General features: G+C 48.4%; 58 protein-coding genes, 5 tRNA genes and 4 pseudogenes (2 of these 67 only partly in view). 29 read left to right on the top strand and 38 right to left on the bottom strand.

Annotation, left to right across the window (positions count from 1 at the left end; genetic code table 11):
* Window positions 1-646, bottom strand: the 5' portion of a protein-coding gene (gene shiA / locus D9742_RS09545) for a shikimate transporter (RefSeq protein WP_130236745.1). The gene continues 671 nt to the left of window position 1, outside the view; only the first 646 of its 1317 coding nucleotides appear in the window; it begins with the start codon at window positions 644-646; its stop codon lies off the left edge, out of view.
* A gap of 308 nt (window positions 647-954) precedes the next feature.
* Window positions 955-1044 (bottom strand) — tRNA-Ser (locus tag D9742_RS09540).
* A gap of 93 nt (window positions 1045-1137) precedes the next feature.
* Between D9742_RS09540 and mtfA the strand changes: the two genes are divergently transcribed.
* The gene (mtfA, locus tag D9742_RS09535; protein WP_130236744.1) at window positions 1138-1935 is read left to right on the top strand and encodes a DgsA anti-repressor MtfA; all 798 of its coding nucleotides are present in this window, start codon (window positions 1138-1140) and stop codon (window positions 1933-1935) included.
* 100 nt (window positions 1936-2035) lie between these two features.
* Window positions 2036-2111 (top strand) — tRNA-Asn (locus D9742_RS09530).
* An 81-nt stretch (window positions 2112-2192) separates the two neighbouring features.
* On the opposite strand, the gene D9742_RS09525 is transcribed toward D9742_RS09530, so the two are convergent.
* Entirely contained in the window at window positions 2193-3260 is a 1068-nt protein-coding gene (locus tag D9742_RS09525) for a glycosyltransferase family 9 protein (RefSeq protein ID WP_130236743.1), read from the bottom strand.
* Between the two features lie 297 nt (window positions 3261-3557).
* On the bottom strand, window positions 3558-4409 hold the full coding sequence (hchA, locus tag D9742_RS09520; protein WP_130236742.1) for a glyoxalase III HchA: 852 nt from the start codon (window positions 4407-4409) through the stop codon (window positions 3558-3560).
* Window positions 4410-5101: 692 nt separating this feature from the next.
* On the opposite strand from hchA, the gene D9742_RS09515 reads away from it, so the two are divergent.
* On the top strand, window positions 5102-5506 hold the full coding sequence (locus tag D9742_RS09515) for a universal stress protein (RefSeq protein WP_130236741.1): 405 nt from the start codon (window positions 5102-5104) through the stop codon (window positions 5504-5506).
* Window positions 5507-5594: 88 nt separating this feature from the next.
* Here the strand turns inward: D9742_RS09515 and ompC are convergent, their stop codons facing one another.
* Window positions 5595-6782, bottom strand: coding sequence for a porin OmpC (gene ompC, locus D9742_RS09510; protein WP_130236740.1), 1188 nt, complete (start codon window positions 6780-6782; stop codon window positions 5595-5597).
* Between the two features lie 649 nt (window positions 6783-7431).
* Here ompC and drpB point away from each other — a divergent pair.
* From drpB to vsr, 4 genes are read left to right on the top strand one after another with little or no spacing between them, the layout of a single operon-like run.
* Window positions 7432-7713: a cell division protein DrpB gene (drpB, locus tag D9742_RS09505; RefSeq protein WP_246769576.1), complete on the top strand. Its 282-nt coding sequence runs from the start codon at window positions 7432-7434 to the stop codon at window positions 7711-7713.
* 39 nt (window positions 7714-7752) lie between these two features.
* Entirely contained in the window at window positions 7753-8472 is a 720-nt protein-coding gene (locus D9742_RS09500; protein WP_130236739.1) for a phosphohydrolase, read from the top strand.
* Between the two features lie 42 nt (window positions 8473-8514).
* Entirely contained in the window at window positions 8515-9933 is a 1419-nt protein-coding gene (gene dcm, locus D9742_RS09495; protein ID WP_130236738.1) for a DNA-cytosine methyltransferase, read from the top strand.
* Window positions 9914-10384, top strand: a complete 471-nt coding sequence (gene vsr / locus D9742_RS09490) for a VSPR family DNA mismatch endonuclease (protein WP_130236737.1) — start codon at window positions 9914-9916, stop codon at window positions 10382-10384. Before dcm ends, vsr begins: the two co-directional genes overlap by 20 nt.
* On the opposite strand, the gene yedA is transcribed toward vsr, so the two are convergent.
* Window positions 10373-11293 (bottom strand): drug/metabolite exporter YedA, encoded by a 921-nt coding sequence (gene yedA, locus D9742_RS09485; RefSeq protein ID WP_130236736.1) that lies wholly within the window; start codon window positions 11291-11293, stop codon window positions 10373-10375. The two genes, vsr and yedA, sit on opposite strands and share 12 nt — an antisense overlap.
* 170 nt (window positions 11294-11463) lie before the next feature.
* Between yedA and D9742_RS09480 the strand changes: the two genes are divergently transcribed.
* From D9742_RS09480 to dgcQ, 3 genes are all read left to right on the top strand, one after another.
* Complete coding sequence (locus D9742_RS09480) at window positions 11464-12381, top strand: DUF808 domain-containing protein (RefSeq protein ID WP_130236735.1); 918 nt, start codon at window positions 11464-11466, stop codon at window positions 12379-12381.
* Window positions 12382-12459: 78 nt separating this feature from the next.
* A complete protein-coding gene (locus D9742_RS09475) occupies window positions 12460-12642 on the top strand; it encodes a DUF2158 domain-containing protein (RefSeq protein WP_130208609.1) in 183 nt (60 codons plus the stop codon).
* 193 nt (window positions 12643-12835) lie between these two features.
* Complete coding sequence (gene dgcQ / locus D9742_RS09470; RefSeq protein ID WP_130236734.1) at window positions 12836-14530, top strand: cellulose biosynthesis regulator diguanylate cyclase DgcQ; 1695 nt, start codon at window positions 12836-12838, stop codon at window positions 14528-14530.
* Here the strand turns inward: dgcQ and D9742_RS09465 are convergent.
* Both D9742_RS09465 and yodD read right to left on the bottom strand, forming a co-directional pair.
* Window positions 14527-15342 (bottom strand): mannosyl-3-phosphoglycerate phosphatase-related protein, encoded by an 816-nt coding sequence (locus tag D9742_RS09465; protein ID WP_130236733.1) that lies wholly within the window; start codon window positions 15340-15342, stop codon window positions 14527-14529. The genes dgcQ and D9742_RS09465 overlap by 4 nt on opposite strands.
* 296 nt (window positions 15343-15638) lie before the next feature.
* The gene (yodD, locus tag D9742_RS09460) at window positions 15639-15866 is read right to left on the bottom strand and encodes a peroxide/acid resistance protein YodD (protein ID WP_000844800.1); all 228 of its coding nucleotides are present in this window, start codon (window positions 15864-15866) and stop codon (window positions 15639-15641) included.
* Window positions 15867-16029: 163 nt separating this feature from the next.
* Here yodD and dsrB point away from each other — a divergent pair, with 163 nt between their 5' ends.
* Complete coding sequence (gene dsrB / locus D9742_RS09455) at window positions 16030-16218, top strand: protein DsrB (protein WP_000867217.1); 189 nt, start codon at window positions 16030-16032, stop codon at window positions 16216-16218.
* Between the two features lie 43 nt (window positions 16219-16261).
* On the opposite strand, the gene rcsA is transcribed toward dsrB, so the two are convergent.
* The 14 genes from rcsA to fliF all read right to left on the bottom strand — a co-directional run bounded on the left by rcsA (window position 16262) and on the right by fliF (window position 27625).
* On the bottom strand, window positions 16262-16885 hold the full coding sequence (rcsA, locus tag D9742_RS09450; RefSeq protein WP_130236732.1) for a transcriptional regulator RcsA: 624 nt from the start codon (window positions 16883-16885) through the stop codon (window positions 16262-16264).
* Window positions 16886-17174: 289 nt separating this feature from the next.
* Window positions 17175-17960: a flagellar biosynthetic protein FliR gene (fliR, locus tag D9742_RS09445; RefSeq protein WP_130236731.1), complete on the bottom strand. Its 786-nt coding sequence runs from the start codon at window positions 17958-17960 to the stop codon at window positions 17175-17177.
* An 8-nt stretch (window positions 17961-17968) separates the two neighbouring features.
* Entirely contained in the window at window positions 17969-18238 is a 270-nt protein-coding gene (fliQ, locus tag D9742_RS09440; RefSeq protein ID WP_000187358.1) for a flagellar biosynthesis protein FliQ, read from the bottom strand.
* A gap of 9 nt (window positions 18239-18247) precedes the next feature.
* Window positions 18248-18985, bottom strand: coding sequence for a flagellar type III secretion system pore protein FliP (gene fliP, locus D9742_RS09435; protein WP_064529344.1), 738 nt, complete (start codon window positions 18983-18985; stop codon window positions 18248-18250).
* On the bottom strand, window positions 18985-19350 hold the full coding sequence (gene fliO / locus D9742_RS09430; RefSeq protein ID WP_130236987.1) for a flagellar biosynthetic protein FliO: 366 nt from the start codon (window positions 19348-19350) through the stop codon (window positions 18985-18987). The genes fliP and fliO overlap by 1 nt, the downstream gene beginning before the upstream one ends.
* A gap of 2 nt (window positions 19351-19352) precedes the next feature.
* Complete coding sequence (gene fliN, locus D9742_RS09425; RefSeq protein WP_130236730.1) at window positions 19353-19766, bottom strand: flagellar motor switch protein FliN; 414 nt, start codon at window positions 19764-19766, stop codon at window positions 19353-19355.
* A complete protein-coding gene (gene fliM / locus D9742_RS09420; RefSeq protein WP_130236729.1) occupies window positions 19763-20767 on the bottom strand; it encodes a flagellar motor switch protein FliM in 1005 nt (334 codons plus the stop codon). The genes fliN and fliM overlap by 4 nt, the downstream gene beginning before the upstream one ends.
* A gap of 4 nt (window positions 20768-20771) precedes the next feature.
* A complete protein-coding gene (gene fliL / locus D9742_RS09415) occupies window positions 20772-21236 on the bottom strand; it encodes a flagellar basal body-associated protein FliL (protein ID WP_130236728.1) in 465 nt (154 codons plus the stop codon).
* A 104-nt stretch (window positions 21237-21340) separates the two neighbouring features.
* Window positions 21341-22468 (bottom strand): flagellar hook-length control protein FliK, encoded by a 1128-nt coding sequence (locus D9742_RS09410; RefSeq protein ID WP_130236727.1) that lies wholly within the window; start codon window positions 22466-22468, stop codon window positions 21341-21343.
* The gene (fliJ, locus tag D9742_RS09405; protein ID WP_130236726.1) at window positions 22465-22908 is read right to left on the bottom strand and encodes a flagellar export protein FliJ; all 444 of its coding nucleotides are present in this window, start codon (window positions 22906-22908) and stop codon (window positions 22465-22467) included. Before fliJ ends, D9742_RS09410 begins: the two co-directional genes overlap by 4 nt.
* An 18-nt stretch (window positions 22909-22926) precedes the next feature.
* Window positions 22927-24300, bottom strand: a complete 1374-nt coding sequence (gene fliI, locus D9742_RS09400; protein ID WP_130236725.1) for a flagellar protein export ATPase FliI — start codon at window positions 24298-24300, stop codon at window positions 22927-22929.
* A complete protein-coding gene (fliH, locus tag D9742_RS09395; RefSeq protein ID WP_130236724.1) occupies window positions 24300-24986 on the bottom strand; it encodes a flagellar assembly protein FliH in 687 nt (228 codons plus the stop codon). Before fliH ends, fliI begins: the two co-directional genes overlap by 1 nt.
* Window positions 24979-25974, bottom strand: coding sequence for a flagellar motor switch protein FliG (fliG, locus tag D9742_RS09390; protein WP_032184453.1), 996 nt, complete (start codon window positions 25972-25974; stop codon window positions 24979-24981). The genes fliH and fliG overlap by 8 nt, the downstream gene beginning before the upstream one ends.
* Complete coding sequence (fliF, locus tag D9742_RS09385) at window positions 25967-27625, bottom strand: flagellar basal-body MS-ring/collar protein FliF (RefSeq protein WP_130236723.1); 1659 nt, start codon at window positions 27623-27625, stop codon at window positions 25967-25969. Before fliF ends, fliG begins: the two co-directional genes overlap by 8 nt.
* Before the next feature lie 214 nt (window positions 27626-27839).
* On the opposite strand from fliF, the gene fliE reads away from it, so the two are divergent.
* Complete coding sequence (gene fliE, locus D9742_RS09380; protein ID WP_130208583.1) at window positions 27840-28154, top strand: flagellar hook-basal body complex protein FliE; 315 nt, start codon at window positions 27840-27842, stop codon at window positions 28152-28154.
* Between the two features lie 17 nt (window positions 28155-28171).
* Here fliE and D9742_RS09375 read toward each other — a convergent pair.
* From D9742_RS09375 to D9742_RS09365, 3 genes and pseudogenes are all read right to left on the bottom strand, one after another.
* Window positions 28172-28761 (bottom strand): annotated as a pseudogene (locus tag D9742_RS09375) (tyrosine-type recombinase/integrase); the annotation flags it as partial.
* 101 nt (window positions 28762-28862) lie between these two features.
* Window positions 28863-29399, bottom strand: coding sequence for a DUF5384 family protein (locus D9742_RS09370; protein ID WP_130236722.1), 537 nt, complete (start codon window positions 29397-29399; stop codon window positions 28863-28865).
* Between the two features lie 15 nt (window positions 29400-29414).
* A pseudogene (locus tag D9742_RS09365) lies at window positions 29415-29908 on the bottom strand (hypothetical protein).
* A gap of 768 nt (window positions 29909-30676) precedes the next feature.
* On the opposite strand from D9742_RS09365, the gene D9742_RS09360 reads away from it, so the two are divergent.
* A complete protein-coding gene (locus tag D9742_RS09360; RefSeq protein ID WP_130236721.1) occupies window positions 30677-31354 on the top strand; it encodes a hypothetical protein in 678 nt (225 codons plus the stop codon).
* Window positions 31355-31824: 470 nt separating this feature from the next.
* On the opposite strand, the gene D9742_RS09355 is transcribed toward D9742_RS09360, so the two are convergent.
* The 4 genes from D9742_RS09355 to yedE form a co-directional block, all read right to left on the bottom strand.
* Window positions 31825-32292, bottom strand: a complete 468-nt coding sequence (locus D9742_RS09355) for a DUF2846 domain-containing protein (RefSeq protein ID WP_130236720.1) — start codon at window positions 32290-32292, stop codon at window positions 31825-31827.
* Window positions 32293-32850: 558 nt separating this feature from the next.
* Entirely contained in the window at window positions 32851-33255 is a 405-nt protein-coding gene (locus D9742_RS09350) for a DUF1398 domain-containing protein (protein WP_130236719.1), read from the bottom strand.
* A 189-nt stretch (window positions 33256-33444) separates the two neighbouring features.
* Entirely contained in the window at window positions 33445-33678 is a 234-nt protein-coding gene (gene yedF / locus D9742_RS09345) for a sulfurtransferase-like selenium metabolism protein YedF (protein WP_000790504.1), read from the bottom strand.
* A complete protein-coding gene (gene yedE / locus D9742_RS09340) occupies window positions 33675-34880 on the bottom strand; it encodes a selenium metabolism membrane protein YedE/FdhT (RefSeq protein WP_130236718.1) in 1206 nt (401 codons plus the stop codon). Before yedE ends, yedF begins: the two co-directional genes overlap by 4 nt.
* A 185-nt stretch (window positions 34881-35065) precedes the next feature.
* Between yedE and yedD the strand changes: the two genes are divergently transcribed.
* Window positions 35066-35479, top strand: a complete 414-nt coding sequence (gene yedD / locus D9742_RS09335; protein ID WP_130236717.1) for a lipoprotein YedD — start codon at window positions 35066-35068, stop codon at window positions 35477-35479.
* A gap of 120 nt (window positions 35480-35599) precedes the next feature.
* On the opposite strand, the gene amyA is transcribed toward yedD, so the two are convergent.
* The 4 genes from amyA to fliD form a co-directional block, all read right to left on the bottom strand.
* Complete coding sequence (gene amyA / locus D9742_RS09330; RefSeq protein WP_130236716.1) at window positions 35600-37087, bottom strand: alpha-amylase; 1488 nt, start codon at window positions 37085-37087, stop codon at window positions 35600-35602.
* A 70-nt stretch (window positions 37088-37157) separates the two neighbouring features.
* Window positions 37158-37556 (bottom strand): flagella biosynthesis regulatory protein FliT, encoded by a 399-nt coding sequence (gene fliT / locus D9742_RS09325; protein ID WP_130236715.1) that lies wholly within the window; start codon window positions 37554-37556, stop codon window positions 37158-37160.
* Window positions 37556-37966 (bottom strand): flagellar export chaperone FliS, encoded by a 411-nt coding sequence (gene fliS, locus D9742_RS09320; protein WP_130236714.1) that lies wholly within the window; start codon window positions 37964-37966, stop codon window positions 37556-37558. The genes fliT and fliS overlap by 1 nt, the downstream gene beginning before the upstream one ends.
* A gap of 15 nt (window positions 37967-37981) precedes the next feature.
* The gene (gene fliD, locus D9742_RS09315; protein WP_130236713.1) at window positions 37982-39397 is read right to left on the bottom strand and encodes a flagellar filament capping protein FliD; all 1416 of its coding nucleotides are present in this window, start codon (window positions 39395-39397) and stop codon (window positions 37982-37984) included.
* A gap of 246 nt (window positions 39398-39643) precedes the next feature.
* On the opposite strand from fliD, the gene D9742_RS09310 reads away from it, so the two are divergent.
* The 4 genes from D9742_RS09310 to tcyJ all read left to right on the top strand — a co-directional run bounded on the left by D9742_RS09310 (window position 39644) and on the right by tcyJ (window position 43476).
* Entirely contained in the window at window positions 39644-40954 is a 1311-nt protein-coding gene (locus D9742_RS09310; RefSeq protein ID WP_130236712.1) for a FliC/FljB family flagellin, read from the top strand.
* A 317-nt stretch (window positions 40955-41271) separates the two neighbouring features.
* Window positions 41272-41991, top strand: a complete 720-nt coding sequence (gene fliA / locus D9742_RS09305) for an RNA polymerase sigma factor FliA (protein ID WP_064529323.1) — start codon at window positions 41272-41274, stop codon at window positions 41989-41991.
* A 45-nt stretch (window positions 41992-42036) separates the two neighbouring features.
* Window positions 42037-42588 carry a flagella biosynthesis regulatory protein FliZ gene (gene fliZ / locus D9742_RS09300; protein ID WP_130208735.1) on the top strand — a complete coding sequence of 184 codons (552 nt, stop codon included), beginning with the start codon at window positions 42037-42039 and terminating at the stop codon, window positions 42586-42588.
* Between the two features lie 87 nt (window positions 42589-42675).
* Window positions 42676-43476, top strand: coding sequence for a cystine ABC transporter substrate-binding protein (gene tcyJ, locus D9742_RS09295; protein ID WP_130218652.1), 801 nt, complete (start codon window positions 42676-42678; stop codon window positions 43474-43476).
* Between the two features lie 21 nt (window positions 43477-43497).
* On the opposite strand, the pseudogene D9742_RS09290 reads toward tcyJ, so the two are convergent.
* From D9742_RS09290 to D9742_RS23410, 3 genes and pseudogenes are all read right to left on the bottom strand, one after another.
* Window positions 43498-43742: pseudogene (locus tag D9742_RS09290) on the bottom strand (IS3 family transposase); the annotation flags it as partial.
* A gap of 23 nt (window positions 43743-43765) precedes the next feature.
* Window positions 43766-47734: an autotransporter outer membrane beta-barrel domain-containing protein gene (locus D9742_RS09285; RefSeq protein WP_240780471.1), complete on the bottom strand. Its 3969-nt coding sequence runs from the start codon at window positions 47732-47734 to the stop codon at window positions 43766-43768.
* 443 nt (window positions 47735-48177) lie between these two features.
* Window positions 48178-48312: pseudogene (locus tag D9742_RS23410) on the bottom strand (integrase); the annotation flags it as partial.
* Between the two features lie 241 nt (window positions 48313-48553).
* Here D9742_RS23410 and dcyD point away from each other — a divergent pair.
* From dcyD to sdiA, 4 genes are all read left to right on the top strand, one after another.
* Window positions 48554-49540 (top strand): D-cysteine desulfhydrase, encoded by a 987-nt coding sequence (dcyD, locus tag D9742_RS09275; protein ID WP_130236710.1) that lies wholly within the window; start codon window positions 48554-48556, stop codon window positions 49538-49540.
* 14 nt (window positions 49541-49554) lie between these two features.
* The gene (gene tcyL / locus D9742_RS09270) at window positions 49555-50223 is read left to right on the top strand and encodes a cystine ABC transporter permease (RefSeq protein WP_130223595.1); all 669 of its coding nucleotides are present in this window, start codon (window positions 49555-49557) and stop codon (window positions 50221-50223) included.
* Window positions 50220-50972, top strand: coding sequence for an L-cystine ABC transporter ATP-binding protein TcyN (gene tcyN, locus D9742_RS09265; RefSeq protein WP_130236709.1), 753 nt, complete (start codon window positions 50220-50222; stop codon window positions 50970-50972). Before tcyL ends, tcyN begins: the two co-directional genes overlap by 4 nt.
* A gap of 229 nt (window positions 50973-51201) precedes the next feature.
* A complete protein-coding gene (sdiA, locus tag D9742_RS09260; RefSeq protein ID WP_130236708.1) occupies window positions 51202-51924 on the top strand; it encodes a transcriptional regulator SdiA in 723 nt (240 codons plus the stop codon).
* A 66-nt stretch (window positions 51925-51990) separates the two neighbouring features.
* Here sdiA and yecF read toward each other — a convergent pair whose 3' ends face one another.
* Together yecF and D9742_RS23405 are read right to left on the bottom strand one after the other, a co-directional pair.
* The gene (yecF, locus tag D9742_RS09255; RefSeq protein ID WP_000106474.1) at window positions 51991-52215 is read right to left on the bottom strand and encodes a DUF2594 family protein YecF; all 225 of its coding nucleotides are present in this window, start codon (window positions 52213-52215) and stop codon (window positions 51991-51993) included.
* Window positions 52212-52328 (bottom strand): hypothetical protein, encoded by a 117-nt coding sequence (locus tag D9742_RS23405; RefSeq protein WP_240780466.1) that lies wholly within the window; start codon window positions 52326-52328, stop codon window positions 52212-52214. The genes yecF and D9742_RS23405 overlap by 4 nt, the downstream gene beginning before the upstream one ends.
* A 345-nt stretch (window positions 52329-52673) precedes the next feature.
* On the opposite strand from D9742_RS23405, the gene uvrY reads away from it, so the two are divergent.
* The 7 genes from uvrY to yecA form a co-directional block, all read left to right on the top strand.
* The gene (gene uvrY, locus D9742_RS09250) at window positions 52674-53330 is read left to right on the top strand and encodes a UvrY/SirA/GacA family response regulator transcription factor (protein ID WP_064529316.1); all 657 of its coding nucleotides are present in this window, start codon (window positions 52674-52676) and stop codon (window positions 53328-53330) included.
* Window positions 53327-55159, top strand: a complete 1833-nt coding sequence (gene uvrC / locus D9742_RS09245; protein ID WP_130208553.1) for an excinuclease ABC subunit UvrC — start codon at window positions 53327-53329, stop codon at window positions 55157-55159. The genes uvrY and uvrC overlap by 4 nt, the downstream gene beginning before the upstream one ends.
* Window positions 55160-55215: 56 nt before the next feature.
* On the top strand, window positions 55216-55764 hold the full coding sequence (pgsA, locus tag D9742_RS09240) for a CDP-diacylglycerol--glycerol-3-phosphate 3-phosphatidyltransferase (protein ID WP_001160187.1): 549 nt from the start codon (window positions 55216-55218) through the stop codon (window positions 55762-55764).
* A gap of 151 nt (window positions 55765-55915) precedes the next feature.
* Window positions 55916-55991: transfer RNA gene (locus tag D9742_RS09235), tRNA-Gly, on the top strand.
* 54 nt (window positions 55992-56045) lie between these two features.
* Window positions 56046-56119: transfer RNA gene (locus D9742_RS09230), tRNA-Cys, on the top strand.
* Between the two features lie 11 nt (window positions 56120-56130).
* Window positions 56131-56217: transfer RNA gene (locus D9742_RS09225), tRNA-Leu, on the top strand.
* Window positions 56218-56410: 193 nt separating this feature from the next.
* Window positions 56411-57024, top strand: partial view of a UPF0149 family protein YecA gene (gene yecA / locus D9742_RS09215; protein ID WP_130236706.1) — the 5' portion only. The gene runs 52 nt beyond the window's last position; the window shows 614 of its 666 coding nt (coding positions 1-614); it begins with the start codon at window positions 56411-56413; the stop codon falls past the right edge of the window.

The raw sequence follows: 57024 nt of genomic DNA, 5'->3' as shown, positions 1-57024 counted from the left end.
GAACCCACAATGCACCCAGCACCAGCACGATGCTAAAGAGGAAAGGAATTCGCCAACCCCAGCTCAAAAATTGCTCGTCAGTTGTCATCATACTGATCAATGAAACTAGTCCGGTTGAAAGGAGTAACCCTACGCCGTAACCAACCTGGACGCCGCTACTGTAAAAGGCTTTTTTGTTTTTTGGCGCGCTCTCAACGGACAGCAACGCAGCGCCTCCCCATTCGCCGCCAACAGCAAATCCCTGAATAGCTCGCAGCATAACCAGTAAAATTGGTGCCCACCAGCCAATAGTTGAGAACGAAGGGAGAATGCCGATCAATGCTGTGGCGATGCCCATCATCCAGACGGTAAGCATCAACATGCGCTTACGCCCCAGGCGGTCGCCGAAATGGCCGAAAATGACACCACCGAGCGGACGAAAAAGGAAACCGACACCAAAGGTGGCAAATGCGGCGAGCGTACCCATTGCCGGGCTTACCTGCGGGAAAAACTCGCGATTAAACACTAATGCGGCGGTAATGCCATAGAGTAAAAAATCATACCAGTCGACGACGGCACCCGCGAAACTGCCTAACGCAGCGCGTCGGGCGCGACTTAACGAAAGCGTTCCTTCATCGGGACGCGTGGAGATGAGCGTGGAGTCCATAGTGATCCTGTTTGTTCTGTCTTTTTATAATTAGTATGGAAAAGGTAACTCACATTGCCGTCGATCTATAAACGAACCTTATGAGACTACCGCGACAGAAAGCATCTGCAAATGTTTTTATGCCAGGAACTGAGGATGAAGGGCCGGGAGGGGGCAGTTACATATCACAACCGCGTTGAACAAAAAAATGTGAACGCGAAAGCTGCAACGCATACCCGTCTGATGCTATTTTTCTCTGATGGATTTTTTTGAATTTTCCTAATGGGATTTGTGTCACTGACACCAGGTGAGCTAATTGCTTGAATGATTGGCGGAGAGAGGGGGATTTGAACCCCCGGTAGAGTTGCCCCTACTCCGGTTTTCGAGACCGGTCCGTTCAGCCGCTCCGGCATCTCTCCGTTCAGATGGTTGCCATGATGCCAGGAAATTTGGCATTTTAACAGTCCCTGTCCGTGCAATTTTGTTCAAGTGACGAGTTTGCGAGCAAAACGATGATTAAGTGGCCCTGGAAAGTACAAGAAACAGATCATGAAGATACGCTCCCATGGAAGGAAGCTCTGGCGATACCTCTTTTGACATGTCTGACAGAGCAGGAGCAAAGCAAACTAGTCACTCTTGCCGAACGTTTTTTGCAGCAAAAAAGACTGGTCCCGCTACAAGGATTTGAACTTGATGCATTGAAAAGTAGTCGCATCGCCTTACTTTTCTGTTTGCCTGTTCTGGAGCTTGGACTGGAATGGTTGGATGGTTTTCATGAAGTGCTAATTTACCCTGCGCCATTTGTGGTAGACGATGAATGGGAAGACGATATAGGGCTGGTGCATAATCAACGTATCGTTCAATCAGGACAAAGCTGGCAGCAAGGCCCAATCGTGCTGAACTGGCTCGATATACAAGATTCTTTCGATGCCTCGGGCTTTAATCTGATTATCCACGAAGTTGCACATAAACTGGATACACGAAATGGTGATCGCGCCAGTGGGGTTCCCTTCATTTCTTTACGTGAAGTCGCTGGATGGGAACACGATCTTCATGCGGCGATGGATAACATTCAGGAAGAAATTGAGTTAGTGGGCGAAAATGCCTCCAGCATCGATGCTTATGCTGCCAGTGACCCAGCAGAATGTTTTGCCGTACTTTCCGAATACTTTTTTAGTGCACCGGAACTTTTTGCGCCACGCTTCCCCTCGTTGTGGCAACGTTTCTGTCAATTTTATAAGCAGGATCCATTACAACGGCTACGAAATGCCAATGGGCGAAACACCTATTCAGCACCAAATGTTCATTAAATATAAATTTTGTTGCTTAATTAACCGATTGAAATGACTTGCGAATTTTAGTGTTGACACTCGCTGCGCTGCTAAGTAATATTCGCCTCGTTCTCACGATTCCTCTGTAGTTCAGTCGGTAGAACGGCGGACTGTTAATCCGTATGTCACTGGTTCGAGTCCAGTCAGAGGAGCCAATTTTCTGAAAAGCCTGCTTTCGAGCAGGCTTTTTGCTTTTCTGCAAACGTGCTTTAGTGTTTGAATTTTTGTTAGAGCTTTCATTGCGCTGTGACTGGAATTTTCGCGATAATCCTTTTCAGCGTATTGCTGAATTCATCCAAATTTAGATGATCAATAGCCTTTCCTACTACAATCGTCTCTGAAATGTCGGCCATGGCAGGCCAGCGAGTCTTATAATCAGCATATACGGCGATGACAGGAACATTATAAGCACTTGCCATGTGTAAAATAGATGTATCTGGCGTTATTGCAAGGAAGGCATCTCTTATGATTGCTGCAGACCGCATAATTGAAGGTGATAACGACAAATGATAAACGTTATCAAAATGCCGGGTTAGTTCCAGGGCTGTTTGTGAACCTTTCGGACCATGAACAATGACAATTGGCATGTCTGATTGTATTTTAATTATCTCGATGATTTTTTGTGCCATTGTTAGTGAAAATGTTCTCTCTTGCACGCTACCTTCTAAATTAAGAGCAATATATGAACCTAATGAATGCATCTCACAACGTACTTCTTTTATTACTATTTCGCTGAGGGGCAATTCAAATAATGGTGGGGGCGCGGGGAATCCTACTTCTCGCATCATGAAGGCCCATGTCAGCGGTACTGGTGCGCGAAGTGACTGATCCATTTTCGACGCCGATTTACAGGCCGGTGAATAACATTTCATCGTTAAACCCACAACCTGTAAATTTGTATTGGCTCGTAAGTGACTAATAAATAGCATCGTCTTCAGGTTTTTCTTGCGCATTGCTTCAATACAAAGATCAGGCGTTCCATATTGTTCATTGATGTTTTTTGCTAATTTTTTTATTTCTTTAAAATTGGCATAATCCTGCATTGTCATAGTGACCAATGTTAATTTTGTTTTTTCCAGATGAAGTGCCTCAAAAACAGATTTATTAATTGTTGATGTAACAATCAATAAGTGTTTTATTTTATGCAGTTCAAGCGAGCGGATTATTGGGTAAATAGCCATGGCATCCCCAATTTGATCGGGAATGTGGATAACTACAAATTCACTTTTTGCAATATCAGTATCTTTGCAGCGATAATCATAATACGCAAATGCAATACGTCTGAAAATTGATAAAAATGACATTTGTAACCTCGCTTCCATTCTGGTTAAAACATGGTGAAGTTTATCAGAAATGATTGGTTTCTAAAATCGATAAATAATAATGCGGAATATACTATATATTTATCATTTATGTATTAATCATTTTTGCAAATTATCATTCTGTTTAAAAACAGCTTGTGCCGCACTCATCTGTCTGGGAGGCGTAAAGTAAAGGTAAGGGAAGGGTTAAAATGTCAGCAATTGAAGGTGGTAGTTTTCATGTTTGTTAAGTGGGGGAGTGATCCCCCCACTTTTTATTCCACGGTAAGTGTCAGCCGATTAACCTACGTATGCGGCCAGCATCTCCTGTGCGGCCAGTTTGCCTAACGCATTTGCTGCGAAAGGACTGTCACCGGTTAAAAGTTTACGATCTTTGTGTACCCGGCCGGTAATATCATCATTGACGATGTTCATGCCCATTTTCTTCAGTTCTTCACCGAAGTACCAGGTCAGATGACCCGGCATGTAACCAATCTCTGGCGTTTGCTTGTCTGCAGCGTCAGGGAATGCGCAAATTGAATAACCATTTAATGGGTTATCGCCGTGGCGAAGCGCCAGAAAGGCTGCCGGACCGTGGCAAAGGGAGATAACAAAACGGTCATTTTCAATTGCCCACTGCAACGCGGCAGCCACGTCTTTGCTTTCTGGTAAACCAATGAGTGCACCGTGACCGCCAGGAACAAAGACTGCTGCATACTCGCTGTCTGCGTTGAGGCTGGCGACAACATCTGCTAATTTTTTCGGATTGAGGAACAGAGATTTGTGCTGCTCAAAGAATGGCATCACTTTTTCATCTTTACGCGGCATAGCCCAATATTCAAATTTTGTCATCAGGCCAGACAGCGTTGCAACCTCGAACTCGAAACCAGCGGCATGCAGATGATATAACGGCAGCAACGTTTCTATCGGATGGTTTCCTGTTGAGAAAAGTTTACCATTATCGGTTGGCAAATAGCGTTCATCAGCGGCGATTACCAGAATTTTATGCTTTCCGCTATACGGTTTTGGATAGTCTACCCCATCAAGATCAGATATCGGGCTGGTATATTGACCTAACGAATATTCTGACGGGAAGAAAGCATTATCTTCAGCCATATCGATTTGCGGATTCTTACTTTGTTGAACAGTCATAGTGTATTCCTCGTTGTTGCTTATGTAGGTTAGTCACTATATTTGCGACTGAGCTGGTTGCTATTTTTAACCAGATTGGAAATTGGAGTCAATATATCGAAAGCGGTATGCGAAGGGGGAACGTGCGATGATTATTCCGCACGTGTGTTGAATATTAGTCATGCCAATTTTTCCTTATTGCGTAAAGTGTTCGAAATTGGTGTTAATTTATTTTAGTCCATTTTTCAGAAATCAGGATATTGACTTACGGTAGCACAATTTTTAATTGTGGTGATTTTTTGTGCTTACGTGATGCTTAGAGCAGCATCAGAGGTGCCGATAATAGAAGAATTCCCCTGAATCTTGCTTAAGACAGGCAAATGCTGAAGCAAAGAATCTCCCTCCGACCACGCCATGAGAATGTAAGTTAAGAAAATGAGATTATTAGCAAAAAATAATCGTAAAACTGTCTGACACGAGAGATTATCGCGAAAAAATGATGATCCAGATTAAGGTTTAACTGATGACAGATATGATTAATTACTTGTTATCAGATGTGCTCTTTGTACAATTTGTCAGAGGAAATGGGCTGGAGACTAAAGCGGGGCAGCAACGATAACTTTTCCAAAGATAATGACATAAATATAGCATTAAAAATATGCAGTAATCATTCAGGCACAGTTGATTAATATTGAATTTTTCAGGGAATACCTATGTACCGAAATATTGTTATTCCGGTGAATATTTTTTCTCGGGATGATAGAGAGCAAGCGTTTTTGCACGCGCAATTTTTCGCCAATGTTTCTTCTGGGCATGTTCACTTACTTGGCTTTATACCGGAATATTTAAGAGTTCTCGAGCGTGGGTATGTTTCTGATATGCATCGTTTTAAAGAAGCGCTACGCGGTCAGGCTTTGCGCCGTTTAGCTTATATGGCAGAACAACTGGTTTTGCCTGAAGGATTTATTCATACGTATGTTCATTTCGGCACACTTCCGGAAGGGATAAAGAAACTTGCTGAACAGCAACTGGCTGATGTTATTGTGCTGGGAGCTACGCAGGAATTGGGTTTTATCGACATGCTACGGCAGTTTAGCGTGCCGCTGTTGGTGATTTGAAGTGGGATATAAAAAAGCCTGAGTTCGATAAGGGACGAACTCAGGCAGTTTTATGTTTTACAGTTACGTGCCGCGGCGCGTTGGCTGATTAGAACTGGTAGACTAAGCCCACAGCAACGATATCGTCGGTCGCGATGCCGTTTTCTTTGTAGAAGTCGTCGCCGTTGTCCAGCAGGTTGATTTTATAATCAACATAGGTGGACATGTTTTTGTTGAAATAGTAGGTCATACCGATATCAACATATTTAACCAGATCTTTGTTGGTGTAATGATGATTACCCTGGCTGTCAAAGTTATCACTATTTACACCGCCTAAATCCTTACCTTTAGATTGCAGGTAAGCGATGGACGGGCGCAGACCGAAGTCGAACTGATACTGAGCAACAACTTCAAAGTTCTGCGTTTTGTTAGCGATAGCATCAGCATCACCGTAACCAGTCATGTTACGGGTTTCAGCATACATGGCTGCTAAGTATACGTTATTAGCGTCGTATTTAGCACCCACGGTCCATGCTTCTGCAGTTTCACCGCCAGCAGTTGCATCGAAGCGGTCTCCGTAACGAGTATTATGATAACCTTTGTGAACCTGGTTATCAGAACGGTCAGAGTTAGAGTATGCCGCACCCAGACTTAAACCGAAGTCGAAGTCATAGGAAGTTGACATGCCGTAACCGTCGCCGTTCTCTTTGGCCAGTTTACGGCCATTACCGTTACCGGAACCTTCTTGACCAAATAATCCGCTTTTCTCGTTATTACCCTGATATTGCAGAGCAAAGTTCAGACCGTCAACCTGGCCAAAGAAGCCATTGTTACGGTAGGTTGCAACGCTGTTAGCACGACCGTTCATGAAGTTGTCGGCGCCAGCGTAGGTATCGCCACCAAATTCTGGCAGCATATCGGTCCATGCTTCTACGTCATATACGACACCGTAGTTACGACCATAGTCGAAAGTACCGTTCTGACCAAAGCCTAAACCTGCAAATGCCAGACGCGTTGCGGTATTACCTTTGTCGCTTTCAGGGCCGTTTGCACCAATGTTAAATTCCCACTGACCATAGCCAGTGAACTGGTCAGCGATCTGGGTTTCACCTTTGAAACCGATACGGGCATATGACATGTCGCCATCACTGCCAGAGTCATCAGAGAAGTAGTGCAGACCCGCTACTTTTCCGTATAAATCCAGTTTATTGCCATCTTTATTATAGACTTCAGCCGCATTTGCTGCGCCAGCAACTAATAACGCCGGGACCAGCATTGCCAGAACTTTTCTTTTCATTATGTATTCCCTTGTGATTATAATCTTCATGAATATATCAATAAGTGCCGTTATCCAAAAAAAAAGCACATTTGGATACTATTCTATGAAGTTCATTTTATTTTAAAGATTACATGTAACAAATATATTTAAAAGATTTCAGAATGTTTCTATCTTATTTAATATAATTCAAAATTATGAATTACAGACATAAGTATTCATTTTATTTATGTTTTCATATCAATGGCTTATTGTTCTTTGGAAAGGATGGGTTGCATCAATGATTGTTGAGCTAAAGACTTGGTGTGATCGACTTCACATTAATGAATGCATAAAAAAAGCCGGCATCATGCCGGCCCAAAAACATAAACAAGACGATAAAAGGCTAATAACGCGGTTATCATGACACAGAAAACAAAAAAGGTATAATGGTATTCAACACCAATATATTCAAAATATGAATTAATTAATTATCCTCAAATGAAAAACAAATGCCCTCTGGCTTGTTTTTCCTGCAAATTATGTCACTGGTTAAGATTCATATATTTGTTCAAAAAATGAGTGAGACTTGACTGGCTCGACCGATGTGGAAAAATGTGACTTTTATCACATAATAGTGTTGAGTCTGAATTTTCCGGGTTATCTCAAAATGGAGTATGGTTCGACAGCAATGGAAGAAAGACTTTCTCGTAGCCCTGGCGGCAAACTGGCTTTATGGGCTTTCTATACCTGGTGTGGTTATTTTGTCTGGGTAATGGCGCGTTACATCTGGGTAATGAGCCGCATCCCTGACGCCCCCGTGTCTGGATTTGAAAGTGATTTAGGTTCAACTGCGGGAAAGTGGTTAGGTGCGTTAGTGGGATTTTTGTTTATGGCCATGGTCGGGGCGTTGTTAGGCGGCATTGCCTGGTACACGCGACCTCGCCCCGTACGTAGCAGACGCTATGAGTAAAAACTGCTAAGGTTGCGGCTCTTTGGCAGCGGAGCGCATATGGACTTACAACACTGGCAGGCACAATTCGAAAACTGGTTGAAGAGCCATCATCAATATCAGGATGGGGCCCATGACCTGTGTCATTTTCGCCGCGTTTGGGCGACAGCACAAAAACTGGCGGTAGATGAAGAAGTCGATATGCTGGTGATTTTAGCCGCCTGTTATTTTCACGATATCGTGAGCCTGGCGAAAAACCATCCGCAACGGCAACAATCTTCAATACTGGCAGCAGAAGAGACGCGTCGCCTGCTATGTGAAGAGTTCGCGCAATTTCCGGCGGAGAAAATCGAGGCCGTTTGTCATGCCATTGCCGCACACAGTTTCAGTGCGCAAATTACGCCCTTAACGGCGGAAGCTAAAATCGTGCAGGATGCTGACCGGCTGGAAGCCTTAGGCGCGATTGGCCTGGCGCGAGTGTTTGCGGTTTCAGGAGCGTTGGGTGTGGCGCTGTTTGATGGCGAAGATCCGTTCGCGCAGCATCGCCCGCTCGATGATAAACGTTACGCGCTGGATCATTTCCAGACTAAGTTGCTGAAACTACCGCAAACGATGCAAACCGCAAAAGGTAAACAACTGGCGCAACACAATGCCCGTTTTCTGGTGGAGTTTATGGCCAAACTCAGTGCTGAGTTGGCGGGGGAGAATGAAGGTATCGATCACAAGGTGATTGCTGCGTTTTCGCCAACTGACTGTGCGCGTGGACCTAAACCGATGTAATTATGTTAACCTGTCGGCCATCTCATATGGCCGGTTAAATCTATGCAGGAAAATATTTCAGTAACCGATTCATACAGCACCGGGAATGCCGCACAGGCAATGCTGGAGAAACTGCTGCAAATTTATGATGTTAAAACACTGGTGGCGCAACTTAATGGCGTGGGGGATAACCACTGGAGCGCAGCGATTTTAAAACGTGCGCTGGCGAATGATTCGGTATGGCACCGTTTAAGTGAAAATGAGTTCACCCACCTGCAAACGTTGCTACCCAAACCGCCAGCACATCATCCACATTATGCTTTTCGCTTTATCGATCTCTTTGCCGGGATTGGTGGTATCCGTCGCGGTTTTGAGTCAATTGGCGGTCAGTGCGTATTTACCAGTGAGTGGAATAAACATGCGGTGCGCACCTATAAAGCCAACCATTATTGCGACCCGGCGACACATCATTTTAATGAAGATATCCGCGACATCACCCTGAGCAATAAAGAGGGCGTGAGTGATGAAGCGGCGGCGGAACATATCCGTCAGCACATTCCTGAGCACGATGTTTTACTGGCCGGTTTTCCTTGCCAGCCGTTTTCACTGGCTGGTGTATCGAAAAAGAATTCGCTTGGGCGGGCGCACGGTTTTGCCTGCGATACCCAGGGTACGCTGTTCTTTGATGTGGTGCGCATCATCGACGCTCGTAGGCCGGCGATTTTTGTGCTCGAAAACGTTAAAAACCTGAAAAGCCACGACCAGGGTAAAACATTCCGCATTATTATGCAGACGCTGGACGAATTGGGCTATGACGTCGCTGACGCAGAAGATAACGGGCCGGACGATCCGAAAATCATCGATGGCAAACATTTCCTGCCGCAGCACCGTGAGCGCATCGTGCTGGTGGGCTTTCGTCGCGATCTGAATCTGAAAGCTGATTTTACCCTGCGTGATATAAGCGAATGTTTCCCTGCACAACGAATGACGCTGGCGCAGTTGCTTGATCCGATAGTCGAAGCGAAATATATCCTGACGCCAGTGCTATGGAAGTATCTCTATCGCTATGCGAAGAAGCATCAGGCGCGCGGTAACGGCTTCGGTTATGGGATGGTTTATCCGAACAATCCGCGAAGTGTCACGCGCACGCTTTCTGCTCGTTATTATAAAGACGGTGCGGAAATCTTAATCGATCGCGGCTGGGATATGGCAACAGGTGAGAAAGACTTTGACGATCCGCAGAATCAGCAACATCGTCCACGAAGATTAACGCCTCGAGAATGCGCGCGTCTGATGGGCTTTGAAGCGCCGGGAGAAGCGAAATTCCGTATACCGGTCTCCGATACGCAGGCCTATCGTCAGTTCGGTAATTCGGTGGTCGTGCCGGTCTTTGCCGCGGTGGCAAAACTGCTCGAGCCAAAAATCAAACAGGCGGTGGCGTTGCGTCAGCGAGAAACACAACATGGCCGACGTTCACGATAAGGCAACGCGCAGCAAAAATATGCGCGCGATTGCCACGCGTGATACGGCAATCGAGAAACGCCTTGCCAGCCTGTTAACTGAGCAGGGGCTGGCGTTTCGTGTTCAGGAAGCCAGTCTCCCCGGACGTCCGGATTTTGTCCTTGATGAATTTCGCTGTGTGATATTTGCCCACGGTTGCTTCTGGCACCATCACCATTGCTATCTGTTTAAAGTCCCCGCCACGCGAACAGATTTCTGGCTTGAGAAGATAGGTAAAAATGTCGAACGCGATCGTCGTGATATCAGCCGTTTGCAGGAACTTGGCTGGCGCGTATTGATTGTCTGGGAATGTGCGTTACGCGGGCGGGAGAAATTAACGGACGCGGCACTTACCGAGCGTCTGGAAGAGTGGATCTGCGGCGAGGGCGCCAGCGCGCAGATCGACACTCTGGGGATTCATTTACTCGCTTGATGCATCCTGAATGACGGGAGCAACAACGGATTTAGCCGGAAAGAGATATTTCCCCAACGTGACCAGCACTACTGCGAAAACAATCACCCCCAGCGCCAGCCATTCAATCTTCGACAGCGTTTCGCCGCCCAGACCCGTACCCAGCAATACCGCGACCACCGGATTAACATAGGCGTAGCTGGTGGCCAGCGCCGGACTGACATTGCGGATTAAATACATATAAGCGTTGATGGCGATAATCGAGCCAAACAGCGTCAAATATCCCACAGCCAGGAAACCTGAAAGCGAAGGGACTGCTGTCAGTTTTTCACCTGCAATCATCGACGCGATCATTAACACTACGCCTGCCGCCAGCATCTCAATGGCGCCAGCCATCATCCCTACCGGCAAAGTAATGCGCGAGCCATAAACCGACCCAAACGCCCAGCTAATTGAGCCGATTAAAATCAGCATTGCACCCCACGGGTTACCGCTTAAATTACCGCCACTATTGAGCATGATGATTCCGGCAAGCCCGATGGCGATACCTACCCATTCCAGTTTGCGCGTTTTAATACCAAACAGACGGCTGAAGCAAAGAGTAAACAGTGGCACCGTTGCCACCACCACGGCGGCAATGCCGGAAGGGACGTTTTGATGTTCGGCAACCGTCACCATACCGTTACCGACAGCCAGTAGTAACAGGCCAATCAGCGCGGCGTTGAGCAGGGGACGTAGCGGTGGCAATTTGTGCCCACGCAGCAGTAAAAATGCCATCAATAAAATACCTGCTGCCAAGAATCGCACTCCCGCCATCATTAACGGTGGCCAGCTTTCAACGCCAATCCGAATGACAAAATAGGTTGAGCCCCAAATGATATACAACGCAAACAGCGCGCCAAAAAGCGGTAACAACTGGCGGAAACGCATAATCCCTCACGGTGGAAATAAAAAGGTGGTTCATAGTAAACGTGAAAATCATTCTGCTGGCGAGAGATATAATTGCGCTTAATTGTTAAAAAAATGTTGACCTGTGAAGCAAGTATCAGGCAAGCCGATTTTGCTTCATACTTAGCGCGTCAACGAAAAAATGAGAGGGAATGCTTTTGGCCGGGAGTAGTTTACTGACGTTGCTCGATGATATCGCCACTTTGCTGGACGATATCTCCGTGATGGGCAAGCTGGCGGCGAAGAAAACCGCCGGCGTATTAGGGGATGACTTGTCGCTCAACGCGCAACAAGTTTCAGGCGTGCGTGCCAACCGGGAACTTCCTGTTGTCTGGGGCGTGGCGAAGGGATCGCTAATCAACAAAGTGATTCTGGTGCCGCTGGCGCTGATTATCAGTGCATTCATTCCGTGGGCAATTACGCCACTGTTGATGATTGGTGGTGCGTTTCTCTGCTTTGAAGGGGTAGAGAAAGTGCTACATATGCTGGAGGCGCGTAAGCACAAAGAGGACCCGGCGCAGAGTCAGCAGCGTCTGGAAAAACTAGCGGCGCAAGACCCGCTCAAGTTTGAAAAGGACAAAATAAAAGGGGCCATTCGCACCGATTTTATTTTGTCTGCGGAGATTGTCGCCATAACGCTGGGTATTGTGGCGGAAGCGCCGCTGATTAATCAGGTGCTGGTGCTCTCAGGGATTGCTCTGGTGGTAACGATTGGCGTGTATGGGCTGGTGGGGATTATCGTTAAGATTGATGACCTGGGCTACTGGCTGGCAGAAAAGTCCAGTTCCTTGATGCAGGCATTGGGTAAGGGGCTGTTGATTATCGCGCCCTGGCTGATGAAAGCGTTATCGGTTGTCGGCACGCTGGCGATGTTCCTGGTTGGTGGTGGCATTGTGGTGCATGGCATCGCGCCACTGCATCATGCCATTGAACATTTTGCCGAACAGCAGAACGCACTGGTGGCGATGATATTACCGACTGTTTTAAATCTGATTCTTGGATTTATCATCGGTGGCATCGTGGTGCTTGGAGTGAAAGTGGTAGCGAAAATGCGCGGCCAGGCACATTAAAATCCACATTGGCGGTTATGCAAAATTCGCCATCCTCGACTAAGGTGAACAAGTTTCACTCGAAAAAAGGAGGCGAGTATGAGCTTTATGGTTAGTGAGGAAGTCACGGTAAAAGAGGGCGGCCCGCGGATGATTGTCACCGGGTATTCCAGCGGTATGGTTGAGTGCCGCTGGTATGACGGTTATGGGGTCAAGCGGGAAGCTTTTCATGAAACCGAGCTTGTTCCGGGGGAGGGGAGTTGTTCGTCGGAAGAAGTCTGAAAGTGTGCAAGTAACACAAGGCCGGATGTGGCGTTAACGCCGCATCCGGCTGTTTTAGCAGCGTCTGCATGGAATGTCTGATGCGACGCTGTCGCGTCTTATCATGCCAACATTATAAAAATATCGATGTTTGGCGGTACGCTATCGCCAGGTTATGCCAGAATCATAAAAAAGCAGGTTGGGAGTCGTCAGGGTGCAGCACGAGACAAAAATGGAAAACCAGAGCTGGCTAAAAATACTCGCTCGCCGCCTGGGGCCTGGTCATGTCGTTAATCTGTGCTTCATCGTGGTGTTGCTCTTTTCCACTTTGCTCACCTGGCGTGAAGTCGTGGTGCTGGAAGACGCCTATATCTCCAGCCAGCGTAATCATTTGGAAAACGTTGCCAACGCGCTCGACAGGCAACTGCAATATAACGTCGATAAACTGATTTTTTTGCGTAATGGAATGCGTGAAGCACTTGTTGCGCCGTTGGATTTCACTTCTATGCGTAACGCTGTTGTCGAGTTTGAACAACATCGCGACGAACACGCCTGGCAAATCGAACTCAACAGACGACGCACCCTGTCGGTAAACGGCGTCTCGGATGCGTTAGTGAGAGAGGGAAATCAACTTTCTCGCGAAAATGAATCACTCGACAATGAAATTACCGCCGCACTGGAAGTCGGCTACTTACTGCGGCTGGCGCACAACTCTTCGTCGATGGTTGAACAAGCTATGTATGTCTCTCGCGCTGGATTCTACGTTTCGACGCAGCCGACGTTGTTTACCCGAAATGTCCCTACACGTTACTACGAATTTGTCACACAAAACTGGTTTATCGGCCAATCAGAACGAGAAAATCGTCAACGTGGCGTACGTTGGTTTACTTCTCAGCATGACCATAACAATGTTACTGAACCGCAGGTCACCGTAAGCGTACCAGTCGATAGCAATAATTACTGGTATGGCGTGTTGGGGATGAGTATCCCTGTGCGCTCGATGCAGCAATTTCTAAAAAACGCTATTGATAAAAACCTGGATGGCGAATATCAGCTTTACGACAGTAAACTGAAATTATTGACCTCCTCTAACCCGGAACACTCGGCGGAGGATCTCTTTGATCCTCGAGAGCTGGCATCTCTGGCGCAGGCTATGGAACACGATACGCGCGGTGGCATTAGGATGAACAGTCGCTATGTTAGCTGGGAGCGACTGGACCATTTTGATGGCGCATTGGTGCGCATTCATACGCTTAGTGAGGGTGTGCGTGGTGATTTCGGCAGCATCAGCATTGCGTTAACCCTTCTGTGGGCGCTCTTTACGACGATGTTACTTATCTCCTGGTATGTGATTCGCCAGATGGTCAGCAATATGTATGTCCTGCAAAGCTCGTTGCAGTGGCAGGCGTGGCATGACACCTTAACGCGCTTGTATAACCGTGGCGCATTGTTCGAAAAAGCGCGTCCGCTTGCCGAATTGTGTCAGGTACACAAACATCCATTTTCTGTCATACAGGTCGACCTTGACCATTTTAAAGCGATTAATGACCGCTTTGGGCATCAGGCGGGCGATCGTGTGCTGTCGCATGCTGCCGGATTAATCAGTCGTTCCTTGCGTTCACAGGACGTTGCAGGACGCGTTGGCGGCGAGGAGTTTTGTGTGATTTTGCCAGGCGCTAACCTGGCGCAGGCAACGGAAGTTGCCGAACGTATTCGTCTGAAGCTGAATGAAAAAGAGATGTTGATCGCCAAGAGCACAACCCTACGCATCAGTGCCTCGCTGGGGGTGAGTAGCAGCGAGGAAACCGGCGATTATGATTTTGAACAATTACAGTCTCTGGCCGACCGGCGGTTGTATCTCGCAAAACAAGCGGGGCGTAATCGGGTCTGCGCGAGCGATAGCCCTTAACTGGCCGTGAAAAAGTGATCCAGCCCTTCTCGCCAGCCTTCCGGTCCCTCTTGCTGTGTCCGCCAGACACGGGCCGGATCCTCATTTTGCAAATGCACGCCTTCCCGGTTTAGCCCTTTTACGATCACCGCGTAATCCATCACTTCCAGTAATGGCGCATCATTTGGGCCATCGCCTAAGCCAAGCGTGGTTGGACGCTTTCCACTTGATTGCTGATATGCCGCAATGATCCAGTTGGCTGCCTGATCTTTCCCGGCCGAGGCATCCAGCACATGCCAGAAACGCGCACCTTGCACAAACTGCAAGCCCAGTTCATTCAGGCGAGCGGTAAATTGTGCCATCCGCTCGTCACTGTCGCGCCAGATAAGCGTGACCGAAGCCTCATGCAACTGCGTCAGTGCGGCCTGGCTGCGGCTTAAGCCAGTCCATTCAGCGATGGTTGTATCATCGACGTCATCAAAGGTGGTGAATTTGAAGTGTTCTTTCTCACGCAGCGTATTTAATACCTGGCTGATCTCACTATGAGCAATACCCGAGATGATGCGCGGAAAGCCGTCCAAATCCTGCCATTGTTGATCCAGTTGGATCACCGCGCCGTTCTCTGCAATGAGTGACAACCCTTGCAGACCTAACATCTTTTGCAGGTACAGCATCTCAGCCGAGGTTTTACTACTACACAGGATCACGGGGATCTCTGCTTCCCGCAGGCGGATTAACCAGGAGGCGGCAGGTTGCCAGTCATAGCTATGACTGTCCAACAAGGTGCCATCAAGATCGGTGAAAATCAGCAGCGGTTGATGAATTGAAAGCATGATCGCGCAGTACTCCCTTTGCCGGATATTTCTTAAAACAGCACGAATAATAAAAAATCGTTTTTCGGGAGCGATCCCGTGAACGCCAGAGCCTCCAAGTGGTGACGCGGATCACACTTCCATTCATAAGTGACGTTAATCATTCATATCAAGAATATTTTCTTGTCAGCCTAAAAAATTGCGGATAAGGTGATGAACGCATCAGATTTCCTGGTGTAACGAATTTTTTAAGTGCTTCTTGCTTAAGCAAGTTTGATCCCGACCCCCACAAGGGTCGGGATTTTTTTATGACGCATTTAGCGATTCACTTCAGAGACGCTAAAGTCATGAATATCAAGTTCAAAGGCATCGGCTAATTCACGCCATGTATGATATTCACGGCCATCGACGCTAACGTGTTCCGAATCGTTCTGGCTGCGATGAACTTCGCTTTCGCTAATTTCATTGATCGCCGCCAGCAGGGCATCGACATCGACGCTGACCTCACGTTTTGCGGTATCGCTGTACTCTTTTGCGGTTTTCATCATCTTTCCTCGCAACCGTTGCTTATATGTTGCTGCCGACACGTCATGTCAGCCAGGCATTTCTTAAGTATAGACCGTTGAGAAAATCAGCACTCGCACGCGCCCGGCGCTGTCAGAAAAACGAAATTGTTCTAAACTGGCACAAAGCCACAGGAGGAAAACGATGAAGGTGAATGATCGGGTAACAGTCAAAACGGATGGCGGTCCGCGTCGTCCTGGCGTGGTACTGGCAGTTGAGGAGTTTAGTGAAGGCACAATGTACCTGGTTTCGCTGGAAGACTACCCGCTCGGCATCTGGTTCTTTAATGAAGCAGGGCATCAGGATGGTATCTTTGTGGAGAAAGCAGAGTAATTTCTGTCAGCCTGACTGGTGGTATCCCACCAGTCAGTATGCCTTAGCGCATGTTGACAAAAATACCATTAGTCACATTATCGGTCAGTCGGACGACATGGTAGATAACCTGTTTATTATGCGTTTTGATCTTACGTTTAATATTGCCTTTATGCGATGAAACGGTCTTGGCTTTAATATTCATTTGGTCAGATATTTGAATCGTTCCCTGACCAGCCATCCACATTCGCAACATACTCGATTCGGTCCGGCTTAATGATAACGTTGGCATATTTAAAATACTGGCCATCGTTGTCTCTTTTTTCAGAATATCGCCAAGGATATCATCAAGAGATTCCGGCTTAATCGATTTGGAACTGATCAATAAATTTTTTCTGACCAATAGATATTCATCAAAATGAACATTGGCAATTGCCATAAAAACGATAAATAACGTATTGGGATGTTGATTAATGATGTGCTTGATACGTTGACTGTTAGAAGCATCGTGGATAAAACAGTCCTCATTAATAAACACCACTGAAGGGTGCTGTGATTCACAAGCGATGGCAAGGTCATCAACGGTTTCAATGTCGTTGATTTCTCTTTTTTTCACCCCTCTACTCAACAGATACCCGGTCAAACCCAGCCGGGTGTAACTACATAAATCCATAATAATCGTTGACATGGCATACCCTCACTCAATGCGTAACGATAATTCCCCTTACCTGAATATTTCATCATGACTAAACGGAACGACATGGGTCACCTAATGCGCCACTCTCGCGATTTTTCAGGCGGACTTACTATCCCGTAAAGTGTTGTATAATTTGCCTGGAATTGTCTTAAAGTAAAGTAAATGTTGCGATATGTGAGTGAGGTTAAAACAAATATTTCGCCACAGGAGTATCCTGGAAGATGTTCGCTGGTATTATTTTTCAGATAATCCTTAGGATAACAAGATAAACATTAGGGAATCATATTACAGGTAATTCGCTGATGATATCTGCCAGCAAATTAAAAATTTCACTAAATAAATGTTCGCAAAAAGGAGCAATTAACGGCATTAATGCCGCCATTAATGAGATGCCGACAGTCAACGTTAATGGAAAACCAATAACAAAGATTGATAATTGCGGGGCCATACGATTCAGTAAACCTAATGCGAGATTCAGCGTCAGCAACAGGGTAATGAGCGGTAACGCCAGCATCAACCCGTTAAGAAAAATCAAACTCCCAGCCCTGGTGAGTGCCAGGAATGCATTGCTGTTCAGCGGTTCGCCACCAATGGGTAGAGTGTGAAACGTATCGACCAGCAACGAAATCAACCATAAATGACCGTTAAATGTCAGGAATAACAGTAGCGCCAGCATATCCATAATGCGCGCTAAGACGGGTATATTGAGATGGCTGCCAGGATCGACAAACGTCGCAAATGACAGCCCCATTTGCAGACCGATAATTTCGCCAGCGGTGCGCACAGCGGCGAAGGCAAATTGCATGGAAAAGCCGAGAGCAATGCCAATGAGGATTTGCTGCACCGCCAGCCATAGGGCATAGAACGAAAAAATAGCCACATCGTTGGCGGGTATTGCCGGGGCAATGGCGAACGTGATCATCATTGCGAGGCCCAGTTTTACCCGTTTAGGCACGCTGCGTTCGCTCAAAATGGGCGCGGTAGAAATGAGCGCTAGTACACGCAGTAATGGCCAGAAATACAGACTTAGCCAGGAGAGCCATTGATCGCTTGTTACCTGCAACATTGCATCGATTACCCGATGATATACGGCAGGTTAGTGAACAAGGTACGAACGTAATCCAGCAACAGGTTGAGCATCCACGGTCCGGCAATAATAATGGCGATAAATACGGCGATGATTTTCGGAATAAACGACAGCGTCATTTCGTTAATCTGCGTGGCAGCCTGCAATATGCTGATGATAAGACCGGTGACCAGTGCCACCAGTAGCAGCGGGGCAGCCAGCGCCAGCGCGACTTTCATCGCTTCTGTCCCCATCATCATGACCGATTCGGGTGTCATTTTGCCTCTCTAGCTGTAAAAGCTTTGCGCCAGCGAACCGACCAGCAATTGCCAGCCATCCACCAGTACAAACAGCATCAGTTTAAACGGCAGAGCAATGGTCGCGGGGGGAACCATCATCATCCCCAATGCCATCAACACACTTGCAATAACCAGGTCGATAATCAAAAAAGGAATGAAAATCGTGAAGCCTATCTGGAAGGCTGTTTTCAGCTCGCTGGTCACGTAGGCTGGTAATAAAATGCGCATCGGTACAGCTTCCGGTCCCTGCAACGGGCCGGTATTCGCCAGTCGGGCAAACAACCCTAAATCCGCCTCGCGGGTCTGACGCAGCATAAATTCACGCAGCGGCTGCGCCCCTTTTTCCAGCGCCTCCTGCATTGAGATTTTCTCTTCGCTGAAGGGCTGGTATGCATCGACATAAATTTTGTCGATCACCGGCGACATAATAAAAAAGGTCAAAAATAGCGCCAGCCCCAGCAATACCTGATTGGGCGGCGCGGAGGGCGTTCCCAGTGCGTTACGCAATAAACCAAAAACAATAATGATGCGGGTGAAACTGGTCATCATCAGTAAAATCGCTGGAATGAACGTCAACGAAGTGATGAACACCAGCGTCTGCACCGGGAGCGACCAGCTTTGTCCACCGCCAGGCAGCGGCTGGCTGGTGATGCCCGGCAGTTGAGCAAAGGCGAGAGGGGTAAGCAGCCAGAGAAGGACCGGTGCGACAGACAACAGACGACGCATCAGCCTCTCCCGCTACGCTTAAGCAAGTTTTTCATGACCGACTGAAAATCGGCTTGAGGTAACTCTTCCGTTGGCGCAGAAGGGGGAAGTTTATGCAGCAGATTGATTTGCCCTGCGGTAACGCCGAGAACCAGTCGCGCATCTTCCACATCGACCACCACGATCCGTTCACGCGTCCCCAACGAGGCACTTGCGCTAACTTTCAGCCCGTTCGTACCATTACGTTTGGGTGCAAATCCCAGCCTTTTTACCAGCCAGGCCGCAGCGAGAATCAGAACAATAATGGCAATTAGCGCGCCGCTCACCTGAAGGAGCGGCGCAGCAGAAACTGGCGCGGAAGGTTGTACCGTGGCGTGGTTATTCATCACTAGCGGCTCAGGCGGCGCATCCGCTCGGACGGGGTAATGATATCGGTGATCCGCACGCCATATTTATCGGCGACAACCACAACTTCACCCTGAGCAATTAAATAACCGTTAATCAGAATATCCAACGGTTCGCCTGCCAGACCGTCCAGCGCCACCACTGATCCTTGCGTCAGGCGCAGCAGCTCTTTGATGGTCATCCGCGTACGGCCCAGCTCGACGGTCAGCTTGACCGGAATATCCATAATAAGATCGATATCCTGCAACGTTCCGCTGACGTCACCGCCGCCAAGCTGTTGGAACATCGCTTCAGCTGCGCTCTTGTCGCTTGCCGATTTTTGTTCGCCTAACGCTTCAGCCCAAAGATCGTCCATTGCGCCGTTGTTGTCATCGGCCGGATTATTCAAGTCACTCATTTGGGCTGTTCCTCGTTCAGAGAATTCAAAATCGGGTTAATCAAATGTTCTATCCGTAACGCATACTGGCCGTTGATGGTGCCGTACTGGCTGGTCAGCACCGGAACGCCATCAACATGGGCGATAATGCGATCGGGTTTTTCTATCGGCAGGACGTCGCCAGGTTTCAGCTTTAAAATCTGCGACAAGCGCAGCGAAATATCGGCAAAATTGGCGACCAGTTCCAGCTGTGAGTGCTGTACCTGGCGTACGAGATTATCGCGCCAGTTCTGATCTTCATTGCGCGAGTTTTCCAGCGGCGGGTTAACCAACAATTCCCGCAGTGGTTCAATCATGCTGAATGGCAGGCAGATATTAAATTCACCGGTCAGGTTGCCAATCTCGACATGGAACGGCGTATTAACCACAATGTCGTTCGGAGAGGTGGTGATATTGGTAAATTTCACCTGCATTTCAGAACGCACGTACTCCACATCCAGTGGATTAATCGCCTTCCACGCGTCGCTGTAGCCTTCGAGCGCCAGCTTCAACATGCGGTTGATGACGCGTTGTTCCGTATGGGTAAACTCGCGACCTTCTACTTTGGTCGGGAAGCGACCGTCACCGCCGAACAGGTTATCTACGGCAATAAATACCAGACTCGGCGAGAACACCACCAGCCCTGTGCCACGCAGTGGTTTCAGGTGGATAAGGTTAAGATTGGTCGGCACCGGCAGGTTGCGGGCAAATTCATGATACGGCTGAATACGAATCGCCCCGACGGTAATGTCCGGGCTACGGCGTAACAGGTTAAACAGCCCCATGCGGAAGTGGCGAGCAAAACGCTCATTGATGATTTCCAGCGCCTGTAACCGTTCGCGAACAACCCGGCGTTGCGTGTTGGGATCGTACGGACGAATATCACTTTCACCGGTCACTCCGGAAGTCGGTTCGTCTTTGACTTCGCTGTCGCCATTCAACAGCGCATCAATTTCAGCTTGAGAAAGAATACTATCGCCCATGTCGTTATCGCAGAATAAAAGCGGTATACAGCACGTCGGTGACATCCTGTTTCGGTTGCCCGGCAACAAGCGGGGTAGAAAGTGTGGCTTTAATCGCAGCAATCAGTTGTTGCTTGCCTTCTTCCGTTGCCAGCACAGCGGCATCCTGACGCGAAAACAGTAACAGCAAGCGACTACGGACTTCCGGCAAATATTCACTCAGGCGCGAACGGGTGGCTTCATCTTTTAGTCGCAGCGTAATACCGATATAAAGCACACGGTCCGCATCACCCAGATTCACCGTAAAGGTATCCAGCGTATAGAAGACCGGTGAAGGCATGACATGTTGTTGCGCTTTGTTGTCAGCGGCCACTTGTTGTGAATGCCAGTAGCTGTAACCCGCGCTGGCGCAGGCCGCGAGAGTGATGAATACCAGAATAGGGAGCCAAAGCGATCGCCTGCTTTTCTTGCTTATCGCGTAATCAGTCATGTGTTGCGGTCTTCCTGTGTCGCTACTGCTTATCGGCTAATTATCCTGCGTCTTAAGTGCGGCAAAGCGTGGAAAAGACGCGGATTAAGGTGCTACATCTGACGTTAGGCGAAAATATCGACGCCGCTATTGCCAGATGAAACTCTCTGGAGAGTTGCGGGAACCGGCAATGTATCGTCATCCTCGGTTGTCAGACGTTCATGGCCTGATGTGCGCGGACTTTGTTGTTGCTGGGAAGCGGCCTGCTGCTGACCACTAAAGCTTTCGCCACTGATGTTGCTTTGCCCTAACTGAATGCCACTCTCGGCCAGCTGCGTACGCAGTACCGGCAGCGCTGCTTCCAGGGCGGCGCGTACGTGCTGATGTGGTGAAACCATCTGGATTTGCGCCTGGTTGTCATCCACCTTGAGAGATATTTGTACTTCGCCTAAATCCTGTGGATGCAAACGCAGCTCGGCACTTTGCTGCCCCTGACGGGTAAACAGTGAAATATGTTGGCTTAATGATTGCTGCCATTCGTGAGAACCCAGCGGTGCGCTCAGAACAGGCGCTGCGACGCTGGGCAGTGGCTGTGTCTGATGTGGAGTGATTAGCGGGCTGGCGGCAGCGGTCACCGGCGAAGGTGTGCTGATGACTTCCGCTTTACTCTGGGCTTCTGCGACCAGCGGTGTTAATGGCTGAGCTGGCGTGCCAGGGGCGTCGTCAGGTTGCGCTGTTGCGAGTTGCGCGGTAGTCAGTTTCGTTGAGAGTGTTGGCTTTTGCGTCGGTAACGCGGTTGCAGGCGCATCAGTCACTTTAGGGGTATTGTCAAAACCGGGCAACATAGCGAAAAGGGCGCTCAGGCTGGCGACAGCATCTTCATTAAGGTCATCCGTTTTATCATCGGCGACCGTCTCCTTTTCTGGCATGGCTGCCAGCGTATTAACCAGAGCCTTTGTCAGCGGCGTTGTATCGGGTAGCGCTGCGGTTAGTTCAGCCAACGTTTCGTCAGTAGCGATGAGTAAATCAGACGGCTGTACCTCGGCCAGAGTTTCGCTGGCGCGTTCTTTTCCTGGCGCGTGTGGGGTATCCACTGCAACCCGAAGCAACGGCGAAGCTTTGCCTGGAGCTGCATCTCCTGCTAATGCCCCGCTCAACAACGCAAGAAAATCCTGTGCCGTGTCAGTGGCGCTACCACCGGACAGTGTGGTGGTGTCAACGTCGGCGGTAATCAAGGGCGCTAAGCGAATCATTCAGGTTTCCTCATGGCGGCGCGCTGGGCGAACTCATCCATCTTTTTCTGATCGAGGCGGTTTTCTGCAAGCAGTGCCGCCGTGGATTGCCGTTCCTGCAGTGTCTGCCAGGCCTGCAAACGTTGTTTCTTTTCTCGCCAGCTGTTCAGGGCAATGTCAACTTTCTGCGTCCACTGATTAAGTTGCTGGCGATGCTGAGTAATGGCTTTTTCCAGCGTCTGGATAAACTGCTGATAGTTGATCCAGCGGTTGCTGGTCATCCCGGCACTTATATCGCTATTGAGGTTATTGCGATATTCATTCTGATAATCGATCAGCATTTTGAGCTGTTCTTCCGCCTGCTGACATCCGCGACGCATTTCTCCCAGCAGGCGGGCGGCATTATCCACCTCTTTTTCTGCGAGATCTTTCAGGGTCGCCAGCGCGCCATGTTCTGCCATCTGCCGTTATCTCCTGGGTTATGACACTGTCGGGAAAATACGCTCCAGCCCCTGGAGAGACGCTTCCCAGTCCGCGCGTTCAAAAATGCCTTGTTGCAAATAGCCCTCCAGCTGCGGCCACAGGGCGATGGCTTTATCGAGCATCGGATCGCTGCCTTTGGCATAAGCGCCGACGCTGACCAGATCGCGGTTACGCTGAAAACTCGACAACAACTGTTTGAACGTACGCACCCGCGCATAATGTTGCTCGCTGATTAACGCCGTCATTGCACGGCTGATTGAGGCTTCAATATCAATCGCCGGATAATGCCCGGCTTCCGCCAGACGACGAGAAAGCACAATGTGACCGTCGAGGATCGCCCGTGCGGAGTCGGCAATCGGGTCCTGCTGGTCATCGCCTTCGGTGAGCACGGTATAAAACGCGGTAATCGAGCCGCCGCCGCTGATGCCGTTTCCGGCACGCTCGACCAGTGCCGGTAATTTGGCGAATACTGACGGTGGGTAGCCTTTGGTGGCAGGCGGTTCGCCAATGGCTAGTGCAATCTCACGCTGGGCCATCGCGTAGCGGGTGAGGGAGTCCATAATCAGCAACACATGCTGACCACGATCGCGGAAATCTTCGGCAATTCGCGTGGCATAGGCGGCACCTTGCATTCGCAGGAGCGGAGAAACATCAGCCGGAGCGGCTATCACTACTGAGCGCGCACGCCCTTCGGCGCCGAGAATATTCTCAATAAAATCTTTTACTTCTCGCCCACGTTCACCAATCAAACCAACGACAATCACATCGGCACGGGTGTAGCGTGCCATCATCCCCAGCAGCACACTTTTACCGACGCCGGAACCAGCAAACAGCCCCATACGCTGCCCACGCCCAACGGTAAGCAGGGCATTAATCGGGCGCACGCCAGTATCCAGGACATGTTCAATCGGTGTACGTTGCAATGGGTTAAACGGCGGGGTAATCAGGGCGCCAGTTTCAGTCGTATCGGGGGAGGGCAGACCATCGAGCGGTTTACCACTGCCGTCCAGAACGCGGCCTAAGAGCGCTGGACCGAGCGGTAACTGCTTGCCGCTTTGTAGCCCGTCGCCGGAGATATTTTTGGCGTAAACGCGCGCGCCGGGCAGCACGCCTTCAACTTCCTCTAGTGGCATTAAAAACAGCCGTTGACCGTTAAAGCCAACCACTTCGCTTTCCACTTCGTGAGTTTCAGTGCCGTTCTGCCGTTCAATGACACAGGTTGCGCCGAGCGGCAGTTGCAATCCGGTGGCTTCCAGCACCAGCCCGGTGGCGCGTGTTAATCGCCCGTAGCGGCGCACCGCAGGCAGTTGCGCCATTTTGGCTTCAAAATTATCCAGCGAGGTTAGCCAACGTGTCAGGCGAGTGGTCATCACACCACTCCTGGTGCTGCCAGACGGCAGAGTTCTTGCCAGCGGGTGGCGACGCTGGCGTCGAGATCACCTTCATCGGCGGAGACTTTACAGCCGCCGGGATGCAGGGTCGGGTCGCCGCGCAAGCGCCATCCATGCAAACTTAACGTTGCGCCAAGCATCTCATCTACACGTTGTAGATCATCGGGATGCACGCGTAGCTGCGGTTTGCCGCTGAATAACGGTTCTTGCTGCAACAACTGTTGGATCTGTTTAATCAGCGCCGAGTTGTCCACCGTTGGCGTTTGGCCTATCACCTGACGAGCCGCCTCCAGCGCCATTTGCATCAGGCGTGAAGCAATCACGCTATCCAGCGCATCAAGAGTGGTCTGAAACTCGCTGACCAGCTGTTGCATTCGGGCATGAATCGGCGCTTGCTGGGATTTTGCCTGTGCCAGTCCTTGTTCCAGCCCCTGGGCCAGACCTTCCTGATAGCCTTGTTCATGGCCTTGCTGGCGACCTTCGACAATACCCGCCTGATAACCTTGCTCGTGGGCCTGCATTTGCAGTTGTGCCAGTTGTTGCTCAAGGCTGGGTTCAGCCTCTTCAGTGACGGTTTCTTCTGGCTCCATCAGTGGTACAAACTCCGCCTGTGGTGGCGAAAGATCGTCCGGTGTCCAGGTTTTCCACGGCAGATTATCAGACATAGGTATCCTCGCCGCTGCCAATCACCATCTCGCCTGTTTCGGCAAGACGGCGCACAATCAGCAGAATCGCTTTCTGCTCGTTCTCCACCTGCGACAGACGCACCGGACCACGGTTGGCAAGATCGTCGCGCAGTATATCGGCGGCACGCTGCGACATATTGCGCAGGAATTTCTCGCGCAGTGGCTGTTCGGCACCTTTCAGCGCAATCAGCAGCGATTCGGAATCCACTTCCTGTAACAAACGCTGGATGCTGCGATCGTCGACATCCACCAGATTTTCGAACAGGAACATCTCGTCGATAATTTTTTGTGCCAGCTCACCGTCAAATTCACGCACGGCGGTAATAACCGCTTCTTCCTGCTGAGTTTTCATCAGGTTGATAATTTCGGCTGCTGTTCTTACGCCGCCCATTTTGCTGCGCTTGAGATTCTGACCGTCGAGCAGGCCATTCAGCACTTCCGTCAGTTCAGCCAGCGCGGCAGGCTGTACGCCGCCAAAGGTGGCGATACGTAGCATCACATCGTGGCGCAGACGTTCATCGAACAACGCCAGAATATCGGCGGCCTGAGCGCGTTTCAGATGCACCAGAATGGTAGCGATAATCTGCGGATGTTCATCGCGAATCAGATCGGCGGCGCTCTGCGGCTCCATAAAGTTGAGCGTTTCAATACCGCTGGCAGTGTCGCGGGTTTCGAGAATATCTTCCAGCAGGCTGGCGGCACGCTCTTCGCCCAGCGCTTTGACCAGCACTGAACGCAGATAATCGTTGGCGTTGATATTCAGCGCAGCAAACTGTTCGGCTTCTTGTTCAAACTCTGCCAGTACTTCAGTTAATTGTTTGTTGGAGATCTGCGAGACGTTCGCCATTGCCGCGCTCAGGGTTTGCACTTCTCGTTGGGACAGGTGCTTGAATACCTCTGCCGCCCGGTCTTCGCCAATGGTCATCAGCAGAATGACGCTTTTATCGGTGCCTGTCAGGTTACTCATGATCGTTATTTATCCACTGGCGAATGACCAGCGCCACTACGCGCGGATCGTTATCAGACATGTCACGGATACGCTGGCTCATTACCTCTGCTCCCAGGCGTTGGTTAGCGCGGCGTTGTTGCAGTTGTTCGTCTTTGCTCAGGCGGACTTCCACTGCATCTTCCATTTCCTGACGAGTTTGTGTCTGTTGCTGAACGGCTTTCACCGCCTCGGCGCGGCGGGTTAATTGCGGACGCACCGCTTTACGCCACAGCAACCACGCCACCAGTATCACCAGCAACCAGCGTCCGGCAGCCAGTAACTGATCGATAAACGCTTGTTGTTTCCAGAACGGCAGTTCACCGCCACTTTCATCACTACTATTAAACGGTGAGTTGACGACATTGAGCGAATCACCGCGTTTTTCCGTAAAACCCATAGCCTCGCGGGTCAGATCTTCAATCTGTTTCATCTGTTCGGTGCTCAGTGGCAACGGTTTGCCATCTGGCAGCGTTTTGTAATTCACCACTACCGCGACAGACAAACGTTGCACGTCACCGACGTTCATTTTGGTATGACGAATGGTGCGATCGACTTCGTAGTTGCTGGTTTCATTACGCTGTGTGCTGCGCGGCCCACTATTGCTGGTAGTGCTCGTCTGTTGCTGGCGATTGTTTTGATTTGCCGGAGGCGTGCTAATCGGCGCGTTATTCGCGGGCGCGGGCTGATTAGACAATGCACCCGGCACGCCGCCCGGATAACCGGAACCGCTCTGCTCGCTTTCATTCAGTTGACGGGAACGAAGCGCTGCCTGCGACTCATTGCCATTAGGGCGATACTGCTCTTCTGTTTGCTCTTTGCTGGCGAAATCCAGCTGCGCCGTGACTTGCGCATGAATATTGCCGTTGCCGACAATAGGCGACAGAATTGCTTCAATACGACGTTGAATCCGGCCTTCGACATCGCTGGTATATTTCAACTGGACATCATTAAGATCGCGCCCGCTGGTGTTGGACTGGGTTAACAGATGCCCCCCCTGATCCACCAGAGTGACGTTTCCCGGCGGCAGCCCAGCTACCGCACTGGAAACCAGATGCACAATGGCGCTAATTTGCCCTTCATCCAGCGCACGCCCTGGCAATAAATTCACTGTCACCGATGCAGAAGGGGATTTTTGCTCACGGACAAATAAAGACGGTTTTGGCATCGCCAGATGCACGCGTGCCCCTTTCACCGGGCCGATGGTTTCGATAGTACGAGAAAGTTCGCCTTCCAGCGCTCGCTGATAATTCACCTGTTCGCTGAACTGGCTGATACCAAACTTTTCCTGATCGAGCAGCTCAAAGCCGACCGCTCCGCCTTTAGGTAAGCCTTGCTGCGCCAGACGCAGACGCAATTCGTGAACCTTATCCGCCGGAACTTCAATTGCGCCACTGGCTTCACTAAAGCGGTAAGGAATGTTCATCTGCGTCAGTTGGCTGACAATCGCGCCGCCATCCTGATCGGAAAGGTTGGTGAATAACGTGCGGTAATCAGGGGCTTTTGCCCATAGAACTAACGCGACTATCACTGCTACTGCAGCGGAACCAGCAACAATCAAAGGGATTCTCGGATTCGCGCGTAGGCGATTAAGCCACTCAAGAGATTTTGTCTGGGCTGCAGTCGTATTCATCGCGCACCTCGCGGCAGATGAAAGACGGCGTTATTGGCAAAGTGGAACAAGACGCACTCCCGGGTCAGCAAACTCGAAAAATTGACGGCCTCATTATTTGTGGTTTTATTTTTTTCTATGCGCCAATTAACCCGGTTTTTTATCGTTATTTAACGCCTTTATCTTATTGACTTACTGTTAATCTCTGCTAACAGAAATGTTCCGGGAGATGAATATGTCAGCTATACAGGGGATTGAAGGGGTTATCAGCCAGTTACAGGCGACGGCGATGAGCGCCCGTGCGCAGGAATCACTACCACAACCTGGCATCAGTTTTGCCGGACAACTTCATGCCGCGCTCGATCGTATAAGTGATACGCAAACCGCCGCCCGCACCCAGGCAGAAAAATTCACCCTCGGCGAACCCGGCGTGGCGCTAAACGATGTGATGGCCGATATGCAAAAAGCGTCAGTTTCAATGCAAATGGGGATTCAGGTGCGTAATAAGCTGGTGGCGGCGTACCAGGAAATGATGAGCATGCAGGTGTAGGTTTTGTAACCTGTTGACTATACTTGTTTAATTACATCCGATCCCACAGCGTGGGGCATGGATGGGGCAAACTCACTCAATTTCTGGTTTAAAATGGATACCTGATCCTGATTGTTTTCTGCCATCCACGATCCGTAAACGCGATAAACCATCTGAGCATCAGAGTGTCCCATTTGCTTCGCGATGAAGTTAGGGTTAGCTCCAGCGGTCAAAGACCAACATGCATAAGTGTGCCTGGACTTATATGCTTTGCGGTAGCGAATCCCGGCGCGTCGCATTGCAGTTTCCCATGACTGATTAATCGACCCAACTGCATAATGGTACCCGGCAAGGCCATTACGCGTAACGATTTGCGGATTAAAAACAAAAGTGCACGGATGCATTTCAGTTCGACCATACTCACGAAGTTTCACTTCAACCTGATACTGCTTACCAAGCCGTGTCATTTCAGCCTGATTCTTAAGCACGTCTATTGCTGGTTGAATTAGGTTGATAACACGGTTTGTTCCTGCTTCGGTTTTAGGAAGAGTGAACTCTTTCGTTATCGCGTTGGCATATCGTTGGCGCAGGAAATTAAATGCCCTATGATACCGGAAGTTCACGCAATTTTAAGATTGCTGTAATGCTGCCAATGCTTCGACAGCCTTTTATATATTCTATTAACAGAGGAATATATTTTATGTGCACTGATTATAACCATGGATGAAATTAGTTAAAAAATCCGCTAGCTTCTTTTTCTTTGGCTTTTCCAGTACTTTTCGTTAACTCCTTTCCACCTTCAGAGATATTCCTATTTGCATCTGCGTTGGATTGAAGGATATCTGTCTGTGCAGCTTTGTTCTTCAGTTCTTGATCTATAAAATCATTCTCTCTTTTGACTCGAGCTTCTTCTCGAGCTAAAGCTAGTTTTAGTTTTTGAATCTCTAAGCTTCGTAATTCATTTTCATATGCGATGTCTCGTTTCTTATCTTCCTTAATTTCAGATTCTAACTTTTCGCGTGCGGCTTTTCTGTCTGCAGCAATAGCTGCAGCTTTTCTATTTTGTGCTTCAATTGCACTAGCACGTCGTTGCTGCTCAAGACGGGCCTCTCGCTCTAGATTTTCCTTATGTGCGTCATTTGCTCTTTTTTCTTCAGCGATTCCTTGTTGTTCTGCTTCAGCTACTGCCGCAAGTTGACTTTGTAAGGAACTGGCAAAACTGAGAGAGAAAGGTATAGCAACAAGAGCTATGAGTATTTTTTTCATGATGGATACTGTGTGTTATGCTTTTTCAGGGCAAGAGGCATTAGGCTGAATTCTGGTTTCATTATTTTTTGTCGAAATGACTACAGCTAAACCTGGGGTAAATTGACAAGATTTGCCCACTTGGGTTGATGTAAACATTTTTGTTCCATCTTTGTAGGTTAAAGAAACACCCTCTACAATAGATTTATCTTTTACAAGTGTACCCGCGGCTGCTCCAACTGCACCCCCACCCCCACCCACAGCTCCTGCTGCGGTTCCCAGATTACTTCCGGTTCCAACGTTATGTCCAGCCACCCCCCCCCGGCAACGGCGCCTAAAATAGCTCCGAAAGTTTGCGATGCTTGTTTATTTGCAGTGTTGTCAACAGCAACTTTAGCGGGAAGAACTGAAATGATATTAACTGTTTTAGTTTCTTGCTTTGAATTTAATTGATTGGCTTCGTAAACGTCAGCAGCATACTCATCAGCATTTCATTGACATCCAGAGATGCCGGAAGATAGGCATAACATGATGATAGTTATTGATTTTTTGTATGTAAATATTACGTTTCTCCTACGTGAGCAGAATTGTTAAAGCGCGTATTTTTAGGATTAATCTCAAAAAAGTAAAGAAATAATTTATATGCGGATAATAAAAACAAATAAAATGTTGTTTAATTCGATATGGCTCACATTTTTCTGATATAAAAAAATGAATAATTATATATGTCAAGTCATAATATTAATAACACCGAGTGGTAACAGATAATAAGTGGTTAATTTGCGTTAAGGCAGGAAAAATAGTTATCTATTAAGGTAGAAAAGATGTTGGCAACATTTGTTATAATTTACCGCAGGGATTTGTTTGCTATTTAATGTACGTTTGCAATTAGTTGAAATATAGCATATGCATTTCTGTAATTTACATGTTCGATATTTGTTTACTTATAATGCAATATGCTAATTTCATGTATCTGCAGATATCTACTGTTTGACTGAGAAATTTAGGTTTTTACGAGAGGATTTGAATCTACAAGACCCCATGGCAGCGCGGCACTATCATGGGGACTGCTTTGTGCCAGAGGCGGAAGTTCCTAACATCATGCTGCATTAGTTTAAGGGGAATAGGTCGGCAGGCGTAACGAAGTTTCTCATACTGAATGTGAGCGCATCGATGTTTGTTGATGTAGTATGCTTGGAACTTGTTTGATTTTATTGCCTGTGATGCTTTTCAGCATAACAACTTCCTAGTTTAACTAGGAATATATGATGAACTATTTTTATATTTAAGGATTTACTTTGAAATTAAAGTCTGCTGCAGAGAAAATAAGACGAGATAGTTTAAATGCATATTTTAAACGCATAAATTGGAGGTTTATGGACGATCGAGTTCAAAGGGAGTTTGAAATTTTAAATGCTGACACACATAGTGCCGATATCTTTGGGAGCCTTTACATTAGCAGATCAAAAGATGATGAACCAATCAAATCATCTAATCTTATTAGTTCACAATATATTAATTCGACTCATATTTTTACTGGGGTCAGATTCCTGGGTTTTAACATATCATCCTCTGACAACGAAAGCTTAGAAGTTGCATACGAAAGGAATGCTCAATTATGGTATTCGCAGGGACCATCCGGTGATGTTCTTGTGTTTGTTGCGCCTTATCAATCTAACGCTGGGAAAATCAATGAAACTGAAATAATAATAGGTAAGTATCAAAACCCATCCCAAATAACACCTAAACACATAAAAAAACATTTTTCCATATATTGTAGGTATTGTACATCCACTGCACAGCATTCTGCTTCCAATATGAGCAATTATATTTATAGGCAATACCTTATTTTTAATGACTTTAGATTCAAGTCAACATATAGACATAAAGTTATCAAAACGGTTGAGAGATTTTTAGTTCTTATCTTGGCAGGGACTGCTATATGGGCCTCCCTTTATGCTGGCGGAAAACTATAGTGAATCAATACTCACCAAAATCTCGGACTGAGACAAGTATTAAACTTTTAAAAGCACTCCTTTGTCTACTTCTCGCTCACAGCGGACCTTCAGACCAGCAGATTGTCCGTTCCATACCTGGAGCGGAAGTGGCCGAGGGACATAAAGAGCTAAACCCCCGGCATTGCTTGTCAGCTGTTTATAGCCGTTCCTGGGTACAAGTTAGCACTAAGGCGAGCATTGTTAAAATCACCAACCAACCACCAGTTGTGTACAGATTCTGACCGCAAAGCGAACTCTCCGGCATGCAGGTTGGAAAAAGCACAGTTGACCTAAAATGCTCCTCCAGCCAGAAACCAAAGGCAGCTGATAATTCGAAAGCCTAAAGAGATAAAGTGGGGACTATGCCCGCAAATTCTTAACAATATAGCCAAACCGAGAAGCGAATGATATCCAGCCCTGATGCGGGCTGGATATTAAATTTCCGCCGGTCAGTTATCGCAATGACCTGGCACTGCTAACTTAACTTCAGGTTTAGAAACGACGCGGATACCTTCGTTTTCGGAAACCTGTTCCAGTCCAGCTCCACCAACAAAAACGCCCATCTTGATGTACTGGCGAACAAAGTAGTTTTTCCCGGACGTGACATTGAGTGTCAGATTATTAGGTGAAAACTCAGATTCAGTTCCCAGCGTATGTGGTTGGCTGGTCGATATTTGCTGATAGAAAAAGACTCTGTCAGCCGTTTCACCAAGACAACGGCCGTCAAGATAAACGTCCTTTTTTAACGCTTTACCAACAAAGCTGTCTCTGTAAACATATAGACCGGCTTTGCCATTTTCCGGGATCGGGAAAGACTTAGCTGTCTCGTTTTCAGTATTACTGGCCAGAGGAACCGACGCACACCCCCCCAGAAGCACAGAGGAAAGAATGACTGCAGCAATTGTAATTTTATTCATTGAATTCTCATGGAGTTAAGAAAATCGCCTAATGAGAATAATCTTATTTTACACTCATGTCATTAAAGGAGGCATTGAATCACGACAACATCAATGTTCATCCCGGAACCGTCAACTTTCGCTCCTCGCTCATAACAGACATTCACTTCAGCTATGGCAGAAAGGTATGCATGCTGGGGAAGGGGAAGTCGTGAAAGAAAAAGAGGACTTCTGCGTCGTTTGACATCACTGCTATCTTCTAACTGGTTATGCAGGTCGTAGTGGGGAGCACACAAAGCTTTGCACTGGATTGCAGGCTTTGTGCTCTTCGATGCTGAGTGGTGGGGCATATATGGGGCAAATCACACCGTTAGATCTACGGAGAACTACGATGCTTGATGTTTCAGTCAACTCTAACCACCTGTTATCTGGTGCGCTCCAGGGTTTTCTTTGTCATCAACGAAAAATACATAGTCACAGGCATGATCTGGGAGGCGTTAGTTAATCGCTATTTCAGAACCGTTCATTGAAAATTTTATTAATAACCAGCCACTGTCATACCTAAGCTGGCGAGAACAGTTAAATGAGTGGTTTGTTGTTCTCGACGTCTTCAATATATAAAAGTGTATTATCGATAGAGTAGTAACGCCGCTTATTATCACTGACGTCAGTAACCCACCGAAAAACACCAGCGTTCGCAAGCGTTATACAATATTCCCGAAATGTAGACCGTCTTGAAATGTGAGTTCGGGCTGCTTTTTTGACTTGCTCAGGATCCTTGGTGGCACTGACTTTTAATAGACTTCTGCTTCCCCTGATTAACAATACATTGTCATCGTGCGTGACGATCCTGATGTTATCTGTGGCAAGATAGTAAATATAATGTGCAATATGATGACGTTTTAACTCAGCATAAAACCATGAGAAATTTAGCTCCGTTCTCACTTGCTCAAACATCTTTTGAAAAATAGCAACCTGATCCATCAGGGAAATAATCTCTCGTTAGTTGTGAGGTATAGTAGTTTGCATGATCGGTGTTATTCCTTCAATCTGGTCCGATCACTTAATGCTGTGTCTGTGTGAATCAATAATAATCCAACTGCGGTACGGAAAATAGACAACGGAGTATTCGTAGCAAGTGACTCCCGCTGCCTGAAACAGCGGGAGAAAAGATTACTTCTGAATTAAATAACGAATGGTCGGCCCGTCTTGCTGAATATCCAGTACCGTATAGCCGTGATTACGCGCATCCAGTGGAATATTGTTAATCGACTGTGGACAATCGCTGACCACTTCGAGGATTTCGCCTTTTTTTAACTGCGGCATTGCCTCAAGGGTAGCAACTGCCGGGTAAGGGCAGGGCTCACCCACCATATCAAGACGGTAATCAGGAACGATATTTTTCATGCGATCTCCTTAGCTGCCTGCGGCGCAGCACGGCGGAAGAAGCGTTTTTCCCAGCCGATAATCAGCATCAGCGCAGCGAACAATAGTAAATATGTCACCAGCAGGCCGCCCATTGGTCCAAATGTTTTTAGCAGGTTGATTTTGTCCCAGTCGGTTGCCAGTGCTGGGGCGAAATCATCCCAGTAATACGCCAGAATCGTGGAGCCAATAACGTTGCCCAGACCGACCCACCAGTAGTGCACCTGGCCTTCCACCGCGCGGTACATCCATCCTGTTTCGCAGCCGCCCGCCAGCACGATACCAAAACCAAACAGTAATCCGCCAATTACTGCGTTCGGACCCGCCCACATGATTTTGGGTTCAACACCTAACTGTACGTAACTGAAGATCCCGATGGCACTTACCGCCATACCAATAATGATCGCTTTTGCCATGTGGGTACGTCCGGTGATCCACATGTCGCGGAACGCCGAAGTAAAGCAGATTTGTGCTCGTTCTATCAGTAAGCCAAAGCCGACGCCAAACAACATTGCCAGCCCCAGTTTTGGTTGGTTCATCGCCGTCAGCAGCGCCCAGCCCAGCATGCCGAAAAAGACCAGCATCCCAAGACGAAAACGCCGCCGCGCCTGATCCGGTTTTTGCGTCAGCGGCGAGGCGGCAGAAACTTTCTGCATTTTCACGGGGATACGAAAGACAGGCAGCAGGGTAAAACGCGCGCCAAACCATGAGCCGATGGCGGTGGCGATAGCAAAGAACCAGGCGTGCAGCGAGAACTGAGGAATGCCGGTGAAGAACGCCGCCAGGTTACAGCCCATCGCCAGACGTGCACCAAAACCAGCAATAATCCCGCCAATAATGGCCTGCATAATGCGGATACGGCTACGCGGCATGCGTAGTTTGACGTTGTTGGCCCATAATGCTGCGGCAAAACAGCCGCCGAACATACCGAGAATCATCATCCCGTCAATGCGGGTTAATGGCGATCCTTCCAGATGGATAATTTTAAAATAGCCCCACTCTTCAGCATGGACGCCAAACAATTGCAGAAGCTGACCGCCCCAGCGGGTAAATTCACCCGTAACTGCCCAAAAGGTGCCGGTAATGCCAAAATAGTAAGTGGAGAGAATGCCCGCCGCGATGACCGCAGGGATTGGCGCCCAGAATTTAATCAACCAGGCTTGTTTGAAGTGCTGCCATGACATGTATGTAGCCTCTGAACTCAGAAGGTTTAAACAAGAGTCGCGAATCATACACCAGGAGAATTTATTTGCGTGGCAATAATTCACAAAAATAATAGTTAGATCAAATTTCTCTTTGGGTCTGGAAAGGCTGGCAGCGTCAGGGCTTTAATGCCACAATCCACTTTTCTTCTCATGCAGGACGAATGATGAAAAAACTCGCAATTGCAGGCGCACTCATGTTGCTGGCGGGCTGTGCCGAAGTCGAAAACTATAATAATGTTGTAAAAACCCCCGCGCCAGACTGGCTGGCGGGGTACTGGCAGACTAAAGGGCCGCAACGTGCGCTGGTCAGCCCGGAAGCGATTGGTAGCCTGATTGTCACTAAAGAGGGTGATACCCTGGATTGCCGTCAATGGCAGCGGGTGATTGCGTTACCGGGTAAGCTGACGCTGATGTCTGATTCTCTCACTAACGTTACTGTGAAACGTGAGCTGTACGAGATTGAGCGTGACGGTAACACCATTGAGTATGATGGCATGACGATGGAACGTGTGTCTCGCCCGACGGCAGAGTGTGCCGCCGCGCTGGAAAAAGCGCCGTTACCGACGCCGCTGCCGTAATGAAATCCCCCTGGTGCTGGGGGATTTATATGTCAAAAAAAGTGCCCGATGCGCAAGCTTATCGGGCCTGGAACTGCAACAGCTGCGCAATAACGATGAGTGTATTGTCAGCGATCGGTTTTAAATCACCTCTTCGATAACCCAAACGCTGACGCTGCCACCGTTGCAAAAGAAAGTCGCTTCGCCATTTTCATCGGTCACCACGCTCTCTTGTCGATTACCGAGGAAATCGCGCCAGGTTTTATTGCCGTAGTTCTCCCCCAGATTAATGGTCTTTTCGCCATCGTCGCCATTCGACATAACCACAACGCAGCCGGGATATTCATCGGTGCCACTGCGGCTAAAGGCAATGCAGTTCGGATGATCGAAAAATAGCGTCTGTACACCGTGGGCAAAACGCTGGCGGGCAAGGATTAACTCATCAAGCTGTTCGATTATTGGCATATCTATCTGATATGTTTGTCCGTCACCGCCGACATCTTCGTAATGAGCCCCGTATAAATCAGGGTAAAACACCGAAGGCACGCCATTTTCCCGTAGTAAAATAAGGGCATAAGCCAACGGTTTAAACCACGGCTCTACCGGTGCTTCAAGGGCTTGCAACGGTTGGGTGTCGTGGTTGGCAACCAGCGTCACGGCGTGGAAAGGATCGACTTCAACTAATGTACCGGTAAAAATCTCAGTCATATCATAATCGCGACCCATACGAGACGCTTCGTGGAACTTCATCTGCAGCGGTGCATCAAACAGCATGGTTTTACCTTCCACCTGATCAATATACGTTTGCAGTTTCTCGACCTCGCGCGACCAGTATTCCGCCACAATAAATAGTGGTTTCGGCGCAACTTCTTGCACATGCTCGATCCACTCTTTATAGAACCACGCCGGAATATGTTTTACCGCGTCGAGACGAAAACCATCGCACTGAGTTTGTTCCATTACCCAGCGCGCCCAGTATTTGAGCTCTTCGGTGACAGCATGGTTACGAAAATCGATATTTTCGCCCATCAGATAATCGAAATTGCCTAATTCATCATCAACCTGATCATTCCAGCCTTCACCAGTGTAATCGTTGACGATTTTAAAGATGCCATCTTCATGCGGGTTTTCGATATGGTCGATACCGCTAAAACATTTGAAGTCCCATATAAATTGTGAGTATTTTCCGGCTCGTGCAGGGAAGGTGTAACGAGTCCAGCCTTCGCATTCGATAATTTCATCATCAATTTGCGTGCGACACTCTTCGTTAACTCGCTGTACACGAATCGCTTCTTTTTCGTCGGCGCCCATTTTGTGGTTCACTACCACGTCCAGCAGTACGGCGATGTCGTTGCGTTTAAGCGCGTCGATGGCCGCCAGCAATTGCGCTTTATCACCATATTTCGTCGCGACAGTGCCTTTTTGATCAAACTCGCCTAAATCAAATAAATCATAGGAGTCGTAACCGACAGAATACCCGCCCGATGCGCCTTTATAGGCAGGCGGCAGCCAGACCATATTGATACCAATATCATTTAAACCGTCGGCGCGCTCGGCAAGCTCGGGCCAGAGCTTGCCGCCGTCAGGGTAATACCAGTGAAAGCATTGCAACAGCGTGGGATTACGCATTCTTCGACTCCACATGAGGGGAACATTAGAAGCGTAGCCGTAATCAGGTTATTCGCGAGTAATCCTACCTTTATGCTTTGCCAAAATTCAGATGGCTAGAAAAATCGATGATATTCTCCTGCGGCGCCAGTACGTAGCCGCCCTGGTCGCCGTAAGCACTTAATACGGATTTTTGCATCGATGACTGACCAACCAGCTTCGCCAGTTCATCCATCCGGACCTGCAATAACTGTTTAACGTTGCTTTCGTTGTCCAGGACGAGGCGTAACATCGGTTTGAGTTGTTCCTGCATCATGGCAGAGGGTTCCATCTCTTCCGTCAGGTGTGCGATTTGTTGCACCGCATTCACATAATCCATTTCGCTGGCGATGAGTTCGTCCCATCGTCCTTCTGTCGCCAGGCGTAACATGAACTGGCTTTTTTCGACAAGTTGTTGCCAGGCAAAATACAAGTGCGGTGCTTGGTTCATCAGACAGGGTCCTGAATCAAAGAAGGGGAGAGTAAAGTCTCTTTCCAGGCATCGGCAATATTGCGCATCAACGTTTCCACTTCTTCTACTGCGGAGACATCGTTACGCAAATTCGCTTGCAGCAAACGCCTGACCATATAGCTATAGAGCGCAATTAAATTCTGGGTTAATTCATCCTGGCTTTCTTCTTCGAGGCTCACCTTTAGCCCATTCTCAATAATGTTGATAGCTTTTGATAAAGAAACGCCTTTACCTTCCAGGTTGTTGTCCTGCATAAACAGTCGTGCTCTTACCAGCGCACTCAACACGCCGTCAAATAGCATGGTAACCAGTTGCTGTTGGCTGGCGCTCATCACGGCGCTCTCAACGCCAATTTGTGCATAGGCCTGCGTGCCTTTTGCGCTGTACATAGTCTCTCCTGAAGATTATTTCGAGCTGCTATTTGATGTGTCGAATTGCTGTGTCAGATAGCTACTGGTGGAGTTAAGCGAGTTCATTAACACATCCAGTTGGGTGAACTGGGCTTTGTAGCGCGTCATTAATGTATCGATACGTTCACTGGCAGCGTTGTACTGATCCGTCAAATTGTTCAGTGTTTTGCTTACGCCATCTTTTGCAGCCTGGATTATCCCGGTGGAGGAGAGCCAACTGGTCAGGTTGCTGCTAATGCTGGTGGTTACGCCAGTGCTTTTACCGTCACCAATAAACATTTCACCTACGCCAGCGGCATCTTTCTTCAGGGCCGTTTGCAGTTTGTCGGTCGCTATTTCCAGCTTACCGGTACTGGCATCCGTCGTGATACCAATCTGTGCCAATGTTTTATAGGCCGAGCTACTATGCGTATTGGCAAGCAGCGTTTTTAACTGGGTCTGGATGGTGCGCAGCGTGGAGTCACCGAGTAACGCGCCGTTGCTGGAGTCCTGACTTTCTGCCCCGGCATCGACTGCGGTGTATTTTGTTAAGCTGCTGAACGTATCCTGTAACGTGTTATAGGCATCTACCCACGCTTTAACCGCATTTTCAGCTTTAGATGTGTCTTTGCTGATGGTGAGGGTCTGATTACCGGTGGTGACGTCATTCAGGTTGAGAGTGATATCTTCCAGCGCGTCACTGATAGTGTTGCTGCTGTTTTCAATCTCAACGTTATTAACCGTCAGTTTGGCGTTCTGCGCGGTGACGCTTTCAATCATGCCATTGCTGCTATCACCCGACGTTCCGTTGTAACCCATAAAACTTTGCAGGGCGCTGTCGCCGCTGACGCTCAGTTTCATGGCGTTATCGCTACCGGTATCATTGGCGGTGATAGACAAACGATACTCGCCGTTACCCACATTGATGATACTGGCGCTGACACCGGCTTTGGCGTTGTTAATTGCATCGCGGATGCCAGAGAGTGACGAGTTAGCCGCGCTGATATCAATCGTGACGGGATCTTTTCCACCGCCTTGCTGGATGGTCAGTACGCTATCGCTGGTGGCGATGGCGGCTTTGTTGTCTTTTTGGCTGTTTTGGGTAGTGAGCGTCTGTGCCTGTGCCAGTTGGCTGACACTAATGGTGTATTTTCCGGCAATCGCGCTGCCCGTGGTGGTGGCGCTAAAAGCCGAGGAACTGCTGGTGGTTGAGGTTGCGGTAAATAAGTCGGCTTTATTCAGTGCCGTGTTGGCGGTCTGAAAACTCTCCAGCGCGCTTTTCAGCGTCCCGTAGGCGCTCAGTTTCGCAGTGTACGAGCTTTGTTGTTTTGATATCGGCGTCAGGGTAGATTTTTCTGCCGCCTCAAGACTGTCGAGGATGCTGCTGAGATCCAGCCCCGACCCAACCCCGAGCGTTGAAATACTAGCCATATATATTCCTTAATCATGCGACATGTAGAACGAATACCGGGGTTATCGGCGGAAGCGGGGCAAAGTTTACGATTTATTTTTGGGCTTAATGACATGAACAGCAACGAGGAAGGGGAGTATTTCGACGGCTAGAAAAAAATTCTAAAGGTTGTGAGTGACCAGACGATAACAGGGGTGACGGCGACGAAGCCGAAGGGTGGAAGCCCAATACTTAAACCGTAGAGCTAAAAAACAGGAATAAAAATTATGGCACAAGTCATTAACACCAACAGCCTCTCGCTGATCACTCAGAACAACATCAACAAAAACCAGTCTGCGCTGTCGACTTCTATCGAGCGCCTCTCTTCTGGTCTGCGTATTAACAGCGCGAAAGACGATGCCGCAGGTCAGGCGATTGCTAACCGCTTCACCTCTAATATTAAAGGGCTGACTCAGGCCGCGCGTAACGCCAATGACGGTATTTCTCTGGCGCAGACCGCAGAAGGCGCTCTGTCCGAAATCAACAACAACTTGCAGCGTGTGCGTGAGTTGACCGTTCAGGCGACGACCGGGACTAACTCTGATTCTGACCTGTCTTCTATTCAGGACGAAATCAAATCCCGTCTGGATGAAATTGACCGTGTTTCCGGTCAGACCCAGTTCAACGGCGTGAATGTGCTGGCAAAAGACGGTTCGATGAAGATTCAGGTTGGCGCGAATGATGGGCAGACCATCTCTATCGATTTGCAGAAAATTGATTCTTCAACGCTGGGATTGAATGGTTTCTCCGTTTCGGGTCAGTCGCTGAATGTTAGCAGTTCCATTACTCAAATTACGGGTGATAAAGGAACGAAGCCCGTTGGTGTTGATTTCACTGCTGTTGCGAAAGATCTGACTACTGCGACAGGTAAAACAGTCGATGTTTCTAGCCTGACATTACACAATACACTGGATGAGAAAGGGGCTGCTACTGCACAGTTCGTCGTTCAATCCGGCAGTGATTTCTACTCCGCGTCGATTAATCATACAACCGGTGAAGTCACGTTGAATAAAGCCGATGTCGAATACAAAGACACCGATAATGGACTAACGACTGCGGCTACTCAGAAAGATCAACTGATTAAAGTTGCCGCTGATTCTGAAGGTAAGGCTGCGGGATATGTAACATTCCAGGGTAAAAACTACGCTACAACGGTTGCAACGGCGCTTGATGACGACACTGCAGCAACAGCCACAGGGAACAAAGTTGTTGTTGAATTATCTACTGCAACTCCGACTGCACAGTTCTCAGGGGCTTCTTCTGCTGATCCACTGGCACTTTTAGACAAAGCGATTGCTTCTGTCGACAAATTCCGCTCCTCCCTCGGTGCCGTACAAAACCGTCTGGATTCTGCGGTCACTAACCTGAACAACACCACCACCAACCTGTCTGAAGCGCAGTCCCGTATTCAGGACGCCGACTATGCGACCGAAGTGTCCAACATGTCGAAAGCGCAGATCATCCAGCAGGCGGGTAACTCCGTGCTGTCTAAAGCTAACCAGGTGCCGCAGCAAGTTCTGTCTCTGCTGCAGGGTTAATCGCCAAAACCGGACTAACCGATAGTGACAGCAAACGCCAAATTGCCTGATGCGCTACGCTTATCAGGCCTACAAGGTGAATCGCAATTAATTAAATTTGCATATTCGTCCAGGCCGGATAAGGCGTTTACGCCGCGTCCGGCAAGATAAAGCGTACGTTGTCAGATCTCTTAACCCCGCGTCCGGCGGGGTTATTTTGCTCATTATTTACCGATCACTCTAAATAACCGCTTATTTCACCCATTAATCGTCCGATTAAAAAACCTGCAGAAACGGATAATTATGCCGATTACTTATATAACGCAGGGTTGTTTATCGTGAAATCACTCTATACCGCTGAAGGTGTAATGGATAAATACTCGCTGTGGCAGCGTTATATCCCGCTGGTGCGTCACGAAGCATTGCGCCTGCAGGTCCGACTGCCCGCGAGTGTAGAACTTGATGATCTCCTACAGGCGGGCGGCATTGGATTACTTAATGCCGTTGAACGTTATGACGCCCTGCAAGGAACGGCATTTACAACTTACGCAGTGCAGCGAATCCGTGGCGCTATGCTGGATGAACTTCGCAGCCGTGACTGGGTGCCACGAAGCGTGCGACGCAATGCGCGTGAAGTGGCACAGGCAATGGGGCAACTGGAGCAGGAACTTGGCCGTAACGCCACAGAAACTGAAGTGGCAGAACGTTTAGGGATCGAAATCGCCGATTATCGACAAATGTTGCTTGATACTAATAACAGCCAACTCTTTTCCTACGATGAGTGGCGTGAAGAGCACGGCGATAGTATTGAACTGGTAAGTGACGATCATCAGCGCGAAAACCCGTTACAAAAATTACTGGAAAGTAATTTGCGTCAACGAGTAATGGAAGCCATCGAAATGTTGCCGGAGCGTGAACAGTTAGTATTAACGCTCTATTACCAGGAAGAGCTTAATCTCAAAGAGATTGGCGCGGTGCTGGAAGTTGGTGAATCGCGGGTCAGTCAGTTACACAGTCAGGCCATTAAACGGTTACGCACCAAACTGGGTAAGTTATAACTTAGGTAAATGCCGCACATTAATTTTGAATACCAGGAGTTCTTAATAATGATGCAGCACCAGAAAAGGCGGCCATTGAGTCGCTATCTTAAAGACTTTAAACACAGTCAAACCCATTGCGCATTTTGCCGTAAACTACTTGATCGCATTACGCTGGTTCGCGACGGCAAAATAGTAAATAAAATCGAGATTTCCCGTCTCGATACACTGCTTGATGAAAATGGCTGGCAGGAAGAACAAAAATCATGGTCCGCGTTGTGTCGTTTTTGCGGCGATTTACACTGCAAAACGCAGAGTGATTTTTTTGATATTATCGGCTTTAAGCAGTTTCTCTTTGACCATACTGAAATGAGTCCCGGTACTGTGCGCGAGTATGTGGTACGTCTACGTCGTTTGGGTAATTACTTAAGCGAGCAAGATATTTCCACCGACCTGCTGCAGGATGGTTTTCTTGATGAAAACCTGGCACCCTGGCTACCCACCACAAGCACCAATAATTACCGCATCGCATTACGTAAGTATCAGTGTTACCAGACGCAAACTCGCGGTGATCTTGCGCAGAATTCCCCCTGCATGTCAGCTTCTGATATATATTAAATAAGAATAAGATGTAGCAGAGTTGTTTTTGTGTTTACAAACAATGGCTCTACACTGCAAACCAACAAAACAACATTCGGGGTGAATATGAAACTAGCACATCTGGGACATCAGGCGTTGATGGGCGTTATGGCCGTGGCGCTGGTTGCGGGTATGAGCGTGAAAAGTTTTGCCAACGAAGGCCTGCTCAATAAAGTGAAAGAGCGTGGCACGTTGCTGGTGGGACTGGAAGGGACTTACCCGCCGTTCAGCTTTCAGGGCGATGACGGCAAGTTGACTGGTTTTGAAGTGGAATTTGCCCAACAACTGGCAAAACATCTGGGCGTTGATGCCGCATTAAAACCGACCAAATGGGACGGGATGCTGGCGTCACTGGATTCTAAACGCATCGATGTGGTGATTAACCAGGTCACCATTTCTGATGAACGCAAGAAAAAATACGATTTTTCTACCCCTTACACCATTTCCGGTATTCAGGCGCTGGTGAAAAAAGGTAATGAAGGCACAATAAAAACCGCAGACGACCTGAAAGGTAAAAAAGTTGGCGTTGGTTTAGGCACCAACTATGAAGAGTGGCTGCGTCAGAATGTTCAGGGTGTTGATGTGCGCACCTATGATGATGACCCGACCAAGTACCAGGATCTGCGCGTAGGCCGTATTGATGCCATCCTGGTTGACCGTCTGGCGGCGCTGGATTTGGTGAAGAAAACCAATGATACGCTGGCAGTAACTGGTGAAGCCTTTTCCCGCCAGGAGTCAGGTGTCGCGCTGCGTAAAGGCAACGAAGACTTGCTGAAAGCAGTTAACGATGCCATTGCAGAAATGCAAAAAGATGGAACCTTGCAAGCCCTTTCCGAAAAATGGTTTGGTGCTGATGTGACCAAGTAATCAACGTATGGTCTGGTCCTGCTATAAGTTGACAGATTTCTGTCTGTAAAACGCCTGATGAACGTCATCGGGCGTTTTGTATTTTAGTGCCAGGTGTGGCCGCTCATGGTTATAAATTGCCACGGATTTTTACTATTTCCCGGACCTGCAGGACGCGAGTTTTTCAGGAGCCCGTTTATTCGTTCAGCCAGTGCATTCTGGTCGCAGTCATAACCAACGGTCATTGAGCAGGTTATCCCGTTTCTCTCATGCACTGACTGATAAAGAGCTGGCTACTCCACTACCCGGTTCAGAATGTATACTTCGCCCCCAGCATGGCAGAGGCGTCACTGTATCCTTTGTCACCGAGTTGTACACCCACATTGCCCCACAGGTTCAGATGGTCATTTATCTGTCCCTCAACGCCGGTTTTTACTTCTCCGATATTGCTGGCGCCGTCCTGATGTACCGTCACACCGTTCATGCGGGTGCCAAAATCACGGGTGTTGTGCAGCCAGTTCACCTCAACGAACGGACGGAACTCATGGGATTTGCCGTCGTCCATTCTGCTGTGCCCCTTAATCCAGGTTTTCACGCCCAGACGGGTACGGACGTTACCGTCACCGGTGCTTTCAACACGGGTACCATTGCGTTCATGGTGCTCATCAGCTTTTACGCCCATCCAGATAACCTGAGCCTGAGGCTGGACATACCATTCGTTCAGACTGCCATGGCTGCCAGTAAACTCACCGGTTTTCCAGGCATAACCGGTTTCCAGTGAGGCTGTCAGACCTTTTGATTTCCACGATTCCCCCGGCAGTCCTTCACCTTTCACATCGTTATCGAACCAACTGTACTGTGCCCAGCTATCCAGATAAGCCCCGCTAAGTGTCTCATCATTAGCATACCAGGTGGCATACAGACCTGTGTTGTATCCTTTCACACTGCCTTTTGAACTGTATCCGGTACGTACAGAATCTGTATTGTTATGGTCATTGCCGTAACCAGCCATAACCCCCAGATGCCAGCGGTCAGAGCTGTTCCGGCTCCACTGAGCCAGGTCACCGCCCATCTGCAGGACGTAACGGTTACCCTGTGTTTTCAATTGGCCTGTACCGTCACTCCAGCGGTTGTGTTCACCTTCATGGTGCATCCACATGCTGGTTTTTTTCTGCTCGCCGGTAATCACATCGGTGTAATGCATCGGCCCCAGGCGTTCATGAAGACGGGATACGAACATGGTGTTTGCGGCAGCAATGTTCGCCGTGTAGGAGCCAGCTTCCGGGCGCAGGTCGTTGTCATGACCAGCCGGAGCAGGTGCAGGGGCAGGGGTTGGCATTGCTTTCAGAGCGCGCAGCAGGTACGGAGTGTTTTTACCACTGGTCAGATACCAGTTACCGCTGTTGCTTCCCTGACCACGTCCCAGCGTGTAGTCATAAGCCCCGGCAGCAATACGCCCGGCCTGAATAAATGCAGCACTGTCAGCATTTCCGTCGACATGAATCAACTCAATACCGTTTAGTGTCTGTGATCCGGTACCACCTGCATTTATAACAACCACTCGGGTCTGGCTGGAAGCATTGCCTCTGATTACCAGTTTGTCTGTTGCGGAGCTGTCATTTCCCAGAGCGGTGTTCATGAGCAGTAAGCCATTATTACCGGTATAGTTACCTCCGATCGTCAGTACATTACCCGGAGCATCGGCTCTCAGGTCAAGAGTACCGCTGTTGGTTACGTTCCCGGCGACACCACCAGAGCCGGAGAGTGTCCCCTGCTGAGAGATGGTGACCTGACTGTTGGCAAGCATGACAGGTGCATCAGCCTTGCCCAGAATCAGTGTGCCGGCAGTGTTAACCGAGCCAGCTCCCAGTCCGTCAGTATTAAGCACCTTCACCATTGCCTTTTCTGCGATAGTGGTGGTGGCATTCAGGGCGCGGGTGGCACCAGTAATATCGAACACGCCACCGCTGATGTTCAGGGAGCCAGAGCCGATGAGGGTACCTGCAGACAGGCCTCCACCTGCCAGGGTCAGATTACCGCCATTAATGTTCAGTATGGAACCTGCTGCGCTGTTCAGTTTACCTGCAGTCTGGCTGTGGCCGTTCATGTCCAGCATGGTATCAGCTGCCAGACGAATCTCGCTGGTCTGCCCCAGAGCACCGTTGCTGTCCATGCGGACATTGCCGCCGCGGATGTCTGTTACACCCGTGTAAGTGTTTTTGGAAGACAGAATCAGTGTTCCTTCGCCGGCTTTGGTCAGCGTTTTTCCATCCCAGCCATGAGATAACTGAACAGCATTGTTATCTGCAAGTCGCACCTTCAGCTCTAACACCGCGCCTTTCCTTAGATCAAACGTGCCATATCCATTTCCTGAGGGGTCATTCCACTTCAGGGAAGAACTAACCTCTTTTACTGTCTGCCCGTTACCACTAAGTGATGTTAAAACATAGTCTTCAGCACCATCACTCAGTAGATTATTATGCTGATAAATATTATTTTCAGAGAGCCCTGTTATGCCGTCGGAGGTCGTCAACAAGCCGTACTCATTTTGCTTCCATATTGTCATGGCAGTATCAACATTAAGCACTGCACCGTTATTGAACTGAATACTTTTGGCAGTTAAATGACTGGAACCTGTACCCATATTAAGCGATGAATCCCTGTCAAATACCGAACTTCCGCTAAAGGTGACATCAGCTCCCGAAACGGAAACATGTGTACCTGTACCCGCACTCAGATTGCCTTTTATCTCAGCGCTTGCGGAGTCTTTATTTGTAATGGACAGAGAATTACCATCAGAATTATTTACAAGATTATTCAAAACAATATCACCTTGAATGGTAGAACCGGCGTAGAGATTCAACGAGTTAGCTCCACCATTCAACGATATTGCGGTGTCACAATCTTGCCCTCTGTTACCAGATACCCCTCCGGAGAAGTGATAGTTACCTTCACCTTCCCGTCCACCACTACCAGGCAATATCCTGCCATGATTATTTATCGTAATATCACTCCCGGATATAGCAGTACCACCATTACCTCCGTTGCCACCATTACCTCCGGTACCAGTATTATTATTTTCATGGGAACGCCCACCATCGCCACCATTACCACCAGTGCCGCCATTTCCACCAATAATATTTCCATAATTATTTATTTCCATATTATTTCCAGATATGGCAATCCCACCACTACCACCAATCCCACCAGTACCACCAGTACCAAGGGGCGCTGAATCAGTGTGATCATATTCATCTGTACCACCTTCACCACCTTCACCACCAGTGCCCCCCTGTCCGCCAGTTATATCTCCTGTATTATTTATCTTAATATTATTACCATATATAGCAGTCCCTCCAATGCCACCACTACCACCGCTACTCCCATTAATATTTTGATCGGTAGTAAATTCGACACTACCTTCACCACCGCGAGCACCATCCCCCCCCTGGCCACCTGTAATGTTATTATTATTTATTATCTCCGTATTATTTCCGGATATGGCCGAGCCTCCATTCCCTCCTGTGCCGGCAGAAGACCCCCATACCGCCCACCAGGCACCACTACTACCTTGCCCGGCAGTGATGTTTCCGTTATTGCTTATTTGAAGATTGTTGCCAGATATGGCAGTCCCACCAACAGCAGGAGTCCCAGTTAAACCACCGCTCTCATCGCCATAACCACTGGCTCCAGGCATTCCGCCATTGCCACCCGTAATGCTTCCATTGTTTGTAATGGTAAGATCATCTCCGGAAATAGCGGTACCCGCTTCACCTCCATCGCCTCCGCCATTACCATAACCTCCCCAACCACCCTTACCACCGGAAATATCACCATAATTAACAAGAGTAAAATTATTTCCAGTAATGGCTGTACCGCCCTGGCCTCCTGCAGATCCCATCTTTGTTACATCATCATCACCAGCCCATCCGCCTTCACCACCACTAATGTTCGTACCGCTGTTAATTATCAGGATATTTCCATCCTGTAACGAACCAGGTACAACATTAACAATGAGAGCATCTTCACCAGCTTCCCCATCATCATTATTATGTGGCCTGTGATGCGAGGCATCAGCACCAATGATATTTTCAGATATTTCTGCAGGGTTTCCTTCAGAAAGAGTAACTTCCATTTTGGCTCCCAAAGCAGGCTGAATGGCCAGAGTGGCAGATATAAGACTGCAAAGTAATGTAGTCTTCATTCCCTCTTGCGTTACACCGAATGTTTTTCTGTTTTTTATATAGATATCAAACTTTTCTTTTTTATTAATTTTCATTTTCACAAAAGCTCCAATTTTTTGTTTAAGAATGGTGGATTAAATGTTTTGACTGTATAAATGTCATTGGGAAATAATATGCATTATCTATTCATCATACAAATGATCGATGCGAGCATTATTGCAAATAAACAGAAAAAATCCATCTCAGGCAATCAGGTTGATTTTTTTTGACGAGTAATTTGAAATTGTAATGTTTTCTGGGTGTTAGTTTGTTTATGGATTGGTGTAATTTTAGATAGTGAGTGTTTCTCTGCTGTTTTATAAGAAAAGTGCCTGAAAATATCGTCATGGGATATAATATTTTTATCCTAAAAACAGACCTGGATATAAATAATAATTAATGCAAAGATAATGATTACCATATTAATGAACGGGTACGGATAACCAGGCTTGATCAACCTAAGATGCCAGGAGAAATTATACCCGTAACCAGGGAAAATCAGATTTTCGGCTTTATGGACATAAGCAGCCTTTACACTGTTACGTTCCTGATGACCCATCGGACATTCAACAGCATCACGGGACCACAAATCTGATTCTATTAACACACTACCTGCTATCGCCCGGAATCCATGAGTACTACAGTTGCCATATGCTCAACAAAAGACCGAGAAAAACGCTAGACTATGAATCATCCGCAGATCGGTTCAACCAGTGTGTTGCATTCCTCGGTTGAACTCACAGCCAGGAACGTGTCAACGTTACTCTGGGCGGGGCATAATGACAAAAAAGGGCGCTTTAATCGGTGCATTTTTTATTTATACGTTTCCAGCGTGCATAATAACAAGATCACAACAACACACATCGGAGGCTTTTATGCCACTGCATAATTTAACTCGTTTTCCACGGCTGGAGTTTATCGGCGCACCGACACCGCTCGAATATATGCCACGTTTTTCTGATTATCTCGGGCGGGACATTTTCATCAAACGGGATGACGTCACCCCGTTGGCAATGGGCGGAAATAAGTTACGCAAACTGGAATTTCTCGCAGCAGATGCCTTGCGCGAAGGAGCTGACACACTGATTACAGCCGGAGCGATTCAGTCTAATCATGTGCGCCAGACTGCCGCAGTGGCCGCAAAACTTGGTCTGCATTGCGTGGCGCTGCTGGAAAATCCCATTGGCACTACTGCAGAAAACTATTTAACCAACGGCAACCGCTTGTTGCTGGATCTGTTCAATACTCAGATTGAAATGTGCGATGCGCTGACCGATCCTGATGCCCAACTGGAAGAGTTAGCGACTCGCGTCGAAGCGCAAGGCTTTCGCCCATATGTCATTCCGGTTGGCGGTTCCAATGCTTTAGGCGCATTGGGCTATGTGGAGAGTGCGCTGGAAATCGCCCAGCAGTGTGAAGGGGCGGTTAACATATCGTCGGTGGTGGTGGCATCAGGCAGTGCCGGAACTCACGCCGGGCTTGCAGTAGGGCTGGAACAACTGATGCCTGAAACAGAACTGATTGGCGTGACCGTTTCGCGTTCCGTTGCTGATCAGTTGCCGAAAGTGGTTAGCCTACAACAGGCGATCGCGAAAGAACTGGAACTGAATGCATCAGCGGAAATTTTACTCTGGGATGACTATTTTGCGCCTGGCTACGGCGTGCCGAATGACGAAGGCATGGAGGCGGTGAAACTGCTGGCGCGTCTGGAAGGCATTCTGCTTGATCCCGTGTATACCGGAAAAGCGATGGCGGGGCTGATTGATGGTATAAGTCAGAAACGCTTCAAAGATGAAGGGCCGATTCTGTTTATTCATACCGGCGGCGCGCCTGCACTGTTCGCCTATCATCCCCACGTTTAGCTCCGGAAACGCTCATGCAAGAAAGCATACAACTGGTTATTGATTCGCTGCCTTTCCTGTTGAAAGGGGCAGGGTATACGCTGCAACTCAGCATTGGCGGCATGTTTTTTGGCTTACTGCTGGGATTTATTCTCGCACTGATGCGCCTGTCGCCCGTCTGGCCAGTGCGCTGGCTGGCGCGTTTTTATATCTCCATCTTCCGCGGTACGCCACTCATCGCGCAGCTATTTATGATCTACTACGGTTTGCCGCAGTTTGGCATTGAATTAGATCCGATTCCGTCAGCGATGATTGGCCTGTCACTGAATACTGCCGCCTATGCAGCCGAAACGCTGCGGGCAGCGATTTCGTCCATTGATAAAGGTCAGTGGGAAGCGGCTGCCAGTATCGGCATGACGCCGTGGCAAACTATGCGTCGTGCTATTTTGCCACAGGCCGCGCGGGTGGCACTGCCGCCGCTGTCGAACAGCTTTATCAGCCTGGTAAAAGATACCTCTCTGGCTGCGACGATTCAGGTGCCAGAGCTGTTCCGTCAAGCGCAGTTGATTACTTCGCGCACACTGGAAGTTTTCACCATGTATCTGGCGGCTTCGCTCATTTACTGGATTATGGCGACGGTGTTATCGACGTTGCAGAACCATTTTGAGAATCAACTTAATCGCCAGGAGAGGGATCCAAAATGAGTGCCATTGACGTTAAAAACCTGGTGAAAAAATTCCACGGTCAGACGGTGCTGCATAGCATTGATCTGGAGGTTAAAACCGGCGAAGTGGTGGCGATTATAGGTCCAAGCGGCTCCGGGAAAACCACGTTGCTACGCAGCATAAATTTGCTGGAACAACCAGAAGCGGGGACGATTACCGTCGGGGATATCACCATTGATACCGCGCGTTCGTTAAGTCAGCAAAAATCCCTGATTCGTCAGCTGCGCCAGCACGTTGGTTTTGTTTTCCAGAACTTTAATTTGTTTCCGCATCGCACGGTGCTGGAAAACATTATTGAAGGGCCGGTGATTGTCAAAGGCGAACCTAAAGAGGAAGCCACGGCGCGCGCACGTGAATTGTTGGCGAAAGTTGGCCTTGCAGGCAAAGAAACCAGCTATCCACGTCGTTTATCTGGCGGTCAACAGCAGCGAGTGGCGATTGCCCGAGCGCTGGCGATGCGTCCCGAGGTGATTTTGTTTGATGAGCCAACGTCGGCCCTGGACCCAGAGTTGGTGGGCGAAGTCCTGAATACTATCCGTCAGCTGGCACAGGAAAAGCGCACAATGGTCATTGTTACGCACGAAATGAGCTTTGCCCGCGACGTTGCTGACCGCGCTATCTTTATGGATCAGGGGCGGATAGTAGAGCAGGGAGCGGCTAAAGCGTTATTTGCCAATCCACAGCAGCCCCGTACCCGCCAGTTTCTCGAGAAGTTTCTACTGCAATAATAAGAAAAAATCAGCCCCGGCGAGTTAGTGACCGGGGCGGACCACACTTCTGAAGACTCAATAAACGGTCAATAAATCAGCATAACTCATTAATAACATAAGAGAATGCGATGTCTTGCAAAAGTAATTCATTATCTGAATAATATAAATTATATATAAATCTTATTTATGTGATAGCTTGAGTTTCCAGTATAAATGATACTCACTCTCAGGGGCATTGCGGTTTACTATGCAGGATACGGATTTTTTTAGCTGGCGTCGCACAATGCTGTCGCGCTTTCAGAGGATGGAGGCCGCAGAAGAGGTCTACCATGAAATAGAACGTCAGGCTCACCAACTTGAGTACGATTTCTATTCATTATGTGTGCGTCACCCAGTGCCGTTTACTCGGCCCAAAGTGTCTTTTTACACCAACTACCCCGAATCATGGGTCAGTTATTACCAGGCAAAAAACTTTCTCGCTATTGATCCCGTGCTCAACCCTGAAAACTTCAGTCAGGGCCATTTATTGTGGAATGATGACTTATTCAGTGAAGCCCAGCCATTATGGGAAGCTGCTCGTGCACATGGATTACGCAGGGGAGTCACCCAGTATTTAATGCTACCAAACCGGGCGTTGGGATTTTTGTCATTTTCTCGTAGCAGTACGCGTGAAATACCCGTTCTTAGTGATGAGCTGCAATTAAAAATGCAGTTACTGGTGCGCGAAAGTCTGATGGCGTTGATGCGTTTAAATGATCAAATAGTGATGACGCCGGAAATGAATTTCAGTAAGCGGGAAAAGGAAATTTTGAAATGGACCGCGGAAGGTAAGACATCGGCAGAGATAGCGATGATCTTGTCAATCTCCGAGAACACGGTTAATTTTCATCAGAAAAACATGCAGAAAAAAATCAACGCGCCGAATAAGACCCAGGTTGCCTGCTACGCTGCTGCAACTGGCTTAATATGACCTCTATTACATTCTGCGTGCCAGATGTAAAACCGGCTGAAAGGTGTGCTTTCAGCCGGTTTTATATTACTGACGGTAGGCCTGTTTAATTTGCTTAACCGTTTTGGAAAATACCGCAGCCTGGGTTTCGTCTTCGATCAGCGCAAGCTGTTTTTCCATCTTTAACATCACGCGGCCCGCGTCAGCTTGTCCCATCGCCTGCAGCATCAGCGTCAGCATCGCTTTCAGGCAGGAGACTTCATTTGCCAGTTCTTGATTATTCTCGGCAGTAGAAAAATCAGGCGTACTCATTTATTTTCCTCGTCATGTTGCAATGAAAATTTGCAGTAAAAAATGTTAAGGCGGCGGAGTATACCATAAGCTTTGCTAAAAATAGCAGTGGTTGTTTTTTGGCCGCCTTTCATCAATGATATTAAATTAGTTAATATAGTGGTTAATAAATATTTATATCATGAATGTTTTTTGTGCGTATTTATTGAGTTAATTAATGTTACATATTCATGCCGATGATTTTTCATTTGTGCTGAATGCAGTCAATTTTTGTCACATTTCAGTCTAACAGACAGGTTACAACGCCCCGGAAGCTTTATGGTGACGGACGTGACCATAACTGTGGACAATCGAATTATCAAAAATGAGAGAAAAATCGAATACCCACCATTTTTAACGTTTCAAAGTTGCAATAAAACCCGCTAATATACGGATGACTAACTATCAGTAGCGTTATCCCTATTTCTGGAGATATTCCTTTGATCAACGTTCTACTTGTTGATGACCACGAACTGGTGCGCGCAGGGATACGACGCATTCTGGAAGATATAAAGGGTATTAAAGTCGTTGGTGAGGCTTCCTGTGGTGAAGATGCCGTTAAGTGGTGCAGGGCAAATTCCGTCGACGTGGTGCTAATGGACATGAGTATGCCTGGCATTGGCGGCCTGGAGGCGACGCGTAAAATCGCCCGCTCAACCGCAGATGTCAAAATCATCATGCTTACGGTTCACACCGAAAACCCTTTACCAGCAAAAGTGATGCAGGCCGGCGCTGCGGGCTATCTCAGCAAAGGTGCGGCGCCGCAGGAGGTGGTGAGCGCGATTCGTTCTGTCTATTCTGGGCAGCGTTACATTGCTTCTGACATTGCACAACAAATGGCATTAAGCCAGATCGAACCAGAAAAAACAGAAAGCCCATTTGCCAGTTTGTCTGAACGTGAATTGCAGATTATGCTGATGATTACCAAAGGCCAGAAGGTCAATGAGATTTCAGAACAGCTTAATCTCAGCCCGAAAACGGTGAACAGCTATCGCTACCGTATGTTCAGTAAATTAAACATTCATGGCGATGTTGAGCTGACTCACCTGGCAATTCGCCATGGTCTGTGTAATGCGGAGACGTTAACAAGTCAGTGAGTGTTCAGTTTGACGCAAAAGCGTTTTTAAAAACCGTCACCAGCCAGCCGGGCGTTTATCGCATGTATGATGCTGGTGGTACGGTTATTTATGTCGGTAAAGCGAAAGACCTGAAAAAACGGCTTTCCAGCTATTTCCGTAGCAATCTCGCTTCGCGCAAAACGGAAGCGTTGGTCGCCCAGATCCAGCAAATTGATGTCACGGTGACTCATACTGAAACCGAAGCATTATTGCTGGAACACAACTACATCAAACTCTATCAGCCGCGTTACAACGTTTTGTTACGCGATGATAAATCTTACCCCTTTATCTTCCTCAGTGGCGATACACATCCACGTCTGGCGATGCATCGCGGTGCGAAGCACGCTAAGGGTGAGTATTTCGGCCCGTTCCCGAATGGTTATGCGGTGCGTGAAACTCTGGCGCTGCTGCAAAAGATTTTTCCCATTCGGCAGTGCGAAAATAGCGTTTATCGCAATCGCTCGCGTCCATGTCTGCAATATCAGATAGGGCGCTGCCTTGGGCCGTGCGTGGCCGGGTTGGTTAGTGAAGAAGAGTATGCCCAGCAGGTTGAATATGTGCGCCTGTTTTTATCGGGTAAAGACGATCAGGTGCTTAAACAACTGATTAGCCGCATGGAAACAGCCAGCCAGAATCTGGAGTTTGAAGAAGCGGCACGTATTCGCGATCAAATTCAGGCGGTGCGACGCGTCACCGAAAAACAGTTTGTTTCCAACACGGGCGACGACCTTGACGTTATTGGTGTGGCGTTTGATGCGGGCATGGCTTGTGTCCACGTATTATTCATTCGTCAGGGCAAAGTGCTCGGTAGCCGTAGCTATTTCCCGAAAGTGCCGGGTGGTACGGAACTGGGCGAAGTAGTGGAAACTTTTGTTGGTCAGTTCTATTTACAGGGCAGCCAGATGCGCACTCTCCCGGGTGAGATCCTGCTCGACTTTAATCTTAGCGATAAAACACTGCTTGCCGATTCATTATCAGAACTGGCGGGGCGCAAGATAAACATTCAGACCAAACCGCGTGGCGACAGGGCACGTTACCTGAAACTCGCGCGGACCAATGCAGCAACAGCGTTAACGACCAAACTTTCACAGCAATCTACCGTTCATCAGCGACTGACAGCACTTGCCAGCGTGTTGAAACTGCCGGAAGTGAAGCGGATGGAGTGTTTCGATATCAGCCATACGATGGGCGAACAAACCGTTGCCTCGTGTGTGGTGTTTGATGCTAATGGCCCACTGCGTGCGGAATATCGTCGCTATAACATCAATGGCATTACGCCGGGCGATGATTATGCGGCGATGAATCAGGTGTTGCGTCGGCGTTATGGTAAAGCCATTGATGACAGTAAGATTCCGGACGTGATCCTGATTGATGGTGGCAAAGGACAACTTGCGCAGGCGAAAAATGTCTTCGCCGAGCTGGACGTCCCCTGGGATAAAAACCATCCGCTGTTACTTGGCGTTGCCAAAGGGGCCGACCGTAAGGCTGGACTGGAAACATTGTTCTTCGAGCCGGAAGGAGAGGGCTTTAGCTTACCGCCAGATTCGCCAGCGTTGCACGTCATCCAGCATATTCGTGATGAATCACACGATCATGCGATTGGCGGGCATCGCAAAAAACGGGCGAAGGTCAAAAATACCAGCACCCTGGAAACCATTGAAGGCGTTGGGCCAAAACGTCGGCAAATGTTGTTGAAATATATGGGCGGTTTGCAAGGTTTACGTAACGCCAGCGTCGAAGAAATTGCAAAAGTGCCGGGTATTTCGCAAGGTCTGGCAGAAAAGATCTTCTGGTCGTTGAAACATTGATGTCTCTGTAGCAACATAAGGGTAATCTTACTGACAACAGATAGTTACCCGTCATTATGCAATTTAATATCCCTACGTTGCTCACACTGTTCCGTGTCATCCTTATCCCATTCTTTGTATTGGTTTTTTATCTACCTGTTACCTGGTCACCGTTTGCTGCCGCGCTCATTTTCTGCGTCGCGGCGGTGACTGACTGGTTCGATGGTTTTCTGGCGCGTCGCTGGAATCAAAGTACCCGTTTTGGTGCCTTCCTGGATCCAGTAGCAGACAAAGTGCTTGTCGCCATCGCCATGGTACTGGTAACCGAGCATTATCATAGCTGGTGGGTGACCTTACCGGCGGCAACGATGATCGCCCGTGAAATTATCATTTCCGCTCTGCGTGAATGGATGGCTGAACTCGGTAAACGCAGCAGCGTGGCCGTATCCTGGATTGGTAAAGTTAAAACGACTGCCCAGATGGTCGCGCTGGCCTGGTTGCTGTGGCGCCCGAATATTTGGGTTGAGTACGCCGGGATTGCCCTTTTCTTTGTGGCTGCGGTGCTGACACTCTGGTCAATGTTGCAATATTTGAGCGCTGCACGCGCGGATTTGCTTGATCAGTGATCGTTTCGACGCAAATTTCAGCAAACGATCAAAAGTGGTGAAAAATATCGTTGACTCACCGCGTCAGGTAAGTAGAATGCAACGCATCGAACGGCGGCACTGATTGCCAGACGATAATAAAATCAAGTGATTAGCTGATTGCTTGATGAATGCGGGAATAGCTCAGTTGGTAGAGCACGACCTTGCCAAGGTCGGGGTCGCGAGTTCGAGTCTCGTTTCCCGCTCCAGTTTAAAAGACATCGGCATTAAGCGGGTGTCTGGCTGAAAAGCCTGAAGAATTTGGCGCGTTAACAAAGCGGTTATGTAGCGGATTGCAAATCCGTCTAGTCCGGTTCGACTCCGGAACGCGCCTCCAATTTTTCCCGAGCCCGGATGGTGGAATCGGTAGACACAAGGGATTTAAAATCCCTCGGCGTTCGCGCTGTGCGGGTTCAAGTCCCGCTCCGGGTACCATGGGAAATATAAGAATAATCAAAGCAATAAGCAGTGTCGTGAAACCACCTTCGGGTGGTTTTTTTGTGTCTGCAACTTGTCGTTACACCCTCTCTGATTTTTAATCTCCGGGTAATCCACTCGAAAAGTATCTCTATGCCAGACCGACATGTAAGATAGGCGCTGGCGAGTCGAGATCCACAAGGAAAAGCGTATGAAAACTGGACCGTTAAACGAAAGTGAGTTGGAATGGCTGGATGATATCTTGACCAAATACAACACAGACCACGCAATCCTTGATGTGGCAGAGCTGGATGGTTTGTTGACGGCGGTGTTGAGTTCTCCGCAAGAAATTGAACCAGAACAGTGGCTGGTTGCTGTGTGGGGTGGGGCGGATTATGTGCCACGCTGGGCGTCAGAGAAAGAGATGACGCATTTTATGAACCTGGCGTTTCAACATATGGCCGATACTGCAGAGCGCCTCAACGAGTTCCCGGAACAGTTTGAACCGTTATTTGGTCTGCGAGAAGTTGACGGTAGCGAGCTGACGATTGTCGAAGAGTGGTGCTTTGGCTATATGCGTGGCGTTGCGCTTTCTGACTGGTCAGCATTGCCTGACTCATTAAAACCGGCGCTTGAAGCGATTGCGCTGCACGGTACTGAGGAAAACTTCGAGCGAGTAGAGAAGATGTCGCCAGAAGCGTTTGAAGAAAGCGTGGATGCCATTCGACTGGCGGCGCTTGATTTGCATGCTTACTGGATGACGCATCCTCAGGAAAAAGCTGTTCAGCAACCGATTAAAGCTGAAGAAAAACCAGGTCGTAACGA

Source organism: Escherichia sp. E1V33 (assembly GCF_004211955.1).
In the GTDB taxonomy this organism is placed as follows: domain Bacteria; phylum Pseudomonadota; class Gammaproteobacteria; order Enterobacterales; family Enterobacteriaceae; genus Escherichia.
This window is presented reverse-complemented; position numbering and strand designations above follow the sequence as displayed.

Excerpts from the sequence above, each read along its gene's own strand:
- mtfA (WP_130236744.1), top strand. The coding sequence starts at position 1,138 with ATGATTAAGTGGCCCTGGAAAGTACAAGAAACAGATCATGAAGATACG.
- D9742_RS09525 (WP_130236743.1), bottom strand. The coding sequence starts at position 3,260 with ATGTCATTTTTATCAATTTTCAGACGTATTGCATTTGCGTATTATGAT.
- hchA (WP_130236742.1), bottom strand. The coding sequence starts at position 4,409 with ATGACTGTTCAACAAAGTAAGAATCCGCAAATCGATATGGCTGAAGAT.
- D9742_RS09515 (WP_130236741.1), top strand. The coding sequence starts at position 5,102 with ATGTACCGAAATATTGTTATTCCGGTGAATATTTTTTCTCGGGATGAT.
- ompC (WP_130236740.1), bottom strand. The coding sequence starts at position 6,782 with ATGAAAAGAAAAGTTCTGGCAATGCTGGTCCCGGCGTTATTAGTTGCT.
- drpB (WP_246769576.1), top strand. The coding sequence starts at position 7,432 with ATGGAAGAAAGACTTTCTCGTAGCCCTGGCGGCAAACTGGCTTTATGG.
- D9742_RS09500 (WP_130236739.1), top strand. The coding sequence starts at position 7,753 with ATGGACTTACAACACTGGCAGGCACAATTCGAAAACTGGTTGAAGAGC.
- dcm (WP_130236738.1), top strand. The coding sequence starts at position 8,515 with ATGCAGGAAAATATTTCAGTAACCGATTCATACAGCACCGGGAATGCC.
- vsr (WP_130236737.1), top strand. The coding sequence starts at position 9,914 with ATGGCCGACGTTCACGATAAGGCAACGCGCAGCAAAAATATGCGCGCG.
- yedA (WP_130236736.1), bottom strand. The coding sequence starts at position 11,293 with ATGCGTTTCCGCCAGTTGTTACCGCTTTTTGGCGCGCTGTTTGCGTTG.
- D9742_RS09480 (WP_130236735.1), top strand. The coding sequence starts at position 11,464 with ATGCTTTTGGCCGGGAGTAGTTTACTGACGTTGCTCGATGATATCGCC.
- D9742_RS09475 (WP_130208609.1), top strand. The coding sequence starts at position 12,460 with ATGAGCTTTATGGTTAGTGAGGAAGTCACGGTAAAAGAGGGCGGCCCG.
- D9742_RS09465 (WP_130236733.1), bottom strand. The coding sequence starts at position 15,342 with ATGCTTTCAATTCATCAACCGCTGCTGATTTTCACCGATCTTGATGGC.
- yodD (WP_000844800.1), bottom strand. The coding sequence starts at position 15,866 with ATGAAAACCGCAAAAGAGTACAGCGATACCGCAAAACGTGAGGTCAGC.
- dsrB (WP_000867217.1), top strand. The coding sequence starts at position 16,030 with ATGAAGGTGAATGATCGGGTAACAGTCAAAACGGATGGCGGTCCGCGT.
- rcsA (WP_130236732.1), bottom strand. The coding sequence starts at position 16,885 with ATGTCAACGATTATTATGGATTTATGTAGTTACACCCGGCTGGGTTTG.
- fliR (WP_130236731.1), bottom strand. The coding sequence starts at position 17,960 with ATGTTGCAGGTAACAAGCGATCAATGGCTCTCCTGGCTAAGTCTGTAT.
- fliQ (WP_000187358.1), bottom strand. The coding sequence starts at position 18,238 with ATGACACCCGAATCGGTCATGATGATGGGGACAGAAGCGATGAAAGTC.
- fliP (WP_064529344.1), bottom strand. The coding sequence starts at position 18,985 with ATGCGTCGTCTGTTGTCTGTCGCACCGGTCCTTCTCTGGCTGCTTACC.
- fliO (WP_130236987.1), bottom strand. The coding sequence starts at position 19,350 with ATGAATAACCACGCCACGGTACAACCTTCCGCGCCAGTTTCTGCTGCG.
- fliN (WP_130236730.1), bottom strand. The coding sequence starts at position 19,766 with ATGAGTGACTTGAATAATCCGGCCGATGACAACAACGGCGCAATGGAC.
- fliM (WP_130236729.1), bottom strand. The coding sequence starts at position 20,767 with ATGGGCGATAGTATTCTTTCTCAAGCTGAAATTGATGCGCTGTTGAAT.
- fliL (WP_130236728.1), bottom strand. The coding sequence starts at position 21,236 with ATGACTGATTACGCGATAAGCAAGAAAAGCAGGCGATCGCTTTGGCTC.
- D9742_RS09410 (WP_130236727.1), bottom strand. The coding sequence starts at position 22,468 with ATGATTCGCTTAGCGCCCTTGATTACCGCCGACGTTGACACCACCACA.
- fliJ (WP_130236726.1), bottom strand. The coding sequence starts at position 22,908 with ATGGCAGAACATGGCGCGCTGGCGACCCTGAAAGATCTCGCAGAAAAA.
- fliI (WP_130236725.1), bottom strand. The coding sequence starts at position 24,300 with ATGACCACTCGCCTGACACGTTGGCTAACCTCGCTGGATAATTTTGAA.
- fliH (WP_130236724.1), bottom strand. The coding sequence starts at position 24,986 with ATGTCTGATAATCTGCCGTGGAAAACCTGGACACCGGACGATCTTTCG.
- fliG (WP_032184453.1), bottom strand. The coding sequence starts at position 25,974 with ATGAGTAACCTGACAGGCACCGATAAAAGCGTCATTCTGCTGATGACC.
- fliF (WP_130236723.1), bottom strand. The coding sequence starts at position 27,625 with ATGAATACGACTGCAGCCCAGACAAAATCTCTTGAGTGGCTTAATCGC.
- fliE (WP_130208583.1), top strand. The coding sequence starts at position 27,840 with ATGTCAGCTATACAGGGGATTGAAGGGGTTATCAGCCAGTTACAGGCG.
- D9742_RS09370 (WP_130236722.1), bottom strand. The coding sequence starts at position 29,399 with ATGAAAAAAATACTCATAGCTCTTGTTGCTATACCTTTCTCTCTCAGT.
- D9742_RS09355 (WP_130236720.1), bottom strand. The coding sequence starts at position 32,292 with ATGAATAAAATTACAATTGCTGCAGTCATTCTTTCCTCTGTGCTTCTG.
- D9742_RS09350 (WP_130236719.1), bottom strand. The coding sequence starts at position 33,255 with ATGGATCAGGTTGCTATTTTTCAAAAGATGTTTGAGCAAGTGAGAACG.
- yedF (WP_000790504.1), bottom strand. The coding sequence starts at position 33,678 with ATGAAAAATATCGTTCCTGATTACCGTCTTGATATGGTGGGTGAGCCC.
- yedE (WP_130236718.1), bottom strand. The coding sequence starts at position 34,880 with ATGTCATGGCAGCACTTCAAACAAGCCTGGTTGATTAAATTCTGGGCG.
- yedD (WP_130236717.1), top strand. The coding sequence starts at position 35,066 with ATGAAAAAACTCGCAATTGCAGGCGCACTCATGTTGCTGGCGGGCTGT.
- amyA (WP_130236716.1), bottom strand. The coding sequence starts at position 37,087 with ATGCGTAATCCCACGCTGTTGCAATGCTTTCACTGGTATTACCCTGAC.
- fliT (WP_130236715.1), bottom strand. The coding sequence starts at position 37,556 with ATGAACCAAGCACCGCACTTGTATTTTGCCTGGCAACAACTTGTCGAA.
- fliS (WP_130236714.1), bottom strand. The coding sequence starts at position 37,966 with ATGTACAGCGCAAAAGGCACGCAGGCCTATGCACAAATTGGCGTTGAG.
- fliD (WP_130236713.1), bottom strand. The coding sequence starts at position 39,397 with ATGGCTAGTATTTCAACGCTCGGGGTTGGGTCGGGGCTGGATCTCAGC.
- D9742_RS09310 (WP_130236712.1), top strand. The coding sequence starts at position 39,644 with ATGGCACAAGTCATTAACACCAACAGCCTCTCGCTGATCACTCAGAAC.
- tcyJ (WP_130218652.1), top strand. The coding sequence starts at position 42,676 with ATGAAACTAGCACATCTGGGACATCAGGCGTTGATGGGCGTTATGGCC.
- D9742_RS09285 (WP_240780471.1), bottom strand. The coding sequence starts at position 47,734 with ATGAAAATTAATAAAAAAGAAAAGTTTGATATCTATATAAAAAACAGA.
- dcyD (WP_130236710.1), top strand. The coding sequence starts at position 48,554 with ATGCCACTGCATAATTTAACTCGTTTTCCACGGCTGGAGTTTATCGGC.
- tcyL (WP_130223595.1), top strand. The coding sequence starts at position 49,555 with ATGCAAGAAAGCATACAACTGGTTATTGATTCGCTGCCTTTCCTGTTG.
- tcyN (WP_130236709.1), top strand. The coding sequence starts at position 50,220 with ATGAGTGCCATTGACGTTAAAAACCTGGTGAAAAAATTCCACGGTCAG.
- sdiA (WP_130236708.1), top strand. The coding sequence starts at position 51,202 with ATGCAGGATACGGATTTTTTTAGCTGGCGTCGCACAATGCTGTCGCGC.
- yecF (WP_000106474.1), bottom strand. The coding sequence starts at position 52,215 with ATGAGTACGCCTGATTTTTCTACTGCCGAGAATAATCAAGAACTGGCA.
- D9742_RS23405 (WP_240780466.1), bottom strand. The coding sequence starts at position 52,328 with ATGAAAGGCGGCCAAAAAACAACCACTGCTATTTTTAGCAAAGCTTAT.
- pgsA (WP_001160187.1), top strand. The coding sequence starts at position 55,216 with ATGCAATTTAATATCCCTACGTTGCTCACACTGTTCCGTGTCATCCTT.